Consider the following 57671-nt stretch of genomic DNA (forward strand, 5'->3'; position numbering starts at 1 on the left):
GCGCTCGGAGGAAGTCGGACGCTTCCGGTTCTCCGTGCGTGATGTATGTAATGGCCGGTGGATGGGAGACCGGCCGCATCCATTCGATGAGCCCATCACCATCCGCGTGCGCGGAGAGACTGCCCATCGCGACGATTTCTGCGGCGATCGGCACATCCTGACCGTAGATTCGAAGTCGTCTCTCGCCGCTCAGCAGAGCCGCTCCACGAGTTCCGCCTGCTTGGTATCCGGTCAGGACAATAGCATTTCTTGCATCGGATCCATACGCGAGGAGATGGTGCAGGATACGTCCGCCGGTGAGCATGCCGCTTGCCGAGATGATGACCATCGGTCCCCCTCGAAGATTCAAAAGCTTCGATTCGTCGACCGTGCGAACCATAGTCGGAAGGGCATACATCCTTTCGAATTCTTGCCGGCTGAGGCGATGTTCATCGGGATAACGGTGATAGATGCTGGATGCGTCCACCGCCATCGGGCTGTTGAGGAAGACCGGAATGGCGGGAATCTCGTCTCGGTCACGAAGCCTCGAGAGATGCAGGAGTACCGTCTCCGACCGGCCGACAGCAAACGCGGGAATCAGGACAACCCCGCCACGTTTGGCCACTCGCCTGATTACATCGCCGAGTTCGACCTCGGGATCTGTCGTCGAATGCGTACGGTTTCCATACGTTGATTCGGTGACGAGCACATCCGAGTCGTCCAAGGGGCGGGGAGCTCGCATGAGTGGGTCGTCCGCGCGGCCAAGATCCCCGGTGAAGTGCACCCTCGCCTCCCCGACCGTCAGCCGAATCTGGGAGGCCCCCAGTATGTGGCCGGCCGGAACGAAGGTTGCCTTGATCCCCCCGCCCAGGTCAGTGACCTCATCGAAGTTGAGTGATCGGAAAGCGTCGAGTGACCGTTTCGCATCCGCCGCGGTATAGACCGGGCGTGGTCGGTCGTGGCGTGACGAGCCGCGGCGCGTTGCGAAACTCGCTTCTTCCTCGAGCAGGTAGCCGCTATCGGGAAGAAGCAGCGTGCAGAGTTCTGCTGTTCCTGCCGTCGAATAGATGGGACCACGGAAACCATCGCGCACCAAAGCGGGCAGATAGCCGCTGTGGTCGAGGTGCGCATGGGTCAACAGGACAGCATCAATCGATGCCGGCGCGACGGGGAAGGCCAGCCGATTCCGTTCACGGAGTTGCTTGTACCCCTGGAAGAGTCCGCAATCGACCAGCACTCGGCGGCCCCGTGACTCGACAAGGTATCTCGACCCCGTAACCGTCGACGTCGCGCCGAGGAAACGCAGACGCGCATGCTCCGCGGATGCCAGAGCGTCCTGATCGCCGCTCATCGTTCGATAACGACTTTGAGGGCGCCCGTCTGCGCGGCGTGGGAGAACGTGTCGTAGGCATCCATGATGTGATCGAAATCGAAGTGATGGGTCGCGAATTTCTCGGCCAGAAGCTTCTTCTGCGCCACGAGCTTCAGGAGCAGGGGTGTCGTGTCGGTGTTGACCAACCCCATGCTGATGGTGATGTTGCGAATCCACAGGTCCTCGAGGTGCAGGTCGACGGGCTTGCCGTGCACGCCGACGTTCGCCACGGAACCTCCCGGGCGAACCAGATCGATGGCCATGCCAAACGTCTCTGGAACGCCGACGGCCTCGATGGCAACGTCAACGCCGGCCCCATCCGTCCGTAGCAGAACCTGCTCCCTCCAATCATTCGCGCTGGAGAGGACGACGTCGGTGGCACCGAATTCCCTGGCCTTCGCGAGCCTGTTTTCATCGAGATCGATCGCGATCACTGCCGCAGCGCCATAGAGGCCTGCCGTGACCATTGCAGCCAACCCGACCGGTCCGGCGCCAATGACGGCGACGACATCTCCAGGCTTGACCCCTCCATATCGAATCCCGATCTCGAAACCGGTCGGAAGGATGTCGGAAAGCATCACAGCCTGCACGTCGCTGACCCCGGGCGGAAGCGCATACAGCGAATTCTCGGCGTAAGGCACGCGAACATACTCCGCCTGTGTCCCGTCGATGAGGTGGCCGAAAACCCAACCGATTCCCGAGGCGCCCTCCTCGCCCAGGCAATGCGAGTACAGGCCCGACTTACAGTTCGCGCAGTGTCCGCACGACTTGATGCAGGAGATGATCACCCTGTCGCCGACCGCGAGGTTTCCCACCCCGGCGCCGACCTCGACAACGGTTCCGACCCCTTCATGGCCCAGGATCCGTCCCGGCTGAACGGCCGGCACATCACCTTTCAGAATGTGTAGATCGGTTCCGCAGATCGTGGTCGTGTCCACCCGCACAATGGCATCTGTGGGATGAAGGATCACCGGGTCTGGTACATCCGTCCATGACTTCTCACCAGGACCGTTGTAGACGAGGGCTTTCATAATGATCTTCCTTCGTTAAGCCCCACTAGTGGATCAGCTCAGGGGCAGAGGAATCAGTACATTGCTAATGCCCACGTTAGAAAGATGCCCCGGCTGGCAATAGGGCCGAAAGTCACTCACTGCCCGTTGCCGCTCTCGGACCGCCCTATTGTCCAGGCCTGCCAGGCGGGAGCCGCACGCCAGTACAAGAGCTGTCGCCCGAGTCGGCTCGCAGTGCTCGACCTCGGACATGTGCACGCGTAGAAAAGCGGAGGCGACGGCCAAAGGTTTCCGAGACAGCATATGCGCTGGATTCGGCCGCGCCTTCGAAATGGCGGACGACCGAAGTGCGTTTTGATGGCTTCGCTACCGTTGACCGGCAGGCGCCGTCGACTTTACATCGGGGTAGAAAGCCATTGGAGCAGTGCTGCCTTCACCCTATTCCAAGCGACGGATGCTGACTATCGGCGTGGTGACATACGCGGGCACTCCGCCTTCGGCGATTTGTTGCGCGATTTCGTGCTTGGGATCGAGTGCGAGGACGATCATGTGCCATCGTTCACCGACGCGCGGGTCAGTCACGCACTTCACCGTCATCGGTACCCCGTTCAGTGCGGAGCCGTGCGAGGAGGGTGTGAATCGGGTGACGACGGTGATGTGTTCGCCGGTTGGTGTGCACGCGACGAGGACAAGGACACGGGTTCCCGACGCGGTTTCCACGAACCACACACCGGGCTCGTCCAGGTCGGGAGGCTGATCGCTGCCTGCCGGGTCAATTTCTGATGGCATCCTCGATGGCTTTCGTGTCGGCGTCGGTGAGGGGTTCGATGTGGCGGATGGCTGAGGAAGCGTGCCAGTAGTAGTCGGTGAGGTAGTCGCCTTTCATGGTCCATCTGCCTCGTTCGCCGATCCGGCACGTGTTCAGGCTGCGCAGATAGTGCACTTCGTCGCTGGTTGTTGCTATCGAGTTGGGGCCGGGGCGGCGTTCGATTGTTCTCCGGTCGAGGTCGAGGATGTGGTGGCTGCCGATGGTGTGGATCAGCCATCGGCCGCTCATCTTCTCGGTCAGCTCGACGACCTGGGCGGGGCCGGCAGGCAGGGCTTGTCCGCGGAGGGTGAAGAATTCGAGGGCGAGCGTGTCCGTGTCCAGAATCGCGGCACACGCGGAATCCGGATGCTGGACCATATCCATGACAACGATCCGGGAGGCGAAGGTGATCGTGTCGGTGATGTAGCCGACGACCTCGTCGATCGGTTGGTGGTAGTGACCGCCAAGATAGAGCATCGGGTTGGTTTGCAGGAAGCCACGGTGAAACATTCGCCTGCCTTGGCGGGCGTAGTCGAGCGCTTCCTGCGACCAAAACCGATCCGTCGCCGCTAATGACCGGTCCAGGCTGAGGATATCTAGCGGGGCGTCGTGGCCGACAAGGATGTCGGCGTGCTCGTCACCGAGGGTGTTGAGGTCGTCGTCCGTGATGGATTCCTCCGCCCACCACGAGGCGCTCGTTCGCAGGAATCGGTCGATCGAGTTTGCCCCGCCGAGCGCGGCGAGGCTTTTACCGGAGGCCAGCGTTGTGCGGTATCCGCGAGGCAGATGCACGATTCTCTCGCTCAGGTGCCGCAGCCCGTCGGCTGCGATCGGGAACTGATTCAGACGGTGGTGGTCGTCGTGGTTGCCCTCGACCCAGTAGAAGGTTTGCCCGCGATCGGCCAGTCGTTTGCTCAATTTCGTGAGTCTTTGTTGTCCGTTCTCGCCCGGCCAGAGCAAACCCACGTCTCCGAGCGCGAGGAGAACGTTCACGCCGCGCTCGGCCATGAACGTGGCGGCATCAAGGATCGCGCCGAGATCACCATGGACGTCGCCGATAAGCCCGATCTTCGCGGCCATGTTCAAGGGTGTGGTGTCGCCGGTCACAATGGTCTCCTTTCAAGTGCGGTTAGATTCGGCGCCTTCGTGCGGGGTCCTGGCGTGGGTATTTGGTGACGAGACGGCGCGGAGGCCGCGAAAAGACGTTCCGGAGGCCCGTCACTCTCCACGCGCGTCGCCCGGCCTGATTCGCGGGTGGTGTGGTGTCCGTCCGGGTGCGTTTTCTGTGGGGTCGAAGGCGTCCCAGTCCCAACCGACAGGTCCGGCCGGCTCCTCAAGGGCCGCGGTGTTATCGCTCCAGCGCATGACGTCGCGCCAGGCTTCCAACAGCACCGGGTAGCTCCAGCCGCGAAAGATGAGATCGATCGCGCACAGGCCCTCCCACGAGGGTGCCGGGGCGAGGACCCATTGAGCGATCGTCCACTCCCCCAAACCGTGACGCAGGATGCGAACCAGGGCTGGCAGATTCGGTGCCGGCTCTAGCCGGTCACGGAACTGGCGAGTCGGCACAACCAGGTCCCCCTCGACCGAATGAACACCAACGATGACGCCATCAGTGACCAGCTGGACAAGCTGCGCCTCGGTGAGGCCCATTGCCGGGGCGAGACTGTCCGCGGTGTAGAAGGGTCCGATGCTGCGATTGATTGCCTCGGCATCAGTTCCGGTGTGGTTCATGTTTCGTCCGGCCACGGTTCGATCCCTGTCACGATCGTCGTGGTGCGCCGGGTGAACGACACCCTGCGCGGATCACCCAACGGCTCCACGTCAATGATCGCCCGGCAACCGACTCGTAACTGGTGCACCCGCAACACTTTCAGACTCTCGCCGTCCCGGCGCAGAGAAGAGGCCGGAGCAACTTCAGGATCCGGTGACGGGTCGGTGCCGCGGACACGCTGCAAATATCCGGCATCCATATCAATCAAATAGCTACTGCCGCTCTCGGTGCGCACGAGCAGGCGCCCGGCCCGCAACGACGACGCCCGAACTTCAAACGGCTCCGCCCCGACCATCGCGGGCGCTGCAGGGTACTGCCGAGTAAAAATCGTCTCGAGTGCCGCGATGACCGCGCCCACATCCGGCGGCAGCCGTCCTTCAATGGCGAGGGACGCTTCATCGTCGAGAGTGTCGAGTTCAGCGTGGAACTCCCAGTTCTCAAGGATCCGCGCCATGACCACACGCAACGCCGGCAACACGCGACCGGACGGACGTGAGAATTCGAGGAAGTTACAGTCCACGTCCAGGACCTTCCGCAGGTGTTGCCAGGAGTCCAGCGGGAGCAGCCGGCGCTCCTGGCTGGTTCGAAAGAGGATGCCCACCGGCTCATTCATGCTGATCGCTCCCCCGTCCGTCCACGGAAACCCGTTACTGAGCCGACGCTATGGTCTCGCCCACAAGCGACGGAAGAGGTCTGTTGGCGTTTGTCGATGAGTCGGCGGATTGAAACCCACCGAATACGTACGGTTGCATCAGCGATCGATGGGCGGACCAAAACAAGGAATCGTTCGGGACGCGGACCCACGACAGGGCAGCCGGCCGCCGACTGCGCGGCGAACCACGAATTCATATGAGACAGCCGTGCGATGCACATCCAATGCCGAAATTGGCCCTTTACCGGCCGAATCTGAAGCATTTCAAAAGAATTTTAAAAATCTTTTTAGCCGACTGATCAGGGAGTTTATGTGAATCATCGTCGGATCTGTCCTAGAAATACCAAAAAGTACCCGAAAACCGAATTCGTGCCGCACACATCGAGGGCATGACAAAGAACCGACTCATCAACATTCCGAATCCGATCACCAATAACGAAAACGAACTGGACAGAACAATGACCTCCAAGCCCCACGAAAACGACCGGACAACCCACCGCGGTGCAACCGCGAACGCCTTCGGCGTCGTCGAGCCGAAGCATCTGGCGGCGATGAACGCGCTGCTGGACAAATCCGGGGTCCTCGACAAGCTCGCCGCATGGCGAGACGAGGACGCTCGCGCCGCCGGTACAACGACACGTGTTGCGCTGATTCCCGAGCGGGCGATTCTCGTCGGACTCCTCATCCTCTCCAACGAAGGGCACCCGCTCCTGATTAGCAGTCTCGCCTATCTGTTCCAATACCGTCTCAGCGCCGCCTCCCGAAGCTTTCTCGGCTTGCCCGCTGCGAACGAGACGGGCGCGGATTCGGTCCGCGAGGAACGCCGCTGGCGTGACAACACGCACCGCGCTTTCCACCGGATGCTCGCCGTGATGGACCCGTTCCCGGAAGGTCGCGCTCGCGCGCACAGCTACACAGAAGTCCAAAGGATCCTCGTGGCACACGATCCTGAACAGGAGAAGATCATGAAAGGCCGACTGAACGAGTTCACGCACGCATTCCTCACGACGACCCATATGGAACAGCCCGAGAGCGTTCGGCAAGCGATACCGGACAGGAGGATCATTCTCGACCAGTTCCGCATCGAGTCGCCCCTCCGAAAGGGTTTCACCAAGTCGAACCTCGAACAGAAGGTTACGAACGAATCCAAAACCGACGGATGGGGACGCGAAGCCGGCCCGGTGGAAGTCTTCGCGGGCTGGCTCATCGAATCCGAACCCCATGGACCCGGTACAGCGGACTCCACCGAGACCGCCCGAAACGATCCCAGGAAGGCTCGCAGCGGGAGGCCGCTATGGGGTTGGGACGCGAATATTGCGCTCGGCATCGACAGTAAGAACTCGAGTGGAGCGCGGCCTCCCCTGCTCGCAGTCGGCGCCACACTGAGCATGCCCGGAGACAGAAAATCCGACGACAGTTTGGCTAGTGCCGCCCGCAACGCCGACTTTCCGTCCGCGTCCGTCGACCGTGTCGCGGTCGAATCCTTCATCGCGCGCCTCAAGCGCCGCAGCCCGGAAGGTAGCCTGACCGCGGGTCAGAAGATGGGCGGGCTCGCCGCCGCACAGCTCGCCGTCACCATCCAGCTCGCCATCCATAACCTGCGCACAATCGACGCCTTTGTGCGCGCCGAAAGCGACGGGTCGACAACAGCGAAAACTGTTCGTTCCCGCCGCCGGGATCACACCTTTCCCTCCTCAACGCTGTATGCAATTCCGACCGACAGTGCGCTGCCGCGCATGTAGCGTCCGATTGCCCGCCAGATTCTGCCGGCTCGACTGAGGGATCGCGCCTGAGCATTCTCAGGCGCGATCCCTTTTCCTGCCCGACACGGGCTTACGATTCCTGTGAAATCTTGATGCAGACATCACCTTTTATACTCTTTAGATTTCTTTAGACTTTTTAGATTTCTTTCTACTGCGGATGGCGGATAGTTGCTGCTCGCAGGACTGCGCGGGCAAGAAGATGCCTCATCCGCGCTGACGGAGCCCGATCCAAAGTAAGGATCTGACGACATCCATCTCACCTAAATCGTAAGTCCGGCCCGACAGCCGTATCGGACGACGCTTTTGATCAGCTCATTGGTGGTTCATCCGTCAGGGCGGCTTTCTGTAGCAGGGCGGTTACATGATCCCGACGACCGGCGGAGAGGGTGCCGGACTTGTACTGGCGTAACTGAAAGCCCAACCAGCGAGCCAGCTGGAACTCGGTCTGATCGGCCGCATTCAAGTACGGTAGCCGGCCGCTGATCTCAAGATGGGCGGCGCAGGCCTTCAGCTTTGTGTTCCAGGAGTCCTCTTGTGGGTCCCACGCGAACGCTGGAGAAACGTCAAGGCGGATCCGCTGATAGAGGCAGAGTCTCTCTTCGAAGCGGCGCTGGTAGCGGGCCCACTCGCCCATGCGACGTTCCTCGGCGGGTAACTTGGCGCGGTTGCGGGTGTTTTCACGGGCCGTGCGCGAATTGATCCTCCAGAAGGTCTCATATCGATGCAGCGCCGTCGTCCAATTCTCGGCGCGGCGCAGCTGAGATCTTTGCACGGGCGAAACGCCCGAGGCCGCTCGTGTGTCTGCCGCGACGTAGAGGTCCGATCGTTCAGGATCGTCATCGCGCTCCTGCTGCCAGAGCCTGACGGCGAGGGCGTGGAGTTCTTTCGGGTTGCATTGGGTTTGCACTTTGAATGCCTTCCTGGCGACACCAAGGGTTGGTGCCTCCAGGAGCTCTATGCGCGGACAATGGCGACAATCAGCGCTGCCCAAGCGCTTTTGTCTATGAGTCGGCGGTTTGAGGACAGGGTTTTTGCCTAGCGTTGTGAGACGGCACCATTTCGCTCCCAACCGGACCTCCGGGCCGAAAGGCATCATGAAATCGCTCACGGATGACCCAGGCGACTGCGCCTCCTGGCTTGCCAAATCTGGCGGCCATGACCGGCTTCGCCTGGGCTCGACGAAGCATCAATGAGCGAGAGCTCGACCGCCGAGGGGCAAGCTCGCGCAGATGGCGACGAGCGCGCCTATTCGTACCGGCCGATTTACGCGTTGCCCTACTGGGGAACCATCGGCCACTTTGTCCAGAGCGCGGTCTCCGACACCGCGTCCGCTTCCGGGCGGCTGGAACGGTCCCTGTATCCGGCCGCGGTGGCGTTCGTGTTGTGGTGCTGGCAAAGCCGCGGCACACCGTTGGAGCGCCCGCGTATTTTCCGGCGTGCGGTCGCCGAAGAGTTCATTCACCTGGGCATGAAGGACTACGCCACGGGCAGCAGAGCCACCCACCGGGCTGCGCTCTGGCTCATGATCGACACCCTCAACCCCGCAGAGGTTCCTCGGCGACGGCCGATCCCCCGCTCGGCACCGACTAAACCGTATTCGCAGGGTGAGATTGCGGCTCTACATAGTTGGGCCATCACGCAAGGTACAGAGCGTCGGAAACAAGACGCAACGGCACTGCTGGCCCTCGGGCTCGGCGCCGGGCTCTCCACCCGTGAGCTCCTCGGCGTGCGGGTGGCTGACCTTGACCTGCATGATGATGGCATAAAGGTCATCGTCTGGGAAAGCCGGCCGCGCGTCGTACCGCTACAACACGAATGGCAGCAACCCCTGAACCGCATACTGAACGGCCTGACATCTTCCGATCTGATCTTTCGCCCCGGCCGAGCCAGCCCCGCCTCCGGTCAGATCACCGACTTCCTCACCCGGGCCCGCACCAGCCTGGACGTGCGGCCAAGTCGCATGCGGGCCACCTGGCTCCTTCAACATCTCATCGCTGGCACTTCACTCCAGGAACTACTGCGCATATCCGGGCTGAAACACCTTGCCGCCCTCGACAAAATCGCGACTTTTGTACCCAAAACAGGGGACGCTGCGCGATCGTCAATTTTCAATAATCGCGGTTGATCTGGGATTTTGGTTGATACGAGCGGATGTTAGTCGGGAAAGGGAGCCAATTCGACAGTTGGATTCGAAAATTCGCCGCACACATGCCGGTCATGAGCAGAAAAGACCGACTCAACGACACCTTTCACAGCGATTCGAAGGCCTATGCGCATCTGCGTAATCTCGACCCAGAAATGCCGGACCATGTCTGGTCGGTGATCATCCGGTATCGCCCACAGCTTTCTGAGGTTCAGTGGGTAGCCGTCCGAGAGTTCACGCTCACGAATGTCATCCTGATGAACCCGCGAACCTTTGAGAGCGCACGCCGGCTGATGACCATGACGGCAAGGTTCACCGCGTGGGTGTGGGCGGCCACGGGTACTGAACTGACCGCGCCGCGCGTGTACACGCAGAACCACGTCTACCGCTATTTGAACGCCTGCATGTCCGGACTTTCGGAGCCCCACCGGTGGGGTGTGGTCCGACAGCTTGGCGTTATCGCGGAAACGCTGGCTGACACTCAGGTGAAGCGCCTGCCTGCCCCGCACCTGCCCGGCCGCCGACCTTTCACCCTGTCCGAAGTCGCAACCATGCACAGCTGGGCGGGAACGCTCTCGACATCCTTGAAACGGCAGAACGCCTGGGGCATCCTCGGACTCGCCGGTGGCGCCGGTCTGCGCACCGAGGAAATCGCTGAAACTTGCGTACGAGACGTTGAGATCGTCGAGGGGCGAGTCCTCGTCAACGTCCGAGGCCGACGACCTCGACGTGTCCCGGTCATGCAGCCGTGGGACCGCACGATGCTTCGCGCCATCGAAGGACGCGCGCCCGATGCCTTTGTCTTTCATGGGTACCGTTTGGATGAATACCGGCCTCGCACCATACAGAGCTTCTTGACCGAGAACCCCGCTCGCGTGCGACCGACAGTCTCACGGCTGCGCAGCACCTGGATTATCGCCCACATTGACAACGGAATTCCGCTGAGCGTTCTAATGTCCGCCGCGGGCTTCCTCTCGCCTGGCAGCCTAGAGAAACACCTGAGGCATGCCAAGACACGCAACCTCGAGGACTTCACCGGCCTCCTCATCGGTCAGGTGGCAGCCCGATGAGCGCCGGCGCCCTTGGCTACGGATTCACAACTCTTGAGCCCGACCTTGGAGGGATGACGCAGGCCGAGGTTATGGGCCGCGGTCGCATTCCCGAGCCCATCGCCGATGACACGGTGAGCCTGATGGAAGCCCGCGTACGCAAAACGGGAGTCCTCGAGAAACTTCAAGAATGGCGGGCAGAAGACACAACGGCATTCAGCATCGGCGGGCGCCCATCCGTCATATCTGAACGAGCAGTACTTACCGGCATGCTGCTTCTGGCCAAAGAAGGCTCCCCCATGTTCCTGAGCAGGCTTCAGGAGATCTTCATGTCACGACTCAGCGATGCCTCTCGAGAACTCTTCGGCCTCGAACGTCCCATGACCGGCTTCATTGGACACGTCGGCGAACAGAGACGCTGGTATCACAACGTCAGCCGTGCCTTTCATCGCATGAACGACCTCATGGATCCCTTCCCACAGGAGCGTCGTTACTCGAAGACCTACACCGAAGTCCAAGCGATCCTCAAAGCCCACGACACGGACCTTGCCGACAAGCGCAAAGCCCGCCTTGATGAGTTCACCAAACTGTTCCTCGTGATGACCTTCAACGAGCAGCCCCGCAGCATCCGGCGCATCTCCGACACGGTCGATATATCCTTCGACCAGACCTTCGTGAAGACCCCGTCAACGAAGGGCTTCTCCCGGAAGACTCTGTCCGCACGCGTAGCTGAAGAAACAAAAACGGCAGACAAGCGGGTGCTGACGCCAGGACCAGTTGACGTTTTCGCCGGTTGGCACGTCGTCGGTGGCGACCGCACCGATGCACGCAAAGGCCAAGTCGATCTCACCGCTCCCAGCCCAAAGGGAAGTTCGATAAACTACCGGTGGGGGTGGGAAGCAAACATTGCCGTTCGGGTCGATTCCCAAGCTCCAGGCCAACACCGATTCCCTGCGCTCGCCGTCGCCGCGACCCTCAGCCTGCCAAACGTTCGGGTCGCTGAGGAAGCCGTCTCACTGATGCGCGCAGCGAAAGCCACAGGGCTCAAGCCCGGCATTCAACGAAGGCTTCACACCTTCGACGGACTACCGAATCGATCGACTCGGAGTCCAGGGCGGCGACCACGGCGCGGACTATATCGAAGGTGGTGCCTACTGCCCGGGCATGCCGAAGCCACTCAAGGACGCGACGAAAGAGTTACAGGGCGCAATCATCGATACGGCAACATATCGAGAGCGCATAAAGTCCCGCAAGGCGTTTCAACTCCACCGCAAAGAGAAGCCCGACGCCAAGGGTCGAATCGTGCTGCGCTGTCCCGCTTTGGGTCCAAGCCCAACCGTGACGTGCCCGCTCCGAGAACTTCTGAAGACAAAAGTTGTCGTAGACAAAGAACGACCCGCCGTCGACGGCGCAGACCTGCCGGACTTCGCGGACAAGATCTGTCAGCAGCACTCCGCTTCCTTCGACACCAAGAAGATTCGCCGGCAAGAGCAGGCATTCGACTACGGCACCCAGGAATGGGACGAGTTCCATACCCACGCCCGCAACTCCATCGAGTCGCTCAACGCCCAAGTCAAGGCTGGCGGCCGCGAAGATCTCGAATCCTCCAAACGACGCCTGGTACGCGGATTCGCCGCCGGCCAGATCATCGTCACGATACTGCTGACCAACTTCAACCTCCGCAAGATCGCCGCATTCATCAGCGACAAGATCAAAGAGGACGCCAAACGAGAAGCCAGCGGCGAACCCGCCATAGCCAAGATGCGCCGCCGCGACCGCGAGTGGCACAACGCTTACACCGGCACCTACCCGCCCGGAGTCCTCCCACCGGAGAAGCCCGAATCACGGGCGCCGTCCGATGAGACCGGTGGACCACCGCTGAGGACCTAGCGCCTCACGCGTCCCTGACACCGCCCGAGAGGGCAACACACCCGCGTTCCAAACAATCCGACGCGCCCGAAACCAGGCCATAACGGTCAAAGCAGTCCGGCTCTCGCCCGAAATAGAACAATCGCAGCTACAAACCGACGCGAAGCCCCCAGAAATACGAAATCGCTCCTGAGAATCCTCAGGAGCGATTTCTTTTGGGTAGTTTCGCGAACGGTTTCGCGATCGGCCCATCGGTCGGGCTGACAGGATTTGAACCTGCGACCCCCTGACCCCCAGTCAGGTGCGCTACCAAGCTGCGCTACAGCCCGATGTCTCCGCGCAGCTGGACCCTTCGGCAAGCTCAGGGACCGGTGTTGCGGAGGCAACTTGACTATCTTAGCGTGTCCGCGGGAGCGGCTCGATACGCGCGTTCCTCGGTACTCGACCAGTGAAAGAGCGTGCGCTACGCGAGTATCTCGTCGAAGAAGGCGAGCATGGCGCGCCAGGCGCGGGCATCCGCCGCGGGCCGGAAGTTCTGACCGGGCACGGTGAACGCGTGCGGGGCACCGCTGTAGCTCGTGACCTGCCAGTCGATGGTGGGCACGGCACGCAGCTCATCCTGGAAGGCGGCCACGGCGGCATCCGGCACCACGGGGTCTGCTCCCCCAGTGAGAACCAGCAGCTTCGCGCGAATCGCCTCGGCATCGCTTGGATCGTGGGTGATCAGGCCGCCGTGCAGGCTGACCACGCCGCGCACCTCGGCACCCGTGCGTGCGAACTCGAGAGCCGCGGTGCCTCCGAAGCAGTAGCCGATGACGGCCAGGCGTGACGGGTCGACCGCCGGATTCGCCGCCAGCTCGTCGAGGCCCGCCACCACGCGCGCTCGCAGCAGAGGCAGATTGCCGTAGTACTCATGCGCTACGACTGACGCCTCCTCGCCCTGGGGGCGGATGCCGCGTCCATAAATGTCCGCGGCCAACGCCACGTATCCCAGCCGCGCGAGCATCTCGGCACGCATGCGCACCGTGTCGCCCACACCGTACCAGTCGTGCACAATCAGGATGCCGGGGCGCAGGCCGTCGGCGGCGGAATCGTATGCGAGGTAGCCCTCGAGCTCGGTGCCGTCGTGGGTGTAGGCGACATCGGCGGTTTCGATGCGGGACTCGAGCGGGAGCGGAACGGTGGCGAGGAGGGTTTCGTGGGCGGGCGAAAGAGTCATGGTTTCACTTTAGGCTCGTGAGTGAGGCGTGGCGCGGTTTCGAGACGCTCGTGCCTCGCTCCTCAACCAGCGGTAGTGAGGTGCTCGAGCAGCCAGCCGGTTCCCCGGGTGGTGGCGCCCAGCGCCTCGACGCGGGTGCGCAGTTCGCGGTCGGAGGTGACCACGATCACGTCGGATGTGCTCGCGCGCAGCTCGCGCGCAGCATCCACTATCGCGTCGTCGCCGCTGTGGGCGGCGCGCACGATACGCAACGCCGAATCGGCGGGCGCGGCCGCCTCGCGCGCCTGTCCCTCCACCACGAGCACGAACTCGGGCCACCAGTGATGCTGCGGCAGACCCAGCGACGACGCTGCCACACCGGATGCGATCAGCCGGTCCAGCTGCACCGCCAGCCTTTCCGCAGCTCCGCGGCGATCCTTCCACCAGCCGTCGGGGCGCGAACCGACCACATTCGCCGCATCGACCACTATCACCACGCGACGATCCAGTTCCACGCGCAGCGACGGCCAGGACGCTGCGAAGCCGGGGTGCAGCGGCAAGCCGCCCACGGCATCCGTCGGCACCCAGCTGAGCGCAATGCTCTCGGGGTCGCTGATCACGGCGTCGAAGGGGTGCACGACGCGGGCAACGGCGGTCGTGTACGACCAGTAGCCGAGATCGAGAAGCGAGGTGAAACCCAGTTCGAGCGCGCCCTCGGGAACGCCGGCCTCTTCATTCGCCTCGCGCAGCGCGCCGTGCACGGCAGACTCGCCCTGGTGCCGCGCCCCACCGGGCAACCCCCACGTGCCGCCGAAGTGGCTCCATTCGGCACGATGCTGCAGCAGGATGCCCCGGGCCGGGTCATGCGCGAGCAGCCCGGCGGCGCCGAAGCGGCCCCAGAACTTGCGTCCGTCTGGGCCCTCCACCCAAGCGTCGCCGGGGTCGCGGGGGCCGTGTGGTCGATACGCGTTACCGGGCACGGGCGCGGGCATGGGCGCGGGCGGATCGGTCACGGTTCCAGACTATGCCCGGTCGAACCCCATGCCGGTTGAGGAGAGGTCGAGGAACGAGGCCTCGTCTCGAAACCGCAGGCCGCGCGGCGGGGTTTCGAGACGCTCGTTCCTCGCTCCTCAACCAGCGGAATGCTAGCGCTGGCGCTTCTCGCGCACGCGCATGTTGAGCACGATCGGGGTGCCCTCGAAGCCGTAAATCTCGCGCAGGCGACGCTGAATGTACCTGCGGTAGCCGGGGTCGAGGAATCCGGTGGTGAACACCACGAACGTCGGCGGCCGGGTCGAGGCCTGCGTGCCGAACAGAATGCGCGGCTGCTTGCCGCCACGCACGGGGTGCGGATGCGCCGCCGTGAGTTCGGCAAGAAAAGCGTTGAACTTGCCCGTGGCGATGCGGGTGTCCCACGACTCGAGCGCGAGCTCGAGAGCCGGAACCAGCTTCTCCATGTGCCGACCGGTCTTGGCCGAGATGTTCACCCGCGGCGCCCACGCCACATGCGCAAGATCCTGTTCGATCTCCCGCTCCAGGTAACGGCGACGCTCGTCGTCGAGCAGATCCCACTTGTTGAACGCGAGCACGAGCGCGCGGCCCGACTCGAGCACGAGGTCGATGATGCGCACATCCTGCTCGCTGATCGGCTCGCTCACGTCGAGCAGCACGACGGCAACCTCGGCCTTCTCCAGCGCGGCCCGCGTGCGCAGCGAGGCATAGAAGTCGGCCCCCTGCTGCAGGTGAACACGACGACGGATGCCCGCGGTGTCGACGAAGCGCCACACCTTGCCCGCGAGCTCCACCTGTTCGTCCACGGGGTCACGCGTGGTGCCGGCCATCTCGTTGACGACCACCCGTTCCTCGCCCACGGCCTTGTTGAGCAGGCTGGACTTGCCCACGTTGGGGCGGCCGAGAATAGCGACGCGACGCGGCCCGCCAACCTCCTGCGGGGCCACGGCCGAGACCTCGGGCAGCGACTTCATGATGAGGTCGAGCATGTCTGCGACACCGCGACCGTGCACGGCCGAGACCGGCATGGGCTCGCCGAGGCCGAGCGACCACAGCCCGGCGGCGTTCGGCTCCTGGCGCACATCGTCCACCTTGTTGGCGGCGAGAAAGACGGGTCGCTTGGTCTTGCGCAGCAGTCGCACCACGTGCTCGTCGGTCGAGGTGGCGCCCACGTTGGCATCGACCACGAAGAGCACCGCGTCGGCCAGATCGATGGCTATCTCGGCCTGCAGCGCCACGGATGCGTCGATGCCCTTGGCGTCGGGCTCCCAGCCACCGGTGTCGACGATGGTGAACCGGCGTCCGTTCCACTCCGCCTGGTAGTTCACGCGGTCGCGAGTCACGCCGGGGGTGTCCTCCACGACGGCCTCGCGGCGGCCCAGAATGCGGTTGACGAGCGCGGACTTGCCCACGTTCGGTCGGCCCACGATGGCCAGCACGGGCAGCGCGGGCAGATAGGTGATGGCATCCGGATCCTCGGTTGCGGCATCGAGCAGCGCGCGGTCCTCGTCGCCGAGGTCGTAGTCCTCCAGGCCGCTGCGCAGCGCTGCGGCGCGGCTGGTGGCGAGTTCCTCGTCCAGTGCGCCGAGTCGTTCGACGAGCGCGTCATCGAGCTCGGGAATCTGGTCCGGATCGGTTTCGTGGGGCATGATGTCTCTCTTAAGGGGATTTCGCGTAGGTCTCGATACGCTCGGCTTCGCGCGAACTACTCGACCACCGGGCGGGAAGAAGTGATGACCTCGACGACCGCATCCACGGTCTGATCGAAGTCGAGCTCGGTCGAATCAACGGTGACGACACCGTCTGCGGCATTCATGAAATCGACCACCCGCGAGTCGGCCTGGTCGCGTGAACGGAGCTGCTCGCCGACGGCAACGGCGGAGTGCCCCGTCAATTCAGCGGAACGCCTGGCCATTCTAACCTCTTCGGATGCCGTCAGCAGTATGCGCACCGGCGCATCGGGCGCCACCACCGTCGTGATGTCCCGCCCCTCCACCACGATCCCTGCCTCGTGAACGGATGCCATGATGCGGCGAAACAGCGCCGTCAGGCTCTCGCGCACCTGCGGCACCCGCGCCACGCTGCTTACCACGGCCGAGATCGCGGGCTCGCGAATCGCCTCCGTCACGTCGCGTTCCCCGACCAGCACGCGGTAACCATCGGGGTCGGTGCCGATGCGGTAATCGAAGTCGGGCAGCGCATCGACCACGCTCGGGGCATCCGACGGCTCGATCGAGCGGGCCGTGACATACCAGGCCAGCGCGCGGTAGGCGGCACCCGTGTCAAGGTAGGCATAACCGAGGCGGCGCGCTGCCGCCTTACTCACGCTCGACTTGCCGCTGCCCGCGGGGCCGTCGACGGCAACGACTACAGGAGCCGCGCCCTCGGAAACGACGGGGATCACGACAGGCGTGACTATCGGAACGATGTTGGGAATACTCATGATCCTGCGATCCTCCAGCCTCGGCTCGACAGTTCATCGATTGTTCGCCGCTGCGCCTCGGGCAGCACCGCGATCTCGGCGAGGCCGATCTGGGCGCCGGGAGAGTGCTCCAGGCGCAGGTCTTCCAGGTTCACGCCGATCTCACCCATCTCGGTGAACAGGCGCCCGAGCTCGCCCGGCTTGTCGTCCACCATCACGACAACCTGCGAGAAGCGGTGCTCCTGGCCATGCTTGCCCGGCAGGCGGGTGACGCCGGAGTTTCCGGCGGCCAGCTCTTCGGCGAGCGCGCGCCGGGCCCCGGGTGCCTCCGGCTCGTCGAGCGCCGCAAGCACCTGGTCGAGGTCGTCGCGGTATGCACGCAGAATCTCGACGACAGCCGGCGCGTTGGCTCCGAGAATCTGCACCCACAGCTCCGGCTCGCTGGCGGCGATGCGGGTCACATCGCGCAGGCCCTGGCCGGCCAGGGCGAGCGCGGCATCCGAGGAGCCGGCGAGGCGCTTGGCCATGAGCGTGGAGACGATTTGGGGGGTGTGCGACACCAGCGCGACGGCCGCGTCATGCGCAACCGTGTTCATCTCCACGGGCGTGGCGCCGAGATCCAGAATCAGCGACTCCACCAGGCTCACGCGGGTGCGCGAAAGTTCGGGGCGCGTGCAGACGACCCACGGCCGCCCCACAAAGAGGTCGGCGCGCCCCGAGATCGCTCCCCCGCGCTCACGGCCGGCCAGCGGATGCGAGCCCACGTAGCGATCCAGCAGGGCACCGGATGCCTGCAGTTCTTCATACGGCGCAACCTTCACACTCGCGACATCCGTCACCACGGCGTGCGGATGCGCGGCCAACTCCGCGGCAACAACGCTCGCGGTCAGATCCGGCGGAACGCACACCACCACGAGCACGGGCTCATCGGCTGCGGTCTCCCGCCGCCCCGCCCCGTAGTCGATGGCGAGCCTCAGATTCGCCGGGGACGCATCCGCGAGCACAACGTCGACGCCGCGCGCACGCAGCCCAAGCCCAATGCTGGCACCGAGCAGGCCTGCGCCGACCACGCGCACCTGGCCCGCAAGCCGGGAGGTGTTCTCGACCACGATGCCCCTCTTCGTTTCGTTTCTGAAAGTTGCCGTCTTCGACCGCGAGAGCAGTATCGCGGCGATGCGCTTATTCCGTTGGCGCGGCGCCATCCTGCCGTGAAATCGTGAGCAATTCGCCGAGTTCTACCTTAGTCAGATCCCTCGTGTGCCCCGCCTGCAGCGTGCCCAGGTGCAACGGGCCGAACTGCCTGCGCACCAACTCCGAGACCGGATGCCCCACTTCGGCAAGCATGCGCCGCACGATGCGATTGCGGCCGGAATGCAGCGTGATCTCCACCATGCTGCCCCTGCCATCTGCGCTGCGCGACAGCATGCGCGCCTTGTCCGCCACGATCGGCCCGTCGTCGAGCTCGATGCCCTTCGTGAGCCGGGCTATCGTCTGGGGCGAGACGGTGCCACTCACGCGGGCGATGTACGTCTTCATTACCCCGAACGACGGATGCGCGAGTACATGAGCCAGGCCGCCGTCATTCGTGAGCAGCAACAGCCCCGAGGTCTCGGCATCCAGCCGCCCCACGTTGAAGAGTCGTTCCTCGAACGCGTCGGTGAAGCGCCGCAGATCGGGCCGCTCCTGCTCGTCGTGCAGCGAACTGACGATGCCGACGGGCTTGTTCAGCATCACGTAACGGCGTGTCTGGTCAAGCTGTACGGCAATGCCGTCCACCGAGAGCAGGTCGACGCTCGGATCGATGCGCCGCCCCGGCTCGTCGACCACGGCGCCGTTCACGCGCACGCGGCGCTGGGCGATCATCTCCTCGGAGACCCGGCGACTCGCCACGCCCGCGGCGGCCATCACCTTCTGCAGGCGCTCGCCCTCGGGCTTGGCGTGAGCATCGTCGCCTGATGTCCCGTTATTTGACGTCACCGTCGAATCCTTCCGCGCCGTCGGCAAGCAACGGCGAAATGTGCGGCAGCTCGTCTATCGAGTTGATGCCGAGCTGAGTGAGCAGCAGATCCGTCGTGCCGTAGTTGATGGCGCCGGTCTCGCTGTCGGTGAAGAGCTCCGTGATGAGACCGCGGCCGGCGAGCGTGCGCACCACCGAATCCACGTTCACGGCGCGAATGGACGCAATGGACCCACGGCTGATCGGCTGTTTGTAGGCGATCACGGCGAGCGTCTCGAGCGCCGCCTGCGACAGTCTCGACGGGTTCTGGCTGAGCACGAAGTCGGCAACCACGGCGTCATAGTCCTCGCGCACGTAAATGCGCCAGCCGCCCCCCACCTCACGCAGTTCGAAACCGCGGCGGATCGCGCCGTTCTCGCCGTCGAAGTCGGCCACGAGGGTGTCTATCGCCTGGCGCACGGCCGCAACCGGGCTTCCGAGCGCGGTGGCAAGGCTCACGAGGCTTTGCGGCTCGTCGCTGACCATGAGAATGGCCTCGAGCGCGCGGTGGATGTCGTGCGTGGCCGCGGCGGGCGCATCCGGCTCTGTCAGGCCGTTCACTGTGGTGTCATCCGTCACCGTGTCATCCGTCACTGCGTCATCCGTCATAGTCGGCCCCCAGATTGGCGAGGTTCTCTTCGCTGAATTGTTCGGCGCTCCAGCGCACGGTCAGCTCCCCGAGCGGCTCGAGTTGCTCGAATGAGACCGCCGCATGGCGATAGAGCTCGAGCACCGCCAAAAACCGCGCGACCACGACGCCCTTCTGCTCGGCGCCGGCAATGAGCTGCCGAAAGCTCAGCGGCTCCCCCGCGCGCAGCATCGCCACGATGAGCGCCGCCTGCTCACGGATGCTGACGAGCGGCGCGTGCAGGTGGTCCAGCCCCACCATCGGAATCTCCCGTGGCGTCAGGGCGAGAGTGGCAAGGGCGGCGAAGTCGTCGAGCGTGAGCGTCCACACCAGCTCGGGGGTGCGCTGCCGGTACTTGTCTTCCAGCCGCACCGAACGCGTGTGCCGCGTCGATTCGGCATCGAGGCCGGTGGCAAACCACGCGGATGCCTCCTTGAAGGCCCGATACTGCAGCAACCGGGCGAACAGCAGGTCCCGTGCCTCGAGCAGCGCCACGTCTTCGGCGTCGACGAGCTCGCCCTGCGGCAGCAACCCGGCAACCTTGAGGTCGAGCAGGGTCGCTGCCACGACAAGGAATTCGCTCGCCTCGTCGAGATTCTCTTCGGCGTCGAGCGTGCGCAGATGGGCGATGAACTCGTCGGTGACGCGACTGAGCGAGATCTCCGTGATATCGAGTTCATGCTTGGAGATCAGGGAGAGCAACAGGTCGAACGGGCCCTGAAAGTTGCCGAGATCGACGCGGAACGCCCGCTCATGGACGACCGGTTCCTGCGTCTGCGCCGGCTCCTGCATGTGCCTAGGCGACGGCGCCGCGCGCAATCAGTTCCCTGGCAAGTTGACGGTAGGCCTTGGAGGCCTGGTGCTCCGGTGCGAACTGGGTGATGGGCATCGCCGCAACGGAGGCATCCGGAAATTTCACGGTGCGTGAGATCACGGTCTCCAGCACGCGGTCACCGAAGGCATCCACGACGCGCTCCAGCACCTCGCGCGAGTGCAGCGTGCGGGAGTCGTACATGGTGGCCAGAATGCCGTCGAGCTCGATCACCGGGTTCAGCCGGTCCTTGACCTTCTCGATGGTCTCCACGAGCAGGGCAACGCCGCGCAGTGCGAAGAACTCGCATTCCAGCGGAATCAGTACGCCGTGGGCGGCGGTCAGCGCGTTCACGGTGAGGATGCCCAGCGAGGGCTGGCAGTCGATGAGAATGACGTCGTAGTCGTTCACGACCTTGCGCAGCACTCCGGCCAGAATCTGCTCACGGGCCACCTCATTGACCAGATGCACCTCGGCGGCAGAAAGGTCGATGTTGGCGGGAATCACGTCGAGGTTGGGAACGCTGGTGTGCTGAATGGCATCGGAGGGACTCTTCGTGCGCGACAGCAGCAGATCGTAGATAGTGGTCACGTCGTGGGTCTGCACTCCGAGCCCGGCCGACAGTGCACCCTGCGGATCGAAGTCAATGGCCAGAACCCGGCGCCCGCATTCGGCGATGGCCGCGCCGAGGTTGATGCTCGTGGTGGTCTTGCCCACGCCGCCCTTCTGGTTGCAGAGGGCGATGATGCGGGCCGGCCCGTGTGATTTCAACGGCTTGGGATCGGCGAATTCACGCAGTGCCCGGCCGGTCGGCCCGAGCCGCGGGCCCGAGGCGGCCTCGTCGAAGCCCGGAAGTTCAGTTCGCGTTTCTGATTTGCGCGCCACCTGCTTGATCCCCCGCTTTCCTTCTGTGCTACACACGGAATCCCGCGCAACTGAGTCTAACCAACCCTCCGGCCCGCACCCGCGCGCACCGCCGTGCGCCCTTAGCTCCAGCGCGCACGGGGGTGCGCCTGCGTGTACATGTCGCGCAAGGTATCCGCCGTCACGAGCGTGTAGATCTGGGTCGTGGCCACCGAGGAGTGCCCGAGCAGTTCCTGCACGACCCGCACATCCGCGCCGTTGGCCACCAGGTGCGTGGCAAAGGAGTGCCGCAGGGTGTGCGGCGAAACCTCGATGCCGAGGTGAGCGCGCTCGGCCGCCGCCCTGATGATGAGCCAGGCGTTCTGCCGTGAGACCCGTTGGCCGCGCATCCCGAGAAAGAGCGCGGGCGTTGCCGCACCGCGCGCCGACAGCAGCGGCCTCACCCGCACGAGATACGCGTCTATCGCGGTCCTCGCGTAGCTGCCGAGTGGCACGATGCGCTGCTTGCTGCCCTTGCCGGTCAGCCGCACGACGTCCTCGTCTATCACGTCGTCGACGTTCAGGTCCACGGCCTCGCTCACGCGCGCTCCCGTGGCGTAGAGCAACTCGAGCAGCGCCTTGTCGCGAATCTGACGGGGTTCGTCTCCGTCAGTCGCCGCCAGCAGCGCCTGCACCTGCTCGATCGAGATCGCCTTCGGCAGCCGGGTGCCGGTCTTCGGCGGCTTCGTCTCGCGCGAGACGTCTTCTGAGACGAGCCCCTCCTCGAGCATGAAGCGATGCAATCCGCGCACGGTAGAAAGCATCCGCGCCATCGACGAGGCGGTCAGCGGTGATTCGATGCGCGTGGCCAGGTGACGGGCGAAGTCAGCCACGACGCTCATCGTCACCTGCGACGGCACCTCGATGCCCTGGCTTTCGAGCCAGCGCACATACGTCGCCAGATCGCGGCGATAGGCGGCAACCGTGTTGCGCGAAAGCCCGCGTTCGATCGAGACATGCCGCAGATACGAGTCAACGGCGGTCTCGATGCCCGTCATGACTGCGCGGCCCACCTCGGATGCCGCGGCCAGGCGCTGTCGGCATCTGCGAGGTTCTGCCATCCCCGCTCGCGCGACGCGAGCGCCGCGAGCACGCCGATGGAGAGCGACGGGTTCTGCACGCGCCTGGCGAGAACTGCGTCGACGACCTCGTCGAGAGCAACCCAGCGCACCTCGATGTCTGCCTCCTCCTCGGTACGCTCGAACGCTCGCTCTGTGGGCTTCAGATCGCGGGCCAGGTACACCCGAATGACCTCGTTGCTGCCGCCCGGGCTCGTGTAAAACTCGCTCAGCACGTCCCAGCGCGCCGCCGTGAGATCGGCCTCCTCTGCCAACTCCCGTTTGGCCGCCTCGAGTGGCGGTTCGTCGCCCACGTCGAGCAGGCCCGCCGGAATCTCCCAGGCACGGTGACGCACCGGATGCCGGTACTGCCTGATCAGCAGAACCCGATCCTTGTCGTCGAGTGCCAGAATCGCAACCGCGCCGGTGTGGTCGACATAGTCGCGAGTGACCGCGTGCCCGTTGTAGTCGAAGACGTCACTCGTCACATTCCAGACGCGCCCGGCGAAGACCGTCTCGCGCTCGAGAATCTCCACGGAGGCGGGCTCGTCGCGCAGAAGCAGGCCCTCCGAGCCCACGGGCTCAGGCATCCTCGTCTTCCTTCACCTCGAACAACCGGCTGGCCTGCTGGCGGTCGAGCGCGGCTCCGACCAGCCCGCGGAACAGCGGATGCGCGTGATTCGGCCGTGAACGCAACTCCGGATGCGCCTGCGTGCCCACGTAGAACGGGTGCACCTCGCGCGGCAACTCCACATACTCCACGAGGCTTCCATCCGGCGAGGTGCCCGAGAACTGCAACCCTGCCTCGGCGATCTGCGCGCGATACGTGTTGTTCACTTCGTAGCGGTGCCGGTGGCGCTCAGACGCCTCGGGTGCGCCATACAGTTCGGCAACGATGGAGCCCTCGTCGAACCGTGCCGGGTACAGCCCCAGGCGCATGGTGCCACCGAGGTCGCCGCCCGCGATGATCTCGACCTGCTCTGCCATCGTGGCAATCACCGGGTACTGCGTGTCAGGGTCGAACTCCGACGACGATGCGCCCTCAAGCCCCGCCTCGTTGCGCGCGTATTCGATTACCATGCATTGCAGGCCGAGGCACAGCCCCAGGGTCGGAATGTCGTTCTCACGCGCGAACCGCAGCGCCCCGAGTTTGCCCTCGATCCCCCGGATGCCGAAACCTCCGGGCACGCAGATGCCGTCGACCTCGGAGAGCGCCTTGGCGCGCCCCTCCGGGGTCTCGCACTCGTCGGAGGCGATCCACTTCAGGTGCACCTTGGTGTGGTGGGCGAATCCGCCGGCTCGCAGCGCCTCGGTCACCGAGAGGTAGGCATCCGGCAGATCGATGTACTTGCCGACGAGGCCGATCGTCACCTCGTGCTTGGGGTCATGTACGACCTGCAGCAGCTCGTCCCAGCTTGAACGGTCGAGCTCCCCGGGTGCCAGATCCAGCTGCTGGATGATGTAGTCGTCGAGCTGCTGGTCATGCAGCGTGGTGGGAATGTCGTAGATGCTCGGCAGGTCCACCGTGTTGATCACGGCCTGCTCGTCGACGTCGCACATGAGCGCGATCTTGCGCTTGTTCGACTCGGAGACGGGGCGGTCGCTGCGCAGCACCAGCGCATCCGGCTGAATACCGAGCGAGCGCAGAGCCGCAACGGAGTGCTGGGTGGGCTTCGTCTTCTGCTCGCCGGAGGCGTTCATGAACGGCACGAGTGAGACGTGCACGAAGAAGCAGTTCTGGCGCCCGAGTTCGTGGCGCACCTGCCGGGCTGCCTCGATGAACGGCTGGGACTCGATGTCGCCGACCGTGCCGCCCACCTCGGTGATGATCACATCGGGCTGCGGGTCCTCGGTGGCCTGCAGGCGCATCCGCCGCTTGATCTCGTCGGTGATGTGCGGAATGACCTGCACCGTGTCGCCGAGGTATTCGCCGCGGCGTTCCTTCGCTATCACCTGCGAATAGATCTGCCCGGTCGTCACATTCGCGGCCTGCGTGAGGTTGATGTCGAGGAAGCGCTCGTAGTGACCGATGTCGAGGTCGGTCTCCGCTCCGTCGTCGGTCACGAAGACCTCGCCGTGCTGAAACGGGTTCATCGTGCCCGGGTCGACGTTGAGATAGGGATCGAGCTTCTGCATCACGACGCGGATGCCGCGCGCGGTCAGAAGATTGCCGAGACTGGCGGCGGTCAGCCCCTTGCCCAACGACGAAACGACACCACCTGTCACGAAAATGTGTTTGGTGATGCCGTTTTTTGTACCCGTGTTATTGATGTCCGCCACGGGCTTTCATACTATCAGCACTCGAGACGTCCGCGGCGCCGCTGACGCGCCGACCGAGCCGCGGCGCAGCGGCGATACCCTACGCTTCTGCGCCGATCGCCCGGTAGAACTGGTGCATCGCATCGCTGTTGTAGGCGTTCGGGTCGAAATCACCGATGGAAACCTCGCCGCGCAGATAGGCATGCATGCCCTCGGCCAACCCCTCGTCCGTTGACGGCACCACGAGTCCGACTCCGGCCGGGAGCGCGTCTCGGGCCGAACCAAAGTCGACGGTCACCACGGGCAGCCCCAGTGTCAGGGCCTCCAGGATCACCATCGGCTGGCCTTCGTAATTGCTCGAGAGCACAAAGCAGTCGGCCGCCGCCATGATGGCGTGCGGATTGGATTGGTGGCCCGTCAGGGAGACCGAGTCTTCGAGCCCCAGTTCCGCGATGAGCGCCTCGAGCTGCGCATACAGCGGCCCGTTACCGACGATCAGCAGGCGGGTCGCCGCATCCTGGGCATGCACACGCGCGAAGGCACGGATCATGCGCGCCTGATTCTTCTCGGGAGAGAGCCGTCCCACCCCCACGAAGGTGGTGCGCGCGGGTCCGTCGAAGAGATCTGCCGCCCACGGTGGCAGCTCACCCGTATCTGCATCCGTGAGAATCGCCCGCAGATCGACCGTGGCATCCGCCAGAATGAGCTCGGAGTTCACCGTGTTCACCGCAGCGACAAAACGGTCAGCATGGGCGGCATCCGAGAGGTTCTGCCTGTTGATCTCGGCGAGCGCCGGGGAGACCGAGACCACATGGTCGTAGCCGGGGTAAAGAGAGACCATGGCCTTCAGGCTGTGCTGCATGGGCGTGGCGCCGTTCACCTCACGATCGGCGTCCGCCGCCATGTCATTGTGCAGCCACACCGAGCGGGTCGCCGGCGGCGAATGCAGCAACTGCATCGCCCAGAACGGTCCATAACCGCTGAAATCCACAACGTAGTCAAAGGTGCTGGCGCCGAAGCAACGCGTCCATTCGTCGTCCCACAGGCGCCGTTGCTTCGTATCGAGGCGATGCTCGTCGATGTCACCACGCCGATACGACAGGTGCCGGGCCAGATGCGCGAACTTGGATCCGTTCATGCCGCCGACACGGGGAAACTGCCGAACCTCCGGGTTCAGTTCGCGCTGCTTGGCGATGGAGAGCGCATTGCGCGACTGCGCAAAAAAGGCCGAGACGTCGAAGCGGCTGTAATCAATATGGTTCAGCAGATTCAGCAGCGAAGTGGTGATGCCGTTGGGCCGCATTCCGCCGGCATACAGCAGAATGGATGCCCGCCCATCGTTCGCGGCGGCCCGCACCCGGTACCCCTCCCGCGCCCCGCGGAAGACGACATCAATAATCCGCTCGGTAACCGCACCGTCTTCTGTCGAGCAGAATCGCCGCTGCGCCGCGGCGTAGCGCGTGTCGATCTCGGCGCCCAGCGTGCCGTCGGCCGCTATCGCACGCACATGGCCGGCAATCTCCTCCACCGTGCGCTCCGCCGGCCCCGGCCACTCAGCCGGCTCGAAGTAGAGCCCGCGGTATCCGGCGTAGTCGTCGATGTCGGGCGTCAGAAAGAGAACAGGGCGGCCGCTGGCGAGAAAATCGAAATAGATGCTCGAGTAGTCCGTGATGAGAATATCGGTGACGCCGAGCACGAGGTTCGTCGGGATCTCGTTGGGAACGAGCATGCGTGCCAGCTCGGGTCGCCCCTTAGCCATCCTGTGCACGATCTGGTGAGTCTTCAACAGCACGACATAGCGCTCACCGTCGATCTGCGACTGGAGGGACTCCACGCGGGCGATGAGTTCGTCAACGTCGTCCTCCGGGCGCGAGAATGATCCGCCCTTCCACGTGGGTGCGTACAGGATGATCTCGCGGTCGCCGACGGGCAGTGCCGCCTGGCGCAGTCTCTCCCGCACCGACGCCGACTGGTTCGCATCGAGCCGCTGCCGGTCGATCCGTGGATAGCCCTCCTCCACGATGAGCCCCTTGTAGACGTTCGTGAGCTTATATGCGCTCTCGTACATCTGCTCGGCCATGAACGCGTTGGCCGCGAGCAGGTAGTCGGCCGCGACAAAGTTGCGAATGGTGTTGGCCGTCGCGAGCGCACCGTCTTCGATGTCGTACCCCATGCGCTTGAGCGGCGTGCCGTGCCAGGTGTTCAGATAGGTCTGGCCTTCCCGCTTGCTGAAATCGGGTGGGAAGGTCGCGTTGTTGACGAGGTATTCGCTCGTGGCAAGGGCCCGAAAGTATGCCGGGGAGTTGTAGAGCACGAAGCGCACGCGATCATCGTCGGCGAATTCGGCCACCGTCGACGCGTACGCCTTCAGGTCGGAGAGCACCCAGATGTGCCTCAGCTGGCCCATATCCGGGGCCGCCAACAGACCGCGGAAGATCGCCTCGGGATTGCAGAGCATGCCGTTGCCAGAAAACGATTCGTAAAGCACGGTTCCCGAGACAATCGCCTTGGTACGCCAATGGGCATGAATCTCGTAGCGGGCGGCTCGTTTGGCCTTGCGAAAAAGGGCGGCAGGACGTCGAACTCGCATAGTGAGCGATTGTATCCACGTCACCCGTGAGGTTGCTTGGAGGCAGCTCTGTCCCGGCTCCGTTATCGCTGCACGGCGAGGAGAACTGTCGCGCGGCGTCGTGTCAGCGGCCTGGTCGAGCGCCCTCACGCGAGTTGGCCGCCAGCTCGAGCAGCTCCCGGGCGTGCTCCAGCCCGCTTTCCGAATCGGGCAACCCCGAAAGCAGGCGCGTCATCTCGGCGATGCGCTCCTGGCCTGTCAGCTGTCGAACGCTGGATGCCGTCACCGCGCCGTCGCTGCCCTTCACCACGGTGAGATGGTTGGTCGCGAAGGCGGCCACCTGGGCAAGATGGGTCACCACTATCACCTGGGCACTCTCGGCCAGCCGTGCCAGTCTGCGCCCGATCTCGATGGCCGACGCACCGCCGACCCCGGCGTCGATCTCGTCAAAGATGAACGTCGGAACCGGATCGCTGCCCGCTATCACCACCTCGATGGCCAGCATCACCCGGGAGAGCTCGCCACCGGATGCGCCACGAGAAAGCGGGCGCGGCTCGGCGCCGGCGTGCGGCTGCAGCAGAATGGCCACCGTGTCACGCCCCGATGGCGTGTAGTCGTCGCGTTCGCCGATCTCAACGTGAACGCGCGCATCCGGCATGGCCAGCGCGTCGAGCTCGGCACTGACATCGTCGCCCAGACGCACGCCTGCGGCGCGACGCAGTTCAGTCACGGATGTCGCGAGCTCGGCGACTACACTCGCATCCGCCTCCACCTCGCTCTCGAGTTCTTCGATGCGTTCGGTGTCGCCATCCAGCTCGAACAGCCTCGCGCTGCCCGTCTCGAGGCGTTCTATCACGTCGGCCAGACTGGGGCCGTACGCGCGGGTGAGCGAGGCGAGCTGGGCTCGGCGCTCCTGCAGTATCTCGAGCTCTCGGGCACCGTCGGCGTCGAGTCCGGCGAGATAGCTGGAGAGTTGCGCGGCGACATCGGCGACGAGGTAGCCGGCCTCGGTGAGCATTCCGGTGATGTCACTCAGCGCGGAATCGTATTCGGCGACCCGCTCGAGCTGGCGACGGGCGCTCTCCAGCAGGCCCACGACATCCGCCGATTCCGATTCCTCGGCAGAGACCGCCTCGCGTGCGGATGCTGCGGCGAGACGCAGCTCCTCACGGTTGGTGAGGCGCTCCGCCCGACCCGCCAACTGCTCGTCCTCACCGGGTTGCGGCGCCACCGCCTCGATTTCGGCCATGGCGGCGCGCAATTCGTCTGCCTCGGAGGAACGCCGCTCCTGTTCGGCACGAAGTTCGTCGAGTTGCTCGCGGTTGTCACGCCACCGGTGAAAAGCGTGCTGGTAGTTCTTCAACGCCTCATCGAGTTCGGGCCCGGCAAAGCGGTCAAGGGCCTCGCGCTGCGCCGTCGCCGAGCGCAGGCGCACCTGGTCGGACTGGCCGTGCACCACCACGAGTCGCTCGCCGAGTTCGGCCAGAACTCCCACGGGGGCGCTCCGACCTCCCACCACGGCGCGACTGCGGCCCTCGGGCGAGACGGAACGGCTGAGCACGAGTTCGGCGTCGGATGCTCCCGGTGCGCCATCGAGGTCTCCCCCGGCATCGCGCACTCGCTCGGCCACCTCGCCGGCATCGTCAACGCTCCAGCGGCCCTCGACCCACGCCTGCTGGCTGCCCTGGCGAACGGCGCCGGCATCCGCCCTGCTTCCGAGCAGCAGCCCCAGTGCGGAGACCACCATCGTCTTGCCCGCGCCGGTCTCGCCGGTCAGGGCGGTAAATCCCGCGCCGAGCGGCAGGGACGCCTCGGCTATCACGCCGAGGTTGCGGATCGAAAGTTCGTCGATCATTGCTGTATCAATTCAGGCCGCATCAGTCTCGACCGATGGGGCCGCGCCATCCGCTGACCGGCAGGTTGAATTTCTTCACCAGGCGATCGGTGAAGACTCCATGGTGCAGGCGGGCGAGCCGCACCGGTATCGGGGAGCGGCGCACCACCACTCGGGCACCGGGCGGAAGTTCGTGCGCCCGACGACCGTCGCACCAGAGAATCCCCGAGCCGTCGGTACGATCGAGCACCTCGACGGCGAGCGAGGAATTGGCATCCACGACCAGGGGGCGGGCGAAGAGTGCGTGTGCGCTCAGGGGAACAAGAAGCATGGCCTCGAGCCCCGGCCACACCACCGGGCCACCGGCCGAGAAGGAGTAAGCAGTGGAGCCGGTCGGCGTCGACATGACGACACCGTCGCATCCGAAGCTCGAGAGCGGCCGGCCGTCAACTTCGATGACGACCTCGAGCATGCGCTCACGGCTGGCCTTCTCTACGGTGGCCTCGTTCAGCGCCCAGCTCTCGTAGATGACGGTGTTGTCGACCTTCACCCGCACCGAGATCGTCATGCGTTCCTCGACGTCGTAGTCGCGGGTGAGGCCTCGGTGCACCGCCTCGGCCAGATCGTCACGCTCGCTTTCGGCAAGAAAACCCACGTGGCCGAGGTTGACCCCGAGCAGCGGCGCCTGGAAACCACGCACCATCTCGGCCGCGCGCAGAATCGTGCCGTCACCACCGAGAACTATCACCAGTTCGAGCTCGTCGGGCTGCACGTCCACGCCGAGCACGGCCATCGAGCCGAGCTCTGCGTGCGAGGCCACCAGGTCGCGACGCTCGTCTTCGCTGACAACGGGGGTGACACCTGCCGCCAGAAGTTGCTCACACACGCTGACGCCGGCGGCGAGGGTGTCGTCGCGCCCCGTGTGCGCAACCACGAGGATGTACCTGGCCGGTGCTGCCATCTGCGTCACGCTCCAACCATCGCGGAAATCTGCTCCAACCATTCTGTCGGATTGCGACCGACGCGCGAGCTCAACCACACAAGATACTCATGATTTCCGCCGGTACCCAGCAATGGGGAGGAGATGACGCCCGCCGTCGTGAGCCCCGCATCGTGCGCCCCCCACAGCACCGTCGCCACGGCATCCGCTCGCAGCGCCGCGTTGTGAACCACGCCTTCGCGGATGCCGGTGCGCCCGACCTCGAATTGCGGCTTGACCAGCAGCACGAAGTCAGCGTCGGGGTCTGACGTCGCCACGAGCGCAGGAATGACCTGCGTGAGCGAGATGAAGGAGAGATCCGCAACAACGAGCGAGGGACGGATGCCCGCCCCGACGCGCTCGGCGAGCAGCTCGGGGGTCAGGTATCTGGCATTCACGCCCTCGAAGGAGCGCAGCCTGCTGTCGTCGTCGAGCCCCGCAGCCAGCTGTCCGTGACCGACATCCAGCGCTATCACGAGCCGCGCACCGCGCTCGAGCAGTACCTGGCTGAAGCCGCCGGTGGATGCTCCGACATCCATCGCAACACGCCCCTCGGCCGCCACGTCGAAGGCGTCGAGTGCGGCGATGAGTTTGTGCGCGGCCCGGCTCACGTAGTGATCGCTGTCGCCGACACGAATCTCGGCGCCGTCGGCGACGCGGGTCGATGCGCGCACGGCCGCGACGCCGTCGACCGTCACTACGCCCTGAGCGATGAGTCGGGCCGCCTGGGTGCGGGAGCGGGCAATGCCGCGCTCGGCCATCGCGACGTCGAGCCGCGACTCGGCCGCGCCGCTTCGTGCTGCCGTGCCGCCCGGCTCACCATCTCCCGGGTCAACATCTCCTGGCCCAGCGTCTCCTGGCTCAGCCATGCCGCTTCGGGGTGTCTCCGCCCTCGAGCCGGGCCCGCAATTCCTCGTGCAACTGCGCGTATGCCTCGGCGCGCGCGTCGAGCGGCTGTTCCTCGATCAGCGGAAGCCTGGAGACGAGGGCGTCGTCAGGGGTGGAATTCTCGGAGGCCATGCATCAAGACTAGCCATCGCCGCGCCGCCGCACGCCGCACGATGCACGGCAGGCTGTCTCAGCTGTACAGGCTCTGCGGAACATCGAGCGCATAGATCGCTCGCCCGCTCGCCCAGATCACCGCACACGCTGCGCGCAACAGGTCGATGCTCGAGTCGCCCTCAGCGATGATCTCCACCGTTGTCGTCTCCAGGCGCACCCGCGCCGTGCCGACCTGCGCCGTCGTATTGTGGCGTGAGAAGGTCGTTGCTGGATACGGCTCGTGCAGTCCGCGCAGGTCTTCGAGTATGTAGCGAGGGCGGCTGTTTTCCTCGGCGGCAATGAGCTGCTTGGCCCGATCCACCCCAGTGAGCACGTGGATCGCGTCCATGCCAGCCCGGTTCGCGCCAAGAATATCCGTGTCGAGGCGGTCTCCGATGAACACCGGCTTCTGTGCGTCAAACCGTTCGCGTGCCTCGTCGAAGATCGGCGTCTCCGGCTTGCCTGCAACCAGCGGCAGCCGTGCCACCGCGCTGTGCACAGCCGAGACAAGGGTTCCGTTGCCCGGCGCTATTCCCCGTTCCTGGGGAATCGTCCAGTCGGTGTTCGTCGCGATCCACGGGCGGTCCTTGCCGCTCTCCCCCTGTAAGGCGTACGAGGCCTCGGCCAACTGCTTCCAGCCGATGTCAGGGGCGAAGCCCTGCACGACAGCGGCCGGATCGTCGTCGGCGGAGCGAGTCGGCCGGTAGCCGGCCTTCTCGAGCTCGTCGACGAGCCCGTCTCCGCCTATTACCAGAACCGTCGCGCCCGGGGCCACCTGCTGCTTCAACAGCCGCATCGACGCCTGCGGCGAGGTGACGACCTCGTCGGGGGCCACGCTCAGCCCCAACTCGCTGAGATGCGCAGCGACCGCGCGATCGGTGCGTGAGGCGTTGTTCGTGATGTACCCCACACGAGCGGATGCCGCGGCGCGGTTCAGCGCCTCAACCGCATAGTCAATCGCGTGCGCACCCGTGTAGACGACCCCGTCGAGGTCGGCAAGAATGACGTCGACCCCGTCAAGCGGTGTGGCTCCCTCAGCCTTCCTGCGCAGCAGCGGCATCCGACTCCCCTGTCTGCGCTGCGCGAGAGCCTGCGTCGTCCGTGGTCACCGAATGCAAAATCACCGGCTCGGAAGCCGATTCGGAGCCGTGCGCCTCGTACTCCTCTTCCACGACGTCGATCGTCTCACCATGGTCCGCGCCGTCGGCCTCGCCGAGGACTATCTCGGCACGTTCGGCACGGTCACGCCAGGTCGCAGCCTCGTCGCGGCGGCCCAGTTCGTCGAGCACCTCCGCGTAGGCATAGAACAAGTCCGGGCTGTAGGAGAATGCGCGATCCGGAGTCAACTGGGGAATCTCGAGCTCGGTCAGCGCCGCCTCGGGCTGTTCGAGATCCAGACGCGCACCCGACATCGCTATCGCCAGCGAGACCTGCACGTCCACCGGCAGCGTACCGCGATCCACTGAGCGGCCCACCTCGAGCGCTCGATCGGGCCGTCCCACACCCCGCTCGCTGTCGACCATCAGGGGAAGCTCGTTGTTCGAACCAGAGATGCGACGGTACGTGCGCAGCTCCCTGATGGCCAGCGCGAAGTCGCCGATGGCATAGGCGGTGATGGCCAACGTCTCGCGAACGATGGCGATGCGTCCGGCTCGACGCTCGGCCGAGAGAGCGTGCTGGTGCGCCAGCGACGGATCGTCCTCGATCAGTCGCGCTGCCATCACCAGGTGGCGAGCCACCTCTTCGGCGTTCTCCTTACTCAACGTTTTCAGCTCGTTGCGGGCAACCTTGTCGAGATCGCGCGCCGTCACGTCCTCCGGAATTTCGGGGGCCTCGTGCCTCGGACGCACCGAGCGCAGCTCCCTGGCCAGCTTCTCTTCCTCGGTGAGGGCGCGTTCGGTCTCGCGCGCATCGCGATCGCCGCGTGCCGGCCGGCCCTCACGGGTCCAGAGCCGTTTCTCGCCGCCTGATGGCGCCCCCCCACGACGACCAGCACCGCCGGATGCCCCACCTCGGCCCGCTCGGTCGCTGCCTGCACCGTCGCGCTTCTTCTCCCACGGCTTGCCGCCGGATGCGCTCCGTGCCGCCCCGCCGCGCTGGCCGTCTCGTGCGGGTCCCTGGGCGCGATCGCCGCGCTTGTCTCGGTCGCGCCGGTCGCGGTCCCGCGGAGTGCCGCTCCCACCAGATGATGAATCGCTCACGCGTGCTCTCCTTAAAAGAGAAGTGACTTAACGCAAAATGGCCACCCATTGCTGGGTGGCCATCTTACAAAGAAGTCCGGCGGTGTCCTACTCTCCCACAGGGTCCCCCCTGCAGTACCATCGGCGCAGAGAGTCTTAGCTTCCGGGTTCGGAATGTAACCGGGCGTTTCCCTCTCGCTATGGCCGCCGAAACACTATTGATGTATCAAAGTGAATCGAACAATCATTTCTGATTGGTCGGCTCTCGACCGTACATCGAGAACCACATAGTGGACGCGTAGCATCTTCAATTCAAAAACATGAAGTGTTATCAAGTTATCGACTTATTAGTACAGGTCAGCTCCAAGCGTCTTTAGTCCGCTCTTCCACATCCTGCCTATCAACCCAGTAGTCTAGCTGGGAGTCTCTCGCCCGAAGGCATGGAAATCTCATCTTGAGGCCGGCTTCCCGCTTAGATGCTTTCAGCGGTTATCCATCCCGAACGTAGCTAATCAGCGGTGCTCCTGGCGGAACAACTGACACACCAGAGGTTCGTCCAACCCGGTCCTCTCGTACTAGGGTCAGATCCTCTCAAATTTCCTGCGCGCGCAGAGGATAGGGACCGAACTGTCTCACGACGTTCTAAACCCAGCTCGCGTACCGCTTTAATGGGCGAACAGCCCAACCCTTGGGACCTACTCCAGCCCCAGGATGCGACGAGCCGACATCGAGGTGCCAAACCATGCCGTCGATATGGACTCTTGGGCAAGATCAGCCTGTTATCCCCGAGGTACCTTTTATCCGTTGAGCGACAGCGCTTCCACAAGCCACTGCCGGATCACTAGTCCCGACTTTCGTCCCTGCTCGACTTGTCAGTCTCACAGTCAAGCTCCCTTGTGCACTTACACTCGACACCTGATTGCCAACCAGGTTGAGGGAACCTTTGGGCGCCTCCGTTACTTTTTAGGAGGCAACCGCCCCAGTTAAACTACCCATCAGGCACTGTCCCTGAACCGGATTACGGTTCTAAGTTAGATATCCAGAGTGACCAGAGTGGTATTTCAACAATGACTCCACCGACACTAGCGTGCCAGCTTCACAGTCTCCCACCTATCCTACACAAGCCACACCGAACACCAATACCAAACTATAGTAAAGGTCACGGGGTCTTTCCGTCCTTCTGCGCGTAACGAGCATCTTTACTCGTAGTGCAATTTCGCCGAGTTCGCGGTTGAGACAGCTGGGAAGTCGTTACGCCATTCGTGCAGGTCGGAACTTACCCGACAAGGAATTTCGCTACCTTAGGATGGTTATAGTTACCACCGCCGTTTACTGGGGCTTAAATTCTGAGCTTCGCCGAAGCTAACCCTTCCTCTTAACCTTCCAGCACCGGGCAGGCGTCAGTCCGTATACATCGTCTTGCGACTTAGCACGGACCTGTGTTTTTAGTAAACAGTCGCTTCCCACTGGTCTCTGCGGCCTTCAAACGCTTCCGGAGCAAGTCCGTACACGCCTCAGGCCCCCCTTCTCCCGAAGTTACGGGGGCATTTTGCCGAGTTCCTTAACCACGATTCTCTCGATCTCCTTAGTATTCTCTACCTGACCACCTGAGTCGGTTTGGGGTACGGGCGGCTTGAACCTCGCGTCGATGCTTTTCTTGGCAGCATAGGATCATCAATTTCGCGCTTACGCGCTACCCATCGTGCCTGGGCCTTATATGAGGGACGGATTTGCCTATCCCTCGGCTTACACACTTAGACCGGGACAACCATCGCCCGGCTTGACTACCTTCCTGCGTCACACCTGTTAATACGCTAGCCGCACCAGCATAGGGTCGAGCGCTAGGCCTCAACCATCACCCCGAAGGGTTCAGAAAGAGGATTCAGACTCTTAGCATTACTGGATTAGCTTGGGCGGTTCTTCGCCGGTACGGGAATATCAACCCGTTGTCCATCGACTACGCCTGTCGGCCTCGCCTTAGGTCCCGACTTACCCAGGGCGGATTAACCTGGCCCTGGAACCCTTGGTCTTTCGGAGGACGGGTTTCTCACCCGTCTTTCGCTACTCATGCCTGCATTCTCACTCGTGTGGCCTCCACGGCTGGTTTACACCGCCGCTTCGCTGGCCACACGACGCTCTCCTACCCATCCATACGGCTGGACCACGAAGGCCTGCCAATAATATAAATGCCACAACTTCGGTGGCGTGCTTGAGCCCCGTTACATTGTCGGCGCGGAATCACTTGACCAGTGAGCTATTACGCACTCTTTCAAGGGTGGCTGCTTCTAAGCCAACCTCCTGGTTGTCTGTGCAACTCCACATCCTTTCCCACTTAGCACGCGCTTTGGGACCTTAGTTGGTGGTCTGGGTTGTTTCCCTCTCGACGATGAAGCTTATCCCCCACCGTCTCACTGCTGCGCTCTCACTTACCGGCATTCGGAGTTTGGCTGACGTCAGTAACCTTTTAGGGCCCATCGGCCATCCAGTAGCTCTACCTCCGGCAAGAAACACGCAACGCTGCACCTAAATGCATTTCGGAGAGAACCAGCTATCACGAAGTTTGATTGGCCTTTCACCCCTATCCACAGCTCATCCCCTCCATTTTCAACTGAAGTGGGTTCGGTCCTCCACGCGCTCTTACACGCGCTTCAACCTGGCCATGGATAGATCACTTCGCTTCGGGTCTAGGACATGCGACTGAATCGCCCTATTCAGACTCGCTTTCGCTACGGATACCCCTCACGGGTTAACCTCGCCACATATCACTAACTCGCAGGCTCATTCTTCAAAAGGCACGCTGTCACCCCTACAAGGAGGCTCCAACGGTTTGTAAGCAAACGGTTTCAGGTACTATTTCACTCCCCTCCCGGGGTACTTTTCACCTTTCCCTCACGGTACTTGTTCGCTATCGGTCATCTGGGAGTATTTAGGCTTATCAGGTGGTCCTGACAGATTCACACGGGATTTCTCGGGCCCCGTGCTACTTGGGATACTCTTCGGGTGATTGCTGCATTTCGACTACGGGGTTCGCACCCTCTATGACCAGGCTTTCAATCCTGTTCGTCTATACAACGTTCTAACCCTTGCTGTTCGGCAGAATCAGCAGAAAAGTCCCGCAACCCCGACCATGCAACGCCTGCCGGCTATCACACATGATCGGTTTAGCCTCTTCCGGTTTCGCTCGCCACTACTAACGGAATCGCTTTTGCTTTCTCTTCCTGTGGGTACTGAGATGTTTCACTTCCCCACGTTCCCTCTACCCGCCCTATATATTCAGGCGGGAGTCACTGGGTCACCTTGCGGGCCCAGCGGGGTTTCCCCATTCGGAGATCCTCGGATCAAAGCTCGTTTATCAGCTCCCCGAGGCTTATCGCAGATTACTACGTCCTTCTTCGGCTCCAGATGCCAAGGCATCCACCGTTTGCTCTTAGAAACTTGAAATCACATGAGTTTGAATCGATTAAGGCTCCGAATAAATTCGGAGCAGAAATTGACCAATGATCTACCAACACACCCCTAAGGGCATGTTGTTTGATCTTTGTGATCCAGAGTCGAAACTCTGAATCTAAGATGCTCGCGTCCACTGTGTAGTTCTCAAAGTACGGGCGGTACCTTTCCTGCCGGCCATCATGCCGGACACGAAAAGGTCCAGAGGTCCGTTCCCATCCATGCGGATGAGGTCCGGTCCCTCAGGACCCAACAGCGTGCAAAGACCAGGCTTCCGGCCGGCTTCCGTTCCTATTCCCGAAGGAATGTACTGAGAAGACGACGTTCGTCCTGGTCACAATGTCAATGTTCCACCCATGAGCTAACCACCGCAGGACATGTGCCTGCGAAGTGGCTCTGGAAACCGTATGAGCGCTGTATACAGACGCTCGGTTCCAAATGCTCCTTAGAAAGGAGGTGATCCAGCCGCACCTTCCGGTACGGCTACCTTGTTACGACTTAGTCCTAATCACCGATCCCACCTTAGACAGCTCCCTCCCTTGCGGGTTAGGCCACCGGCGTTGGGTGTTACCGACTTTCATGACTTGACGGGCGGTGTGTACAAGGCCCGGGAACGTATTCACCGCAGCGTTGCTGATCTGCGATTACTAGCGACTCCGACTTCATGAGGTCGAGTTGCAGACCTCAATCCGAACTGAGACCGGCTTTTTGGGATTCGCTCCACCTTACGGTATTGCAGCCCTTTGTACCGGCCATTGTAGCATGCGTGAAGCCCAAGACATAAGGGGCATGATGATTTGACGTCATCCCCACCTTCCTCCGAGTTGACCCCGGCAGTCTCCTATGAGTTCCCACCATTACGTGCTGGCAACATAGAACGAGGGTTGCGCTCGTTGCGGGACTTAACCCAACATCTCACGACACGAGCTGACGACAACCATGCACCACCTGTTTACGAGTGTCCAAAGAGTTGACTATTTCTAGCCCGTTCTCGTATATGTCAAGCCTTGGTAAGGTTCTTCGCGTTGCATCGAATTAATCCGCATGCTCCGCCGCTTGTGCGGGCCCCCGTCAATTCCTTTGAGTTTTAGCCTTGCGGCCGTACTCCCCAGGCGGGGAACTTAATGCGTTAGCTGCGACACGGAAGCCGTGGAATGGCCCCCACATCTAGTTCCCAACGTTTACGGCATGGACTACCAGGGTATCTAATCCTGTTCGCTCCCCATGCTTTCGCTCCTCAGCGTCAGTTACGGCCCAGAGATCTGCCTTCGCCATCGGTGTTCCTCCTGATATCTGCGCATTCCACCGCTACACCAGGAATTCCAATCTCCCCTACCGCACTCTAGTCTGCCCGTACCCACTGCAGGCTGGAGGTTGAGCCTCCAGTTTTCACAGCAGACGCGACAAACCGCCTACGAGCTCTTTACGCCCAATAATTCCGGACAACGCTTGCACCCTACGTATTACCGCGGCTGCTGGCACGTAGTTAGCCGGTGCTTTTTCTGCAGGTACCGTCACTTTCGCTTCTTCCCTACTAAAAGAGGTTTACAACCCGAAGGCCGTCGTCCCTCACGCGGCGTTGCTGCATCAGGCTTTCGCCCATTGTGCAATATTCCCCACTGCTGCCTCCCGTAGGAGTCTGGGCCGTGTCTCAGTCCCAGTGTGGCCGGTCACCCTCTCAGGCCGGCTACCCGTCGTCGGCTTGGTGAGCCGTTACCTCACCAACTACCTGATAGGCCGCGAGTCCATCCTTGACCGAAATTCTTTCCACCTTCAGGAGATGCCTCCAAAGGTCGTATCCGGTATTAGACGTCGTTTCCAACGCTTATCCCAGAGTCAAGGGCAGGTTACTCACGTGTTACTCACCCGTTCGCCACTGATCCAGAGGGAGCAAGCTCCCTCTTTCACCGTTCGACTTGCATGTGTTAAGCACGCCGCCAGCGTTCGTCCTGAGCCAGGATCAAACTCTCCGTAAATGTTTGATTGCACGGTATCCGTCGAAACGGATGCCGGCACATCTAGTGTGTCAAGCCACCGGAATAGGCGGACAAGACACAAGTTTGAAACTGACAGAACAAATCATTACTGACTTGCTTTGTTGTTTAAATGTTTTCCAAAGGAATCTCCACATCCAGCCGAGGCTGAATGCCGAGGTTTTTGGCATTTGACATTGTGCACGCTGTTGAGTTCTCAAGGATCGGACGCTCCCAATTTTCAGCCTCTCGGCCTGCTCTTTGGGGCAACTTCTCTACCTTACCACTCTCATTTGCCCTGTCAAATCGGCCGTTTCGGGCGGTTTCGGCGGTCCGTATTCGGACACAGCGTCTCGCACGATTCGAGCCTGTTAGACATGCTCAGTGAGTGGGTTTTCCATCCTAGGCGCTGTAAACAACTCCTACAAGAGGAGGTTTTTACGGCGGCGGATGTGTCCCTCTTGAAGCCGGGAAGCTCTGAGGCTTTCCCGCACCTTTGGGGTGACAAGTAAGTACTTTACGCAGCCGGAGGTGGCGGTGCAAATCACGCTCGCATCCCGGGCGTGTCGCACAGATGGCTATTGGATGAACACCCCGGCCAGAGTCTTTTTTCCGCGCCGCAACACCGCCATTCCACTCGGCAGCGCGGCATCCGCGACCGCTGCAGTGCCATCCTCGACCTTCACGTTGTTGAGGTAGACGCCCCCCTGGGCGACGGCACGCCTGGCCTCTCCGAGACTCGTCGTGAGCCCCGTGTCGACCAACAACTCCACGATTGTTGCCGAGGGCGAGGTCGTGGTGTTCGGCAGCTCACGCAGCGCGGCCTCGAGTGTCGCCGCATCGAGCTCGACGAGATCGCCCTGGCCGAAGAGCGCCCGGGTGGCCGCGATGGCCGCATCCGTCGCATCCGTGCCGTGCACCAGACTCGTGATCTCGTACGCAAGATGCCGCTGTGCCTCTCGCTTGAACGGCTCTCGTTGCACGGCCTCCGCCAAGCGTTCGATCTCTGAACGGTCAAGGAAGGTGAAGACCTTGAGCCTGCTGACGATGTCGGCGTCGTCGGTGTTGATCCAGAACTGGTAGAAGGCGTACGGGCTGGTCAGTGCGGGATCGAGCCAGATGGCCGTGCCCTCGCTCTTGCTGAATTTGGTGCCATCTGCCTTCGTGAGCAGCGGACTGCCGAGAGCGTGCACACTCACGGATTCGGCCCTGCGCACGAGATCGGTGCCGCTGGTGAGATTGCCCCACTGGTCACTGCCACCGATCTGCAGCACGCAGCCGTACTGCCTGTAGAGCTCGAGATAGTCGAGACCCTGCAGTATCTGGTAGCTGAACTCGGTGTAGCTGATGCCGGCATCCGAATTGAGCCGGGCACTGACCGCGTCTTTCTTCAACATGGTGCCGACACGGTAGTGCTTGCCGATGTCGCGCAAAAAGTCGATGGCGCTCAGGGGTGCCGTCCAGTCCAGGTTATTGACGAGCACCGCCGCATTGTCGCCATCGACGCTGAGGTAGTGCGAGACCTGGGCCTGCAGTCCGGTCACCCAGGCCGCGACCACATCCTTCTCGTTGAGGGTGCGCTCAGAGGTCGGCCTCGGATCGCCGATCAGGCCGGTCGAGCCGCCGACGAGCCCGAGCGGACGGTGGCCCGCCAGTTGCAGGCGGCGCATGATAATGAGCTGCACCAGATGACCGAGGTGCAGGCTTGGCGCCGTGGGATCGAAACCGCAGTAGTACGTGATCTGCGGCCCGGAGAGTGCCTCCTTGAGCGCCTCCGCGTCTGTGGACAGCTGCACATGGCCACGCCAGAGCAGTTCCTCCCAGACATCGTCGAAGGAATCGTCATTGGTTTGGGCTGCAAGGATCAACGCGTCGGACACGAGAGTTACAGTATCAGCGCGACGGCAGGCATCCGCGTCGACACCGATGTTGCTTGTATCCTTTATTCTTGATAAATTAGGTTATTAGCATTAATGCGTAGATGATTCTGCGATCAGGCGATATTCGCGGGTAGGCGCGAGTGAGGAGCACGACATGTTCGTCATCACGGCCGATCAGATCGACAGCCGGAGCCGGGCCGACATCGTCGGAACGACCCTTCACCGGCTCAATCGCGAGCACGACGGGCATCTTGCCCTTCCTGTCGACCGCAACGCGGGAGACGAACTGCAGGTGATGACCACTGAGGCCTCAACGACGTTGGCGATAGTGCTCGACCTGACTCGCAGCGCCCAGTGGAGCGTCGGCATCGGCTGCGGCGCCGTGCGCCTGCCGTTGCCCGCCGCAACACGGGAAGGAAGCGGCCCGGCCTTCTTCGCAGCGCGCGACGCCGTGACGCGAGCCAAGAAGCAGGCCACACGCTTCGCCGTCGAGACGGCCGTCGCTGACGATCGCGCAGCGAAATCCGAAACGACGCCCGAATGGCCGGGCGCCGCCGACGCGGAGGGACTGCTGAACCTGCTGCTGCTACTACGAGGACGACGCTCCGATGCCGGGTGGGAGCTCTACGACCTGGTCGTGACGGGCATGCAGCAGAACGAGGCGGCGGAACGGATAGGAATATCAGCGCCCGCGGCCAACTCAAGGGCACGAGCGGCCGGCCTCAAAACCGAGTTCGCCTCCATAGGCCCCCTGACTAGGCTGTTGGAGAATCTCGATCGAGTCGCCACAGGAATGGACGAAAACCGATGACGCCGCACGTGCCATATCCCCCGCTGTTTGTGTTTGCCATGATCGGCCCCATCGTCTATTGGGCCATCGTGCTCATTCTGGTTCTGGCGAGCGTGTGTAGCATTGCCTTCACGCTGCGGCGCCCCCGACGGGTCTTCGTCTACGTGGCGGCCGGCACACTGGCCGCAGCGGTGGCCATGGCCGCCTTCCCCTCGCCTCAGGCTCCCACCATCGTTGGTGCGCTGCTCGGAATCGCCTGCCTGGTGCTCGCCGTTGCGGGCGGTGGCCCAGCCGTGCAACTCGTGCTGGCCCTGGCCTCGCGCGGAAGCGTGGCAGGCGAACACGGCGGCATCGTCGTGCCCGGTTCCGATTCCGCATCGTCGCCGGGCGCGCCCCACGAGGTGCTGCGCGGTGGAACCACCATCGGACTGCTGGAGAGACTCGCGACCGCCGGCGCCATCATGGCCGGCTTCCCCAGCGCCATAGCGGTGCTGGTCGCCATCAAGGGCGTCGGGCGATTCAGCGAACTGGATGCGGCCGAAGCCCGTGAGCGCTTCATTATCGGCACCCTCGTGAGCCTGATCTGGGCGTGCGCCTGCGCGGCGGTGTTCCACCTCGCGATCCGCTGACGCGCGTCGGCACAGGTCAGGGAGCGCGGCGCTTGCCCACGTGCCGCTTGTACGGTGAGACAGTCGCATCTCCGGGCATCCAATATCGCCACGGAAACTCGTCTCCGCCGCCCGGCATGCTCAGCCCCGTACGCGGACCCGCGCTGAACGCCACCTGATCGGTGAGGATGCTCAGGGTGAACGGCGGCGCCAGCAGATCCGCTCCGTTCTGGGCGAGCACGATTCCCAAGGAGACCACCAGGTTCGCGGGCCCTCGCGCAAGCCGCGCATCCGCGACGTGCCTCCCGCGACGGTCTCGGGCGAGTTCGACGCCCTCCACTATCTCGCCGGCGCGCAGAAGGACCCCGGAGGCGATCCCCTCGGGCGAGCACGCCACGTTGGCACAGGTGTGCATCCCGTAGGTGAAATAGGCGTAGAGATGCGCGGCTTCGCCGAACATGGTCGCGTTGCGATTGGTCTTTCCGCGATGCGCGTGCGACCCGGGATCGGTGCCATCGCCCATATAGGCCTCGACCTCGGTAAGCCGGATGCTGACGCGTCCACGCTCAGTGTCGTGACTGAGTATCGCCCCGAGCAGGCGCGGCGCCACCTGCGTGGCGGATGCCTCGAAGAAGCTTCGCTGTGGAACGAACGATTCGAGGCTCACGGCCGGGCGGCCGACAACTCAATCGCCAGCTCGCGCACTCGTTCGGTCAGTGCTGTACGCTGCTCGGCGACGCGGGCCGGCGCGGTTCCGCCGACGCCGTCCCTGCTTGCGACGGAACCCTCCACCGTGAGCACGGAGCGGGCATCCGGGGTCAGGAGAGGCGAGACGGCCGCAAGGTCTTCGTCGGTGAGCGCGTCGAGTTCGACCCCCCGCCGCTCGGCCGCCTTGACGAGCTCCCCGGTGATCTCGTGGGCGTCGCGGAACGGAACCCGCTGCTTGACAAGCCATTCGGCGACATCCGTTGCCAACGAAAAGCCCTGGGGAGCCAGCTCGGCCATGCGCTCGGTGTGAAAACGCAGCGTTGCCACCATGCCGGTGAAGGCGGGCAGCAGCACCTCAAGAGTGTTCACCGAGTCGAAAACAGGTTCTTTGTCCTCCTGCAGGTCACGGTTGTATGCCAGTGGCAAGCCCTTGAGCGTCGCGAGCAGACCGGCGAGATTGCCGATGAGACGACCGGTCTTGCCGCGCGCGAGCTCGGCGATATCCGGATTCTTCTTCTGCGGCATGATCGAGGAACCCGTGGAATAACCGTCGTCGAGAGTGACGAATCCGAATTCGCGGGTGTTCCAGAGCACTATCTCCTCGGCGAACCGGGAGAGATCGACCCCGATCTGCGCGGCGATGAACGCGAACTCCGCCACCAGGTCACGACTGGCGGTGCCGTCGATGGAATTTTCGACACTGCGGGCGAAGCCGAGATCGTGCGCGACGGCTGCGGCATCCAGCCCCAGCGTGCTGCCGGCGAGGGCGCCCGAACCGTACGGCGAGACGTTGGCACGCCTGCCCCAATCGACGAAGCGCTCGATGTCACGCACGAGCGGCCAGCAGTGCGCAAGGAGGTGGTGCGAGAGCATCACGGGCTGCGCGTGCTGCAGGTGCGTGCGACCCGGCATGACAGCGCCGTGGTGGGCCTCGGCCTGCGCGGCGATGGCATCGATGAGCTTGACGAGCTGATCGGCGAGTACACCGGCATGGTCGCGCAGATACATCCGCACGAGCGTGGCTATCTGATCGTTGCGACTTCGACCCGCTCGCAGCTTGCCGCCGAGTTCGGGGCCGGCACGGTCGATGAGACCGCGCTCGAGCGCACCGTGCACGTCTTCGTCACTTTCGGCGGCGACGAAGGCGCCGGATGCGACATCCGCGGCAAGCGCGTCGAGCGCCGCCAGCATGCCGCTCAGCTCATCCGCCGAGAGATAGCCGGCCGCCGAAAGCGCACGAGCGTGTGCACGCGAGCCCGCAATGTCGTACGCGGCAAGCTGCCAGTCGAACTGTGTCGACCTGCTCAGCGCCACAAGTTCGGGCGAGGGGCCGCCGGCGAAGCGGCCGCCCCACAGGGCGCCCGCCTCGCCGGCACGATTCTCCGGGCTCTCTGAGGATTGGCTCGTCGCGTCTGCGGTCACAGCGCACTCCCCCGGCTCGCCGACATGCGGGCATCGCTCATTTGGCGCCCAGGTCGCGCCGTGCGGAGATCTTGCTCGGCAGGGACCACAACTCGATGAAGCCCTTCGCCAGCGACTGGTCAAAGCTGTCGCCGGTGTCGTAGGTGGCCAGGTTGAAGTCGTACAGGCTTTCGCCGCTGCGGCGGCCGGTGACCACCGCGGTACCGGCGTGCAGCTTGAGGCGGATGTCGCCCGTGACGTGCTTCTGGGTCTCGTCGATGAACACATCGAGTGCGCGCTTGAGCCCGGAGAACCAGAGACCGTCGTAAACGAGTTCGGCCCATTTGGACTCCACCCCGCGCTTATAGCGGGCGACGTCACGCTCGACAGTCATGTTCTCGAGTTCCTCGTGCGCGGCGATCAGGGCGATGCCTGCCGGAGCCTCGTAGACCTCGCGGCTCTTGATGCCCACCAGGCGATCCTCGACGATGTCGATGCGCCCGACACCCTGGTCTCCGGCAAGGGTGTTCATGAGTTGCACAACCTGGAGCGGGGTCACGGCCTTGCCATCGATCGCGACCGGCACGCCTTCGGAGAAGGAGATCGTCACCTCGGTGGGCTCGCGCGGAATCGACGGATCCTGCGTGTAGGTGTAAAGATCCTCGATCGGGGCATTCCACGGGTCTTCCAGGAAGCCGGTCTCGACGGCGCGGCCCCAGACGTTCTGGTCGATCGAATACGGGCTCTTCTTGGACTGCACTATCGGCAGGTTGTTTTCGGCCGCGTACACGATGGCCTTGTCGCGGGTGAGTGCGAAGTCACGCACGGGGGCGAGCGAAGTCAGTTCGGGGGCGAGAGCCGCCACGGCTGCCTCGAAACGCACCTGGTCATTGCCCTTGCCCGTGCACCCATGTGCCACGCTGTCGGCTCCGAGCTGCTTGGCCGTGGCCGCCAGATACTTGGCGATGAGCGGGCGGGAGATGGCCGAGACCAGCGGATAGCGCTTCTGGTAGAGAGCATTGGCCTTGAGCGCGGGCACGATGTAGTCGTCGGCGAATTCATCCTTCGCATCGACGACGATGGACTCAACCGCGCCGCAGTCCAGCGCTCGCTGACGAATGGCATCCATATCTTCGCCGCCCTGGCCGACGTCGACGGCGAGGGCGACGACCTCCTTGCCCGTCGCATCCTTCAGCCAGCCGATGCCGACCGAGGTGTCGAGTCCGCCCGAGTATGCGAGGACTACGCGTTCCGCCATGGTGCTCCTTAGGTGTGTGTTCTGTTCAAGTGTATTTGTGGTGTGGGTCTCGATACGCGTAGCTTGGCGAGCTACTCGACCACCGGGGTGCTGCGCTCGAGCAACCAGACCAGGAGGGCCTTTTGGGCGTGGAGGCGGTTCTCCGCCTCATCCCAAATGACGCTCTGCGGGCCGTCGATGACCTCGGCAGCCACCTCGAAACCGCGGTCGGCCGGAAGGCAATGCAGGAAGAGCGCGTCAGGCTCGGCCTGCGCCATGAGCTCGGCGTCGACGCGATAGGCGCCGAAGGATGCCAGCCGCACGGCCTTCTCCTCCTCCTTACCCATCGACACCCAAGTGTCGGTGACGACGACATCGGCACCGACGACGGCCTCGCGCGGATTTGTGTACAGGGCAACGGAGCCACCCGTGCGTGCCGCTATCGCCGTCGCGTCGGCGACCACGGCATCCGACGGCTCGAAGCCCGAGGGGGCTGCAATGCGCACGTGCATGCCCGCTGTCGCGCCGGCGAGCAGATAGGACTGCGCCATGTTGCACGCACCGTCGCCGAGGAAGGTGAGGGTGAGCCCGGCCAGACTCCCCCGCTTCTCACGAATCGTCAGCAGATCGGCCAGGAGCTGGCACGGGTGAAAGTCATCCGAGAGCGCGTTGACGACGGGCACGGTGGTTCCAAACGCCATTTCTTCAAGCCCAGCCTGCCCATAGGTGCGCCAGACGATTGCCGAGACCATGCGTTCGAGCACGCGTGCGGTGTCGGCCGGCGTCTCCTTGCCGCCCAGCTGGCTGTTGGCCGTGCTGATGATGAGCGGGCTGCCCCCGAGATCGGCGATGCCCACCGCGAAGGAGACGCGTGTGCGAGTGGAGGACTTGTCGAAGATCACCGCAACCGTCTGCGGGCCGGCCAGCGGCTTGCGAGCATAGGGATCCCGCTTGATCTGCTCGGCCAGATCGAGAATCTCGGCCTGCTCGGCGGGCGTGATGTCGTCGTCGCGGAGAAAGTGGCGTGTCATGAAGAAGCTTTCGTGATCGGGGGTGGAAGCCAGGGGCGATGGATGCGCGTCAGCGCGTCGATACGGCGGCGAGTGCAACCGTGAATCGTCGCGCGAAATCGTCGATCTCCGTGTCGCCGACGATGAGCGGCGGTGCGATGCGGATGCTGGAGTCGTTGGGGGCGTTAACGATGAGCCCGGCATTCAGGGCCGCATCGTACAGTTCGTGACCGATCGGCCGGGTCAGGCCGACACCGATGAGCAATCCCGCGCCGCGGAGTTCGTCGAGCACATCGCCGCCGGGAACCGATCGCAGTTCTCCGTCGATGAGTGCGCGCAACTGGGAGCCCCTGGCCGCCGCATTCTCGACCAGGCCAGACGCCTCGATTTCACCAAGCACCGCGTTCGCCGCGGCCGTTGCGAGCGGGTTTCCCCCAAAGGTGCTGCCGTGCTGTCCGCGAGCGAACAGATCGGATGCCCAGCCGAAGGTCACCAGCGCGCCGATCGGCACTCCACCGGCCATGCCCTTCGCCAGGGTGATGGCATCGGGAACGATTCCGGCGTGCTCGAACCCGAACCAGCGGCCCGTGCGGCCGATGCCGGTCTGGATCTCGTCGAGAATGAGGAGCACACCGTGTTCGGCGGTGAGTTCTCTCGCGCGCGCCAGGTAGCCATCCGGCAGATCGAGAACGCCCGCCTCGCCCTTGATCGGTTCGATGATGATGGCCGAGACGGTGTCGTCGATGGTCGCCTCGAGCGCCTCGATGCTCGTGTCGATGTGCTCCACGCCGCCGGGCATCGGCTCGAACGGCTCGCGCATCGCGGGCTTTCCGGTGAGAGCCATCGCGCCCATGGTGCGACCATGGAAGGAGTTGTTCAGCGCGATAATGCGGCTCGCGCCCGAGCGGCGGTTGCGGCGCGCGAGCTTGAACGCCGCCTCGTTGGCCTCCGCGCCGGAGTTGCCGAAGAAGACGCGCCCCTCAAGGCCCGCGCCGGTGAGGCGTTTGAGTCGCTCGGCGAGCTCGATCTCGGGCGGGGTGGCGAAGTAGTTGGAGACATGCGCAAGGGTGGCGATCTGCCGACTGACGGCATCCACGAGCACCGGATGCGCATGGCCGAGCGAGTTGACGGCGATACCGGCGAGGAAGTCCAGGTATTCGGCGCCCTCGGAATCCCAGACCCTGCAGCCCTCACCGCGCACGAGCATGAGGGGCGGGGTGGGCAGGGTGCGCATCATCGATGCGTCGAAGCGGTCGGACCAGCCGTCGGTCTCTGCGGGGGTCATCAAAGTGTTTCCCTTTCGTGAGGGGCTGCCACGACGTTGGTTCCTGCGCCGCGATCGGTGAAGATCTCGAGCAGAAGCGAGTGCGGCAGCCGGCCGTCGATGATCGCTGCCTTCTCGACCCCACCGTCGACCGCGTCGAGGCATGCCGTCATCTTGGGGATCATGCCCGACTCGAGGCTCGGCAGCAGTGCGCGCAACTCGTCGGCGTCGATTACCGAGACGAGAGATTCGCGATTGGGCCAATCGCTGTAGAGACCGGCGACATCGGTGAGAATGGCGAGTCGGACGGCACCGAGGGCGACGGCGAGCGCGCCGGCCGCGGCATCCGCATTGACGTTGAGCGATTGGCCGGGCGCATCGATGTCGGGCGCAATGGAGGAGACGACCGGAATGCGACCCGCGGAGATCTGGGCGAAGACGGCCTCGGGGTTCACGGCCACGACGTCGCCGACAAGCCCCAGGTCTACCTCTTCGCCGTCAATGACCACGCCTCGCCTGCGCGCCTCGAACAGCCCCGCGTCTTCTCCGGATAGTCCAGCGGCGAGCGGTCCGTGTGTGTTGATGTGCCGTACCAGGTCACGGGTGATCTGCCCGGTGAGCACCATGCGCACGACGTCCATCGCCTCGGGCGTTGTCACTCTGTAGCCGCCGCGGAACTCACTGTGGATGCCGAGCCGATCGAGCATGGCCGAGATCTGGGGTCCGCCGCCGTGCACCACCACCGGGTGGATGCCCGCGTAACGCAGGTACACCATGTCTTCGGCAAATGCCCGCTGCAGCTGTTCGCTGACCATGGCATTGCCGCCGAACTTCACGACCACGATCTGTCCGTGCAAGCGCTTCAGCCAGGGCAGCGACTCAATCAGTGCAGCCGCCTTGAGCGCCGCATCCGCCGTACCGTCGTTCTGCTGTGTACTGGCCGCGTGGGAGCCGGACGCCTCACGGCTCTGCATGATCATCAACTCGCGTACGCGCTGTTCTCGTGAACGTACTCATGCGTGAGGTCGCTCGTGAGGATGGTGGCGGTGGCGTCTCCGGCGTGCAACTCGATGCCGACGTGCACCGCACGGGAGGTCAGATCGACCTCGTCCCTGGGCCTGTCGGGCTCGCCCGCGTGACAGACGCGCACGCCATTCATGCTCACGTCGACCTCGTACGGATCGAATGCGGCGTTGGTGGTACCGATCGCCGAGAGCACCCGCCCCCAGTTGGGATCGTTGCCGAAGATCGCCGCCTTGAAGAGGTTGCTGCGTGAGACGGCGCGCCCCACCTCCACCGCCTCGTCTTCGGAAGCTGCCCCGATGACCTCGATGGCGATGTCATGGCTTGCACCCTCCGCATCTCCCTGCAGCTGGCGAGCCAGGTCTGCACAGACGATCCGCACGGCCTCCGCGAATTCGCCCTCCTCCGGCGTGATTCCGGATGCGCCGGAGGCGAGCAGTGTCACCTGGTCGTTGGTAGACATGCAGCCGTCGGAATCGAGCCTGTCGAAGGTCACCCGGGTGGCGGCGCGCAGAGCCGTGTCGAGTTGGGCGGAGGTGAGGGAAGCATCCGTCGTGATGACCACGAGCATGGTGGCGAGCCCCGGAGCGAGCATGCCGGCGCCCTTGGCCATGCCGCCGATCACCCAGCCATCGCCGTGATGGATCACGGTCTTCGGGTGGGTGTCGGTGGTGATGATGGCGCTTGCTGCCGTGTCGTCGTCGGCGCGCAGCGCACCGGCCGCCGACGCGACGCCGGCGATCAGCTTGTCACGATCGAGCTGGTCTCCGATGAGCCCTGTCGAGCACACGAGCACGTCACCGGCAGACACCCCGAGGTGTTCCGCGACGGCCTCGGCCGTGGCGTGAGTGGTCTGAAAGCCTTGCGTGCCCGTGAAGCAGTTCGCCCCGCCGGAGTTCAGCACGATGGCCTCGACGACGCCGTCGGCGATGACCTGCTCGCTCCACAGGATCGGGTTGGCCTTGGCACGATTGCTCGTAAACACCGCCGCGGCCGCCTTCTCGGGGCCCGTGTTGACCACGAGCGCGAGATCGGGGGCACCGGTGGATTTGAGGCCGGCCGCGATGCCCGCCGCGACGAACCCGGATGCTGCGGTGACGCTCACGGTGCTACTCCATTCACAGAAAGACCGGCGGTCTCCGGCAGGCCCAGCGCAATATTCGCCGACTGCACTGCGGCGCCCGCCGTGCCCTTAACCAGGTTGTCCATGGCGAGAACCGCCACGACTCGGCCCGCGGCCTCATCGACGGTCACGCCGATGAGCGCGGTGTTGGCTCCGAGGGTGTCTGCGGTGCGGGGAAAGACCCCCTCAGGCAGCAGGTGCACGAAGCTCTCCCCCGCATAGGCGTTCTCCCAGGCCGCGCGAACCTGTGCTGCTGTCGTGCCCGGCACGAGCCGGGCGGTCGCGGTGACGAGAATGCCCCGCGCCATCGGCACGAGCACGGGCGTGAACGAGATGGTAGGCGCGAGCGCGCCGGCGAGCCGCAGACTCTGCTGGATCTCCGGGATGTGTCGGTGCGAGCCGCCGACCGCGTATGGCGTTGCGCTACCGAGCAGTTCGCTCGCGAGAAAGGGAACGGCGAGCTTCTTACCGGCGCCGGAGGATCCGACCGCGAGAACCGCCACGATGTCCTGCTCCTCGATCACCCCCGCCTCGATGCCCGGGGCCAGGGCAAGCGACACCGAACTGGCATTGCAGCCGGGCGCGGCGATGCGACGCACCCCGACGAGATTCTCGCGCTGCTTGCCGTCGCCGACGGGCAGCTCGGGAACTCCGTATGCCCAGGCCGGAAAATACTCTCCGCCGTAGAAGCGGGCCCACTCCGTCTCGTCGGTGAGGCGGTGGTCCGCGCCGCAGTCGATGACGAGGGTCGCCGGATCGAGCGTGGCCGCGATGGCCCCGGATGCACCGTGCGGCAACGCGAGGAAGACGACGTCGTGGCCGGCAAGGTTCTGCGGTGTGGTTTCGACGAGCGTGAGGTGGGCGAGTGAACGCAGGTGCGGCTGGTGTTCGATGAGGGGCCGGCCCGCGTTGGAGTTCGCGGTGACGGTCGTGACGTCGAAATCGGGATGCCCGGCGAGGATTCGCAGCACCTCACCACCGGCGTAGCCGCTGGCACCAGCGACGGCAACCGAGAAAGTCATGGTTCTACCTTATTGAGTGAGCGGTCGGGGAAATGACGGCGACGCCCACAACGGACCGTTTCCACGGTCTCGCGTGCGTCGCCTAGATTCGGCCCGCGCTCTGGCGTCGGCGCAGTGCACGGGGGCTGGTGCCCTGTGCCAGAGTGTTGCGCCGCTCGAAAGCCATGAGTGGAGTGTAGCGTACGGCTGGCTACTCGCGCACGGTGGCACCGAAACGTTCGGCCGCCAGCGCGGCACCGGCGAGTTTCGCCTCGGTGGCCTCCGGAGTTGTCAGCGTGCGGTCATCCGAGCGGAATCGCAGGGCGAAGGTGAGGCTCTTGCTGCCGGACGGCACGCCGTCGCCGCGGTAGTCATCGATCAGCCTCGCGTCTTCGAGCAGTGCTCCCGCTCCCTCGACCACGGCCGCGCGTACCTCACCGGCGGGAGTGGCGACGGCAACGACGAGAGACAGGTCCTGCGTGGCGGCGGGGAAACCAGCGATGACCCGGGCCTCGATGTCAATCGGTGCCGAGTCGATAAGCGCGTCGAGGTCGAGTTCCAGCACGGCGACGACGCGCGGCAGGTCGTGTTCCTCGGCGAAGGCAGGCAGCAGCTCACCCGCGTAGCCGACGACGCGGCTCTGCGTTCCCGAACGCACGACGAGTTCCGCGGTACGACCCGGGTGCAGCGCCTTGTGGCTGCCCTGCACGATGTCGAGTCGCGCCCCGACGGCGCGGGCGATCTGCCGGGCCGCGTCGAGCGCATCGCCCAGCGAGGCGACGACTGCCGGATGCGACGGCTGGCGCACGACGGCGTTACCCGTGAAGAGCGCACCGATGTGGCGCGGCTGCGGCGGAATACCGTCGTTCAATTCGGCGAGGACTTCGTCGCTCGGCAGCACGGCGCCTGGCGGCACGTTCGGCGTGCCATAACGGATGCCCGCCTCGGGCCGAAACACGAGACCCGTCTCGTAGATGGCCAGGTCCGTGAGCCCCCGGGCGAGGTTGCGCTTGGCGACATCGATAAGCCCCGGCAGCAGCGAGGTGCGCAGGAACGGCACCGTCGCATCCATGGGATTGGCCAGACGCACGGCCGGAACGGACTTCTCGGTCGGCGAGCCGAAGGTGTCGTTGGATGCCTCGTCCACGAACGGGTACGCGAGCACCTCGGTCGCGCCGTTGTCGGCGAGTGTCTGCGCGGCGGCCCGACGAAGCTGCTGGGCGCGGCTCAGCCCACGCCCCGGAGGCGCGACGGGCAGCACCGAGGGAATGCGGTCGTAGCCGACGATGCGGGCGACCTCCTCGGCGAGATCGGACTTGTCGGTGAGATCGGGGCGCCAGCTGGGCGGCGTGACGCGCAGGCCGGCATCCGACTCGCTGAGGCTGCCACCGATCTCGGCGAGCGAGTCCCGAATCTCCGCGTCGGTGTACTCGACCCCGACGAGGCCTGCGATATATCCATTCGGCAGTTCGATGGCCGCGGGCGCTTCGGCGGCATGGTGCGCTGAGCCGAGGTCATCGGCACGGCCGCCCGCGAGCTGCTCGAGCAGTTGCACGACTCGCGCCGCAGCCGGGGCTGCGACCTCGGGGTCGACGCCACGCTCGAAACGCTTGGACGCCTCACTCGGCAGCTTGTGGCGTCGCGCCGTACGCGCGATGGAGACCGGGTCGAAGTTGGCGGCTTCGACCAGCACGGCGTGCGTGGTCGTGCCGATCTCGGTCGACGCGCCGCCCATCACTCCGGCGAGTCCGATCGCGCCGGACTCGTCGGCTATCACCAGGTCTTCGGGGTTCAGGGTGCGAGTCTTCTCATCGAGGGTGACAAGCGTCTCCCCCGGCGTCGCGCGACGAACCGTGAGCCCTCCGCTGAGGGCATCCAGATCGTAACCGTGGATGGGCTGGCCGAGTTCGAGCATGACGTAGTTGGTCACGTCGACGATCAACGAGATCGAGCGGATGCCGGCGAGCGTGAGGCGTGCGAGCATCCACGGCGGTGTCGGGCGGGTGCCGTCGACGTCGCGCACCACGCGGGTGACGAAGACGCTGGCGCCGATGCGGCCGCGGATGGGGGCCTGGTCGTCGATGGTTACTGGAAACAGAGTGGCGGCGGTTTCGAGACGCGCTCGTTCCTCGCGCTCCTCAACCGGCGTAGACAGCGCCGGGTCGCGGAAATCCGCTCCGGTCGCGTGCGAGTACTCGCGGGCGATGCCGCGGATCGAGAAGGCGTAGCCGCGATCCGGGGTGACGTTGACCTCGACGGCCGCGTCATCCAGACCGAGCAGGGCTATCGCATCCGTGCCGACCTCGGGGTCGAGGCCGAGCGTCGCCAGACGAAGGATGCCGTCGTGCTCGTCGCCGAGGCCGAGCTCACGCACCGAGGCGATCATGCCGTCGGAGACGTGGCCGTAGGTCTTGCGGGCGGCGATGGGGAACGGGCCGGGCAGCACCGCACCCGGAAGCGTCACGACGACCTTATCTCCGACGAGGAAGTTGGAGGCGCCACAGACGATGCCGTGCACGGCCTCGCCGCCATCCGCCGCCCTCTCGCCGTCGGGGGCTACCTGAACCTGGCACCAGCGGATGGTCTTGCCGTTCGACTGCGGCTCCTCGACGAAGTCGAGCACCTCGCCCACGACGACAGGGCCGGAGACCTCGAAGGTGTGGATCTCTTCCTCTTCGAGCCCGACCCTCACGAGGGCCGCATGCACGTCCTCGGGGGTCGTGCTCGGCTCGAGGTCGACGAATTCGGCGAGCCAGCTGAGTGGGACGCGCATGGACTAGACCACCATTCCGAATTGCTGGCTGAAACGAATATCGCCCTCGACCATGTCGCGCATGTCCTTGACGTCGTTGCGGAACATGAGCGCCCGCTCGACACCGACGCCGAACGCGAAGCCCGAGTAGACATCCGGGTCGATGCCGGCCGAACGCAGCACATTGGGATTGACCATGCCGCAGCCGCCCCACTCGATCCAGCGCGGCCCCTCCTTGAAGGTCGGGTGCCACAGATCGAGCTCAGCGCTCGGCTCGGTGAAGGGAAAGTAGTTGGGGCGCAGCCGCACCTTGGCATCGTCGCCGAACATGGCCTTGACAAAGTGATCGAGCGTGCCGCGCAGGTGCGCCATGGTGAGGCCCTTGTCGACGGCGATGCCCTCGATCTGGTGGAACACGGGCGTGTGCGTGGCGTCGAGCTCGTCGGTGCGGTACGTGCGTCCGGGTGCGATGCGATAGACGGGCAGCTCGTTGCCGAGCAGCGCGCGCAACTGCACGGGTGAGGTGTGCGTGCGCAGAACGAGGTGCGCATCCGTCGGTTCGACGAAGAAGGTGTCCTGCATGGCACGCGCCGGGTGATCCTCGTCGAAGTTGAGCGCGTCGAAGTTGAACCACTCGCTCTCGAGCTCGGGGCCTTCGGCCACCTCCCAGCCCATGCCGATGAAGACATCGGCGATGCGCTCCTGCAACAGCGAGAGCGGATGCCTGGCCCCGGCCCGCCAGCGCGACGGTACCGCCGTGACATCCACCGTCTCATTCGCGAGGCGCTGGGCGTCTTCGGCTGCGACGATCTCGGCCTCACGCGCCGCGAACGCCTGGTTCACTCGCCCGCGTGCCGCACCAACGAGCTTGCCGGCAGCGGCCTTCTGCTCGGCCGGGACCTCGCGCATGGCGCCGTTGAGTTTCGCGAGCGGCGACGCCTCGGCGAGGTGCTCGGTGCGCACGGAACGCATGGCGTCGGAGTCGGCGGCGGCGCTGATGGCCGCGAGCGCGGCATCCACGGCGGCGGCGACCGCTTCTTCGGTGATCGGGGAGGTCTCTGACACGGTTCCCCAGTTTAGTGGGCGCTGCGACCCTTGTTTACTTCGGACATCGGCGCGAGATCAGCCGGCGTGGCGGTCATCGCGCGTGGCGAACGTGCCCCGGTGCGCCGCGAGACGATGCGGGCCAACCACGAAAGCAGCAGGTTCACACCGAGGTAAATCACGAGCACTATGAAGAACAGGGTGAACAGATAGCGATTACCGAAGAAGTTCTGAAGATTGGTCACCGTGCGCAGCAGTTCCGCATAGCCGACGACATATGCCAGAGACGTGTCCTTGAGCAGGACCACCATTTGCGCGATGAGTATCGGCAGCATCTGACGGAATGCCTGCGGAAACTCAATCATCATTCGCGTGCGTGTTGACGACAGCCCAATTGCAAGGCCCGCCTCACGTTGCCCCTTCGGCAGAGATTGGATGCCTGCACGCAGGATCTCACCGATGAGAGCACCGTTGTAGATGGCGAGAGCAGCGACACCCGCCCAGAATGAACCCGTCGAGAACACGAGCAGGATGAACAACATCATCAGCAGGACGGGCATGCCGCGGAAGAATTCAAGCAACACCGCAATGGGAACACGAATCCAGGCACTTCGCGCCGTGCGCGCGAAAGAGAACAGGATTCCCACCGCGAGCGCGAGCACCGCGGCGACGGCCGCCATCTGGAGCGTCGCGAGCAATCCTCTCCAGACAGCGAGCCAGAGTTGGGGGTCAGAAAGGATGTCGAGGCGGGTCGGATCGAACAATCCGGAAAGCACCGCACCGTTGGCAATCGTTCGCGGCGCCGCCAGCGTGTAGATCACCCAGGCGATACCGGCGAGGATCACTACGACACCGATGATCGACACGACGAAGGCCCGACGCCGGGCGCGCGGGCCGGGCGCATCGTAAAGAACGTTCGTGCTCATCGCAGTACCCTCACCTTGCGTTCAACCCAACCGGCTATCAGTCCCAGCGGCACCGTGATGATGAGGTAGAAGAATGCGACACCGAGCAGCAGCGCGATGACGGCGTCGCCGCGCAGATTCGTGATGTCATTCGCCGCCTTGAAGAGTTCGTAGACGAAGAAGGCACCCGCCACGGAGGTGTTCTTGACGAGCGCGATGAATACGTTGATGAGCGGCGGGATCACCATGCGAATTGCCTGCGGCATGACAACAAGGCTCAGCGTCTGACCGAAACGCAGGCCGATGCTGCGCGCGGCCTCCGCCTGGCCGACCGGCACACCGTTCACCCCGGAACGGATCGCCTCGGCGACGAAAGGCGAGGTGTAGAGCGTGAGCCCGATGACGGCGAGCGGAAAGTAATCAAGTGGCACCTTGAGGTATGGCAACACCACGGCGCAGAAAAACAACACCAGCAGAAGGGGGATGTTGCGCAGGATCTCCGTGTACACCAGTGCGAACCCGCGCAGCGAGGCAATCGGCGAGATGCGCATGGCCGCCACCACCGTGCCAAGAACGAGCGCACCGACACCGGAGAGCGCGAGGAGCTCGAGAGTGCCAACGAAGCCTTTGATATACGTGGGCAGGCTATCGATGACGGCGTCCATGCATCAACTCCTTCGTGCGTTCGTAGCTTGTGCAGTGCTCGGGGTACCGACCGGCATCGACCAGTCAGTACCCCGAATACTCAGCGAAAATGCTTAGTAGCGATCGACCTTCGGCGGTTCCGGCGTCTTCAGTACCTTGCCGGCAGTGCTTTCCCATGCCTTCGCCCAGGCGCCGTCCTTGTACGACTTCTCGAGCACGTCGTTGATGAAGGTACGGAACTCGGTGTCATCCTTCTTCAGCCCGATGCCATACGGCTCCGACGTGAACGGCTTGTCGAGCACCTCGAACTCGCCCTCATTCTGAGAAGCAAGTCCGGCGAGAATCACGTTGTCCGTGGTCACCGCGACGACCTTGCCGTTACGCAGCGGTTCAAGGCAATTCGAATAGGTATCTGTCGTGATGATTTTGTCGGTATATGCCTTGATGTTCTCAAGTGACGTGGACCCAGAGACCGTGCACACGGACTTTCCCTTGACGTCGTCGACACTCTGAATCTTTTCTGGGTTGCCTTTCAGCACCAGCAGATCCTGGCCCGCCGTGTAGTACGGGCCTGCAAAGGAGATGACCTTCTTGCGCTCGTCATTGATGGTGTACGTGGCAACGACGATGTCGACCTGCCCGTTCTCAATGAAGGGCTCACGGTTTTTAGACACCGTCTCGACCCACTTGATCTTGTCCGCGGAAATACCGAGATTCGAGGCAATGAGCTTGCCGATCTCCACGTCGAAACCGACAGGAGTGCCGTCAGGTCCTTGCAACCCGAACAACGGCTGATCGAACTTCGTGCCGATGGTGATCGATCCCTTCTGCTGCAGTTTCGCCATGGTTGTTCCTGCGGCGAATTCGGATGCCTTCGGCTTGCTCCCGGTCGTGTCGCCACCACCGGATCCCCCCGCGCATGCGGCCAAAGCGACGATGCTCGCGGCCGCCAGTGCGGAAACCAGTAGACCTTTTTTGAGTCTCATTCTGTTCTCCTTGCTGTATTTGCTGTGTTTCTCTCCCACAGTCAGTGGGTGAGTATTTTCGAGAGGAAGTCTTTCGCTCTCGGGGTCTGCGGGTTAGCGAAGAAGACCTCGGGGGTCGCCTCTTCCACGATTTCGCCGTCCGCCATGAACAGCACACGATCGGCGGCCTTGCGCGCAAAACCCATTTCGTGCGTGACAACCACCATCGTCATGCCGTCGTGTGCGAGTCCAACCATGACGTCGAGCACCTCGCTGATCATCTCGGGATCCAGGGCGGATGTCGGTTCATCCAAAAGGATCAGCTTCGGGTCCATCGCGAGCGCGCGGGCGATGGCAACACGCTGTTGCTGTCCGCCTGAAAGCTGGGAAGGCATCTTGCCTGCCTGATCGGCGACCCCGACGCGTTCCAGTAGCTGCATGCCGCGGGCCTTGGCGTCAGCGGCTGAACGGTGTCGCACCTTACGCGGGCCGAGCGTGACATTCTCGAGGATGGTCTTGTGGGCGAAGAGGTTGAAGGATTGGAAGACCATGCCGACATCCGCGCGAAGACGAGCGAGATCCGCACC

47 protein-coding genes, 1 tRNA gene and 3 rRNA genes (2 of these 51 only partly in view) are annotated in these 57671 nt (G+C 63.9%); 6 read left to right on the plus strand and 45 right to left on the minus strand.

Annotated elements, in window-relative coordinates; translation table 11 throughout:
- The 6 genes from ASC63_RS14625 to ASC63_RS14650 form a co-directional block, all read right to left on the minus strand.
- Window positions 1-1330: the 5' portion of an MBL fold metallo-hydrolase gene (locus tag ASC63_RS14625; protein WP_082487895.1), read on the minus strand. Its footprint begins 128 nt before the window's first position; 1330 of the gene's 1458 nt are visible here — the first part of the coding sequence; it begins with the start codon at window positions 1328-1330; its stop codon lies beyond the left edge, outside the window.
- The gene (locus tag ASC63_RS14630; RefSeq protein WP_055815978.1) at window positions 1327-2382 is read right to left on the minus strand and encodes a zinc-dependent alcohol dehydrogenase family protein; all 1056 of its coding nucleotides are present in this window, start codon (window positions 2380-2382) and stop codon (window positions 1327-1329) included. Before ASC63_RS14630 ends, ASC63_RS14625 begins: the two co-directional genes overlap by 4 nt.
- Before the next feature lie 417 nt (window positions 2383-2799).
- Window positions 2800-3081: a hypothetical protein gene (locus ASC63_RS14635; protein WP_157487734.1), complete on the minus strand. Its 282-nt coding sequence runs from the start codon at window positions 3079-3081 to the stop codon at window positions 2800-2802.
- A gap of 52 nt (window positions 3082-3133) precedes the next feature.
- The gene (locus ASC63_RS14640) at window positions 3134-4276 is read right to left on the minus strand and encodes a metallophosphoesterase family protein (protein ID WP_055815983.1); all 1143 of its coding nucleotides are present in this window, start codon (window positions 4274-4276) and stop codon (window positions 3134-3136) included.
- A 111-nt stretch (window positions 4277-4387) separates the two neighbouring features.
- Window positions 4388-4918: a hypothetical protein gene (locus tag ASC63_RS14645; protein WP_157487735.1), complete on the minus strand. Its 531-nt coding sequence runs from the start codon at window positions 4916-4918 to the stop codon at window positions 4388-4390.
- Window positions 4900-5556 carry a hypothetical protein gene (locus tag ASC63_RS14650; protein WP_055815989.1) on the minus strand — a complete coding sequence of 219 codons (657 nt, stop codon included), beginning with the start codon at window positions 5554-5556 and terminating at the stop codon, window positions 4900-4902. The genes ASC63_RS14645 and ASC63_RS14650 overlap by 19 nt, the downstream gene beginning before the upstream one ends.
- Before the next feature lie 428 nt (window positions 5557-5984).
- Between ASC63_RS14650 and ASC63_RS14655 the strand changes: the two genes are divergently transcribed.
- A complete protein-coding gene (locus ASC63_RS14655) occupies window positions 5985-7337 on the plus strand; it encodes a hypothetical protein (protein ID WP_055815992.1) in 1353 nt (450 codons plus the stop codon).
- Between the two features lie 328 nt (window positions 7338-7665).
- Here ASC63_RS14655 and ASC63_RS16385 read toward each other — a convergent pair whose 3' ends face one another.
- The gene (locus ASC63_RS16385; RefSeq protein ID WP_157487736.1) at window positions 7666-8349 is read right to left on the minus strand and encodes a hypothetical protein; all 684 of its coding nucleotides are present in this window, start codon (window positions 8347-8349) and stop codon (window positions 7666-7668) included.
- 198 nt (window positions 8350-8547) lie between these two features.
- Between ASC63_RS16385 and ASC63_RS14670 the strand changes: the two genes are divergently transcribed.
- The 3 genes from ASC63_RS14670 (at window position 8548) to ASC63_RS14685 (ending at window position 12440) form a co-directional block, all read left to right on the plus strand.
- Entirely contained in the window at window positions 8548-9483 is a 936-nt protein-coding gene (locus ASC63_RS14670) for a hypothetical protein (protein ID WP_055816000.1), read from the plus strand.
- 92 nt (window positions 9484-9575) lie between these two features.
- Window positions 9576-10571 (plus strand): hypothetical protein, encoded by a 996-nt coding sequence (locus ASC63_RS14675; RefSeq protein ID WP_162242909.1) that lies wholly within the window; start codon window positions 9576-9578, stop codon window positions 10569-10571.
- Window positions 10572-11714: 1143 nt separating this feature from the next.
- Entirely contained in the window at window positions 11715-12440 is a 726-nt protein-coding gene (locus tag ASC63_RS14685; RefSeq protein ID WP_055816009.1) for a hypothetical protein, read from the plus strand.
- A gap of 234 nt (window positions 12441-12674) precedes the next feature.
- On the opposite strand, the gene ASC63_RS14690 is transcribed toward ASC63_RS14685, so the two are convergent.
- The 24 genes from ASC63_RS14690 to tyrS form a co-directional block, all read right to left on the minus strand.
- Window positions 12675-12748: transfer RNA gene (locus ASC63_RS14690), tRNA-Pro, on the minus strand.
- A 134-nt stretch (window positions 12749-12882) separates the two neighbouring features.
- Window positions 12883-13638 (minus strand): dienelactone hydrolase family protein, encoded by a 756-nt coding sequence (locus tag ASC63_RS14695; RefSeq protein WP_055816012.1) that lies wholly within the window; start codon window positions 13636-13638, stop codon window positions 12883-12885.
- A 62-nt stretch (window positions 13639-13700) separates the two neighbouring features.
- Window positions 13701-14609, minus strand: a complete 909-nt coding sequence (locus tag ASC63_RS14700; RefSeq protein WP_055816603.1) for an NUDIX domain-containing protein — start codon at window positions 14607-14609, stop codon at window positions 13701-13703.
- 153 nt (window positions 14610-14762) lie between these two features.
- Window positions 14763-16277 carry a ribosome biogenesis GTPase Der gene (gene der / locus ASC63_RS14705; RefSeq protein ID WP_055816015.1) on the minus strand — a complete coding sequence of 505 codons (1515 nt, stop codon included), beginning with the start codon at window positions 16275-16277 and terminating at the stop codon, window positions 14763-14765.
- 56 nt (window positions 16278-16333) lie between these two features.
- A complete protein-coding gene (gene cmk / locus ASC63_RS14710) occupies window positions 16334-17071 on the minus strand; it encodes a (d)CMP kinase (RefSeq protein ID WP_082487897.1) in 738 nt (245 codons plus the stop codon).
- Window positions 17068-18159 carry a prephenate dehydrogenase gene (locus ASC63_RS14715; RefSeq protein WP_055816607.1) on the minus strand — a complete coding sequence of 364 codons (1092 nt, stop codon included), beginning with the start codon at window positions 18157-18159 and terminating at the stop codon, window positions 17068-17070. The genes cmk and ASC63_RS14715 overlap by 4 nt, the downstream gene beginning before the upstream one ends.
- 70 nt (window positions 18160-18229) lie before the next feature.
- Complete coding sequence (locus ASC63_RS14720; RefSeq protein ID WP_268765207.1) at window positions 18230-19027, minus strand: pseudouridine synthase; 798 nt, start codon at window positions 19025-19027, stop codon at window positions 18230-18232.
- A complete protein-coding gene (scpB, locus tag ASC63_RS14725; protein WP_082487899.1) occupies window positions 19014-19655 on the minus strand; it encodes an SMC-Scp complex subunit ScpB in 642 nt (213 codons plus the stop codon). Before scpB ends, ASC63_RS14720 begins: the two co-directional genes overlap by 14 nt.
- Window positions 19645-20466 (minus strand): segregation and condensation protein A, encoded by an 822-nt coding sequence (locus tag ASC63_RS14730; protein ID WP_055816018.1) that lies wholly within the window; start codon window positions 20464-20466, stop codon window positions 19645-19647. Before ASC63_RS14730 ends, scpB begins: the two co-directional genes overlap by 11 nt.
- A 4-nt stretch (window positions 20467-20470) precedes the next feature.
- Window positions 20471-21370, minus strand: coding sequence for a ParA family protein (locus ASC63_RS14735; RefSeq protein WP_055816022.1), 900 nt, complete (start codon window positions 21368-21370; stop codon window positions 20471-20473).
- A 101-nt stretch (window positions 21371-21471) separates the two neighbouring features.
- Window positions 21472-22386, minus strand: a complete 915-nt coding sequence (gene xerD / locus ASC63_RS14740; protein ID WP_055816025.1) for a site-specific tyrosine recombinase XerD — start codon at window positions 22384-22386, stop codon at window positions 21472-21474.
- Complete coding sequence (locus tag ASC63_RS14745; RefSeq protein WP_055816028.1) at window positions 22383-23036, minus strand: NUDIX domain-containing protein; 654 nt, start codon at window positions 23034-23036, stop codon at window positions 22383-22385. The genes xerD and ASC63_RS14745 overlap by 4 nt, the downstream gene beginning before the upstream one ends.
- Window positions 23029-24726 carry a CTP synthase gene (locus ASC63_RS14750; protein WP_055816030.1) on the minus strand — a complete coding sequence of 566 codons (1698 nt, stop codon included), beginning with the start codon at window positions 24724-24726 and terminating at the stop codon, window positions 23029-23031. The genes ASC63_RS14745 and ASC63_RS14750 overlap by 8 nt, the downstream gene beginning before the upstream one ends.
- Window positions 24727-24805: 79 nt before the next feature.
- Window positions 24806-27295: a glycosyltransferase gene (locus tag ASC63_RS14755; RefSeq protein ID WP_055816033.1), complete on the minus strand. Its 2490-nt coding sequence runs from the start codon at window positions 27293-27295 to the stop codon at window positions 24806-24808.
- A 103-nt stretch (window positions 27296-27398) separates the two neighbouring features.
- A complete protein-coding gene (gene recN, locus ASC63_RS14760; RefSeq protein WP_055816036.1) occupies window positions 27399-29129 on the minus strand; it encodes a DNA repair protein RecN in 1731 nt (576 codons plus the stop codon).
- Between the two features lie 22 nt (window positions 29130-29151).
- On the minus strand, window positions 29152-30069 hold the full coding sequence (locus ASC63_RS14765; RefSeq protein WP_055816615.1) for an NAD kinase: 918 nt from the start codon (window positions 30067-30069) through the stop codon (window positions 29152-29154).
- Window positions 30070-30074: 5 nt separating this feature from the next.
- Complete coding sequence (locus ASC63_RS14770) at window positions 30075-30848, minus strand: TlyA family RNA methyltransferase (RefSeq protein ID WP_055816039.1); 774 nt, start codon at window positions 30846-30848, stop codon at window positions 30075-30077.
- A 100-nt stretch (window positions 30849-30948) separates the two neighbouring features.
- Window positions 30949-31107, minus strand: coding sequence for a hypothetical protein (locus ASC63_RS16540; RefSeq protein ID WP_200936945.1), 159 nt, complete (start codon window positions 31105-31107; stop codon window positions 30949-30951).
- Window positions 31108-31165: 58 nt separating this feature from the next.
- Window positions 31166-32188: an HAD-IIA family hydrolase gene (locus ASC63_RS14775; protein ID WP_055816042.1), complete on the minus strand. Its 1023-nt coding sequence runs from the start codon at window positions 32186-32188 to the stop codon at window positions 31166-31168.
- A complete protein-coding gene (locus tag ASC63_RS16710; RefSeq protein ID WP_235492356.1) occupies window positions 32163-33329 on the minus strand; it encodes a hypothetical protein in 1167 nt (388 codons plus the stop codon). Before ASC63_RS16710 ends, ASC63_RS14775 begins: the two co-directional genes overlap by 26 nt.
- 74 nt (window positions 33330-33403) lie before the next feature.
- Window positions 33404-33520: ribosomal RNA gene (rrf, locus tag ASC63_RS14785) — 5S ribosomal RNA — on the minus strand.
- Between the two features lie 115 nt (window positions 33521-33635).
- Window positions 33636-36749, minus strand: a 23S ribosomal RNA gene (locus ASC63_RS14790).
- Between the two features lie 455 nt (window positions 36750-37204).
- A 16S ribosomal RNA gene (locus tag ASC63_RS14795) occupies window positions 37205-38731 on the minus strand.
- The 16S, 23S and 5S rRNA genes sit together here, the layout of an rRNA operon.
- Window positions 38732-39306: 575 nt before the next feature.
- Window positions 39307-40608: a tyrosine--tRNA ligase gene (gene tyrS / locus ASC63_RS14800; protein WP_082487903.1), complete on the minus strand. Its 1302-nt coding sequence runs from the start codon at window positions 40606-40608 to the stop codon at window positions 39307-39309.
- A gap of 154 nt (window positions 40609-40762) precedes the next feature.
- Between tyrS and ASC63_RS14805 the strand changes: the two genes are divergently transcribed.
- Together ASC63_RS14805 and ASC63_RS14810 are read left to right on the plus strand one after the other, a co-directional pair.
- Window positions 40763-41419, plus strand: a complete 657-nt coding sequence (locus ASC63_RS14805) for a hypothetical protein (protein WP_055816047.1) — start codon at window positions 40763-40765, stop codon at window positions 41417-41419.
- A complete protein-coding gene (locus tag ASC63_RS14810; RefSeq protein ID WP_055816049.1) occupies window positions 41416-42027 on the plus strand; it encodes a hypothetical protein in 612 nt (203 codons plus the stop codon). The genes ASC63_RS14805 and ASC63_RS14810 overlap by 4 nt, the downstream gene beginning before the upstream one ends.
- 16 nt (window positions 42028-42043) lie before the next feature.
- Here the strand turns inward: ASC63_RS14810 and ASC63_RS14815 are convergent, their stop codons facing one another.
- The 14 genes from ASC63_RS14815 to ASC63_RS14880 form a co-directional block, all read right to left on the minus strand.
- Entirely contained in the window at window positions 42044-42673 is a 630-nt protein-coding gene (locus ASC63_RS14815; RefSeq protein ID WP_055816052.1) for a DNA-3-methyladenine glycosylase, read from the minus strand.
- Window positions 42670-44136, minus strand: a complete 1467-nt coding sequence (gene argH / locus ASC63_RS14820) for an argininosuccinate lyase (protein ID WP_055816055.1) — start codon at window positions 44134-44136, stop codon at window positions 42670-42672. Before argH ends, ASC63_RS14815 begins: the two co-directional genes overlap by 4 nt.
- Before the next feature lie 37 nt (window positions 44137-44173).
- The gene (locus ASC63_RS14825) at window positions 44174-45373 is read right to left on the minus strand and encodes an argininosuccinate synthase (RefSeq protein ID WP_055816057.1); all 1200 of its coding nucleotides are present in this window, start codon (window positions 45371-45373) and stop codon (window positions 44174-44176) included.
- A gap of 71 nt (window positions 45374-45444) precedes the next feature.
- Window positions 45445-46383, minus strand: coding sequence for an ornithine carbamoyltransferase (gene argF / locus ASC63_RS14830; RefSeq protein WP_055816060.1), 939 nt, complete (start codon window positions 46381-46383; stop codon window positions 45445-45447).
- 49 nt (window positions 46384-46432) lie between these two features.
- Window positions 46433-47647, minus strand: a complete 1215-nt coding sequence (locus ASC63_RS14835; protein ID WP_055816064.1) for an acetylornithine transaminase — start codon at window positions 47645-47647, stop codon at window positions 46433-46435.
- On the minus strand, window positions 47647-48600 hold the full coding sequence (argB, locus tag ASC63_RS14840) for an acetylglutamate kinase (RefSeq protein WP_055816617.1): 954 nt from the start codon (window positions 48598-48600) through the stop codon (window positions 47647-47649). The genes ASC63_RS14835 and argB overlap by 1 nt, the downstream gene beginning before the upstream one ends.
- Before the next feature lie 5 nt (window positions 48601-48605).
- Window positions 48606-49754 carry a bifunctional glutamate N-acetyltransferase/amino-acid acetyltransferase ArgJ gene (gene argJ / locus ASC63_RS14845; protein WP_055816067.1) on the minus strand — a complete coding sequence of 383 codons (1149 nt, stop codon included), beginning with the start codon at window positions 49752-49754 and terminating at the stop codon, window positions 48606-48608.
- On the minus strand, window positions 49751-50794 hold the full coding sequence (argC, locus tag ASC63_RS14850; RefSeq protein WP_055816070.1) for an N-acetyl-gamma-glutamyl-phosphate reductase: 1044 nt from the start codon (window positions 50792-50794) through the stop codon (window positions 49751-49753). The genes argJ and argC overlap by 4 nt, the downstream gene beginning before the upstream one ends.
- Before the next feature lie 190 nt (window positions 50795-50984).
- Complete coding sequence (pheT, locus tag ASC63_RS14855) at window positions 50985-53546, minus strand: phenylalanine--tRNA ligase subunit beta (protein ID WP_055816074.1); 2562 nt, start codon at window positions 53544-53546, stop codon at window positions 50985-50987.
- 3 nt (window positions 53547-53549) lie between these two features.
- Entirely contained in the window at window positions 53550-54590 is a 1041-nt protein-coding gene (gene pheS / locus ASC63_RS14860; protein ID WP_055816078.1) for a phenylalanine--tRNA ligase subunit alpha, read from the minus strand.
- A gap of 11 nt (window positions 54591-54601) precedes the next feature.
- A complete protein-coding gene (locus ASC63_RS14865) occupies window positions 54602-55435 on the minus strand; it encodes an amino acid ABC transporter permease (RefSeq protein WP_235492357.1) in 834 nt (277 codons plus the stop codon).
- 56 nt (window positions 55436-55491) lie between these two features.
- Window positions 55492-56139, minus strand: a complete 648-nt coding sequence (locus tag ASC63_RS14870) for an amino acid ABC transporter permease (protein WP_055816083.1) — start codon at window positions 56137-56139, stop codon at window positions 55492-55494.
- A gap of 93 nt (window positions 56140-56232) precedes the next feature.
- Window positions 56233-57105: a glutamate ABC transporter substrate-binding protein gene (locus tag ASC63_RS14875; protein WP_055816619.1), complete on the minus strand. Its 873-nt coding sequence runs from the start codon at window positions 57103-57105 to the stop codon at window positions 56233-56235.
- 41 nt (window positions 57106-57146) lie between these two features.
- On the minus strand, window positions 57147-57671 hold the 3' portion of the coding sequence (locus ASC63_RS14880; protein WP_055816086.1) for an amino acid ABC transporter ATP-binding protein. The gene runs 261 nt beyond the window's last position; only the last 525 of its 786 coding nucleotides appear in the window; its start codon lies beyond the right edge, outside the window; its stop codon occupies window positions 57147-57149.

The organism is Leifsonia sp. Root112D2 (genome assembly GCF_001424905.1).
Taxonomy (GTDB): Bacteria; Actinomycetota; Actinomycetes; order Actinomycetales; family Microbacteriaceae; genus Root112D2.

Excerpts from the sequence above, each read along its gene's own strand:
- ASC63_RS14630 (WP_055815978.1), bottom strand. The coding sequence starts at position 2,382 with ATGAAAGCCCTCGTCTACAACGGTCCTGGTGAGAAGTCATGGACGGAT.
- ASC63_RS14650 (WP_055815989.1), bottom strand. The coding sequence starts at position 5,556 with ATGAATGAGCCGGTGGGCATCCTCTTTCGAACCAGCCAGGAGCGCCGG.
- ASC63_RS14655 (WP_055815992.1), top strand. The coding sequence starts at position 5,985 with ATGACAAAGAACCGACTCATCAACATTCCGAATCCGATCACCAATAAC.
- ASC63_RS14670 (WP_055816000.1), top strand. The coding sequence starts at position 8,548 with ATGAGCGAGAGCTCGACCGCCGAGGGGCAAGCTCGCGCAGATGGCGAC.
- ASC63_RS14675 (WP_162242909.1), top strand. The coding sequence starts at position 9,576 with ATGAGCAGAAAAGACCGACTCAACGACACCTTTCACAGCGATTCGAAG.
- ASC63_RS14685 (WP_055816009.1), top strand. The coding sequence starts at position 11,715 with ATGCCGAAGCCACTCAAGGACGCGACGAAAGAGTTACAGGGCGCAATC.
- ASC63_RS14695 (WP_055816012.1), bottom strand. The coding sequence starts at position 13,638 with ATGACTCTTTCGCCCGCCCACGAAACCCTCCTCGCCACCGTTCCGCTC.
- ASC63_RS14700 (WP_055816603.1), bottom strand. The coding sequence starts at position 14,609 with ATGCCCGCGCCCGTGCCCGGTAACGCGTATCGACCACACGGCCCCCGC.
- der (WP_055816015.1), bottom strand. The coding sequence starts at position 16,277 with ATGCCCCACGAAACCGATCCGGACCAGATTCCCGAGCTCGATGACGCG.
- cmk (WP_082487897.1), bottom strand. The coding sequence starts at position 17,071 with ATGAGTATTCCCAACATCGTTCCGATAGTCACGCCTGTCGTGATCCCC.
- scpB (WP_082487899.1), bottom strand. The coding sequence starts at position 19,655 with ATGACGGATGACGCAGTGACGGATGACACGGTGACGGATGACACCACA.
- ASC63_RS14730 (WP_055816018.1), bottom strand. The coding sequence starts at position 20,466 with ATGCAGGAGCCGGCGCAGACGCAGGAACCGGTCGTCCATGAGCGGGCG.
- xerD (WP_055816025.1), bottom strand. The coding sequence starts at position 22,386 with ATGACGGGCATCGAGACCGCCGTTGACTCGTATCTGCGGCATGTCTCG.
- ASC63_RS14745 (WP_055816028.1), bottom strand. The coding sequence starts at position 23,036 with ATGCCTGAGCCCGTGGGCTCGGAGGGCCTGCTTCTGCGCGACGAGCCC.
- ASC63_RS14755 (WP_055816033.1), bottom strand. The coding sequence starts at position 27,295 with ATGCGAGTTCGACGTCCTGCCGCCCTTTTTCGCAAGGCCAAACGAGCC.
- recN (WP_055816036.1), bottom strand. The coding sequence starts at position 29,129 with ATGATCGACGAACTTTCGATCCGCAACCTCGGCGTGATAGCCGAGGCG.
- ASC63_RS14765 (WP_055816615.1), bottom strand. The coding sequence starts at position 30,069 with ATGGCAGCACCGGCCAGGTACATCCTCGTGGTTGCGCACACGGGGCGC.
- ASC63_RS14770 (WP_055816039.1), bottom strand. The coding sequence starts at position 30,848 with ATGGCCGAGCGCGGCATTGCCCGCTCCCGCACCCAGGCGGCCCGACTC.
- ASC63_RS16540 (WP_200936945.1), bottom strand. The coding sequence starts at position 31,107 with ATGGCCTCCGAGAATTCCACCCCTGACGACGCCCTCGTCTCCAGGCTT.
- ASC63_RS14775 (WP_055816042.1), bottom strand. The coding sequence starts at position 32,188 with ATGCCGCTGCTGCGCAGGAAGGCTGAGGGAGCCACACCGCTTGACGGG.
- ASC63_RS14805 (WP_055816047.1), top strand. The coding sequence starts at position 40,763 with ATGTTCGTCATCACGGCCGATCAGATCGACAGCCGGAGCCGGGCCGAC.
- ASC63_RS14810 (WP_055816049.1), top strand. The coding sequence starts at position 41,416 with ATGACGCCGCACGTGCCATATCCCCCGCTGTTTGTGTTTGCCATGATC.
- ASC63_RS14825 (WP_055816057.1), bottom strand. The coding sequence starts at position 45,373 with ATGGCGGAACGCGTAGTCCTCGCATACTCGGGCGGACTCGACACCTCG.
- argF (WP_055816060.1), bottom strand. The coding sequence starts at position 46,383 with ATGACACGCCACTTTCTCCGCGACGACGACATCACGCCCGCCGAGCAG.
- ASC63_RS14835 (WP_055816064.1), bottom strand. The coding sequence starts at position 47,647 with ATGACCCCCGCAGAGACCGACGGCTGGTCCGACCGCTTCGACGCATCG.
- argB (WP_055816617.1), bottom strand. The coding sequence starts at position 48,600 with ATGCAGAGCCGTGAGGCGTCCGGCTCCCACGCGGCCAGTACACAGCAG.
- argC (WP_055816070.1), bottom strand. The coding sequence starts at position 50,794 with ATGACTTTCTCGGTTGCCGTCGCTGGTGCCAGCGGCTACGCCGGTGGT.
- pheT (WP_055816074.1), bottom strand. The coding sequence starts at position 53,546 with ATGCGCGTCCCACTCAGCTGGCTCGCCGAATTCGTCGACCTCGAGCCG.
- ASC63_RS14870 (WP_055816083.1), bottom strand. The coding sequence starts at position 56,139 with ATGGACGCCGTCATCGATAGCCTGCCCACGTATATCAAAGGCTTCGTT.
- ASC63_RS14875 (WP_055816619.1), bottom strand. The coding sequence starts at position 57,105 with ATGAGACTCAAAAAAGGTCTACTGGTTTCCGCACTGGCGGCCGCGAGC.